The organism is Pseudomonas fluorescens (assembly GCF_001307155.1).
GTDB classification, from domain to species: domain Bacteria; phylum Pseudomonadota; class Gammaproteobacteria; order Pseudomonadales; family Pseudomonadaceae; genus Aquipseudomonas; species Aquipseudomonas helvetica.
In genome coordinates this window covers 5,284,380-5,342,050 of sequence record NZ_CP012830.1, presented here as the reverse complement: position 1 = coordinate 5,342,050, position 57,671 = coordinate 5,284,380, and the positions used below count along the sequence as shown (strand labels likewise).

Sequence of the window (57,671 nt, the reverse complement as noted above, 5' to 3'; positions counted from 1 at the left end):
CCCGACTGCCCGGGGACGAAAAGCTTCCGTCCTGGGCAGATGGCGCAGGATTCGTCAGCATCTCACGTTCGCCTGAGGAACTGTCCATCGTCTGCTTGCAATTACGTGTACCTGAAGGCGTTAAAGTTGACCGCGACTGGCGGTGCTTTCAGTTCGTGGGCCCATTCGCCTTCGATGAGACAGGCATCATCCTCTCGGTAATCCGCCCACTTACCGAAACCGGTTTCGGCGTGTTCGTGGTGTCAACCTTCGACGGCGATTACATGCTGCTCAAAGATACGGACTTCGAGAAAGGACTGACGGTGCTAACTGAGGCTGGGCACAAAATCCACCGTTAACTCAGCACGCTGCGATACCTCGGAATCCGGATCAAAAGCCCCGGCTTACACGCAAGCACTCAAAGCTCTGAGAGGCCCTTAAGATATCGGCTCGCCATAAATGCAATCTCCAAAAAAGGGCCTCAACTGTGCCCTTTGTTTGTACTCAAACCAAAGTCACTTGGTCAGCCAAGACTCGACGGTGTCGGAGCCATATTTCGCTTTCCATTCTTTCAAAGTTTTGTGGTTGCCACCTTTGGTTTCCACGACTTCACCACTGTTTGGATTTTTGTAGATCTTCACCTGGCGTGGCTTACGCGTGCCCGATTGCGACTGGGTAGCGGGAGCACGACGACCTGCTTGTGGATCAAGGAGGTTGATCACGTTCGGGAGGCTGTAACCATACTCGGCCAGCAAAGCGCGAAGCTGCGTTTCGAATTCGATTTCTTTCTTGAGGCCAGCATCGTCTTTCAGGGCTTCGAGCGCCTGAAGCTGTTCAGCGAGGTGTTTTTCTAATTGACGGAATTCGGCGAGTTTCGACATCGTTGTCTCCTTCATATTGATAGGCCATTATCGGGGGCTGCCCGACTCCAAGTCTAGCCAAGGGATCAAAAAAGGATTTTTATGCATTTAGTAATGCTCGACACCTGCGTGTGGCTGGATATTTCATCCCAAAAAGCAGAATCTACCAATGCTCACTGCCCTAGAGCATCTGGTCGAAGAAGGAGTCATTAAGCTCCTAGTACCCGAGCTTGTACGTACAGAATTCGAGCGGAACAAGGACAGGGTCATTGAGGCTACACGCAAACGAATTGCCAGTGAGTTTCGAGTTGTCAAAGGGATCATCGAGTCGTTCGGAGGTGAAGAGAATGCCGTTACGTATGCTGACCCGAATCTTCTTGCACAGCGAGTGTTGGGCTCGGAGCTTTTCAGTCGCACGTTGCATGTAGGTGGCCACAGCTTCTTTGATGGGTGCGATATCGGTGAGGCGCTTGCCAAACATTCGGGAACAGCAAATCTCTTGTTTCGGTGGATCAGGTTCATCGAGCTCCAGGCATGGCGTGCCGGCCAACTCACGCGCAGTTTTCTCGATCACCACGCTGATTTTTTTGCGTAACATCCAGGGATCGGTTTTGGAGAGATCCCAGGCGGTCTTGATGCCCATGCCTTCAAGGTGAAGCATCATCTTCCGTCCCACACCCTAAACATCCGAGATCGAGCATTTCTTCAGCACCCAGTTGCGCTGGGTTTGATCGCGAAGGTCGACGACTCCATCGCTCTGCGATTGCCATTTTTTGGCTGCATGATTGGCGAGCTTACTGAGGGTTTTCGTACTAGAGATCCCAACGCCGACCGGGATACCAGTGCGCCGATAAACCTGCGCACGGATCCGACGTCCTAACGCCTTAAAATCACCTGGAACGCCAGCTAAATCAGAAAAGGCTTCATCTGTAGACATGAACGTTGAGCACCAGCGACTCGATCACACTCATCACACCCTCGCTCATATCGCCGTTTATGTGGAGTAGAAAATCAATCGGGAACCGAAAATTTAATTCATGCCACTGCTTCCCCTGCCCCAGCGCCCCTAACTATGTTCCAGCTGTTACCGCAGACCGAAAACTACCCTAGTAAAGTGTAGTGGGCGTGTGTGGGCAGTTTTTAGTACGCACCAACATACCTCAGATCTTCCTTAGACTATATTTCGATAATCTAGCTGGCGCGAAATCGTTCAAAGTTATAAATAAGTGGAAAAAACTGTTAACAACCAATCGTGTGCGAAAAGTGTAATAAATAAAATTGCTTTGAATTCAATAGCGAATAGCAAATGATCATCAATCTCAAGAAAGTCAATATGGAGCAGTATGAAATTTACTTCATGTTGATGGTTGGATCGCCTTATTTTCGGGGCTTGATACTGGCGCAGTGAACCAAGTACATTCACCTCGCTTTCCAATATCGATGGTCGCCAACAGGAAGTTACCCCATGCTCATTGCTAAAGCTGAAGTTTTCTTAACAGAAGTGCCATATAAAAGTCCTTATCAAACCGCAACCAATATAACCGCCAAAGGTCGACATGTAGTCTTGAGGGTGACGACAAATACGGGGCTGGTTGGATGGGGAGAGTCGGGGATTATATCGAGAGGGTATCCTGCGCAGGGTGACACTCCCGAAACGATGCTGGCGGTATTGGAAAATTATTTATGCCCAGCAATAATCGGTAAAAATCCGTGCATGTTTGAAATAATAATGAATGAACTCGATAGCGTAATTAAAGGCCATCTTTTTGCCAAATGCGCGATAGATCATGCACTTCTAGATCTTGCGGGAAAAGCATACGGCGTTCCAGTCTGCAACTTGTTAGGAGGAGCGCATGCACTTAGCTACAAGGTAAGCCGCAGCCTGCCGTTTGCTTGCGCGAAAGTCGTCACTGAACGTGCTCTTGAATTACAGGGGCTTGGTTACGAGCGACTGACACTCAAGGGATCCGGCGTATTGAAAGACGATTACACCTGTTTTAAATCTGTCAGGCAAGCTTTAGGAGATGACTTTGAGTTGGAAGTAGACCCCAACTGTGCCTATGACATTTCCACCGCTATTCAGTTTATAAAGCGCATAGAACAGCACGGCGTTTTTGCTGTCGAGCAACCAACACCTGGCCACGATATCGCCGGCTTGGCCGAGGTCAAACGCAATGTCTGCACCCCTATCATTGCCGATGAAAGCGTTTTCAATGCCAGAGATCTCAAGGAGATAATTCATCTTAACGCCGCGCATGTAATCTGCCTGAAACCATTCAAGTCCGGTGGCATATTAGCCTCTCGCCGCTTATGCGCCGCGGCGGAGATCGCCGATTTGCAAGTGAGCACCGGTAGTATGCATCCATTTGGTATTGGCACCGCTGCCCTTCATCATTTTGTTTCTACGCTAAAAAATGTAGCAACCACAGGATACGGGTGCCCTACTGAGAGATTTGCAGACGATATAATTGACGAGAGTTGCTACTCATTTCGTGATGGTCAAGTTACACTTTCCATCGATAAGCCAGGATTAGGCGTAGAGGTTAATGAAGAAAAACTACTTTCATATACCTCACTCTATAAATCAATCGAGCGCTCAAAAGCCGTATAACCCCTTTAAGGCAATGGATTGTATTTTATGACTTTTATAACGCTCGTCGATTCTACGCTGCGCGAAGGAAATCAAGCCCCAGGGGTTAAACTCACAACCAAATCTACCTTGACCATAGCCTACGCACTCGCGGACGCGGGTATCGACTTTATCGAAGCAGGCCACCCGTACGCGTCGAAACAAGAGTTCGACAGAGTCACCGCTCTTGTAAAATCAAAAATCGCCAAAAACATACTCGCACACTCCCGCGCTCACCAAGACGACATTGATGCCGTTGCGGCGACAGGGGCAAACTGGATAGGAATATTTGCAGGCATCAATGAAACGTCACAGAAGTATCGCATTAGAAAATCAAAAGCACAGATACAAGATCTAATTAAACGAAGTGTGCTGTATGCAAAATCACTCGGCCTGAAAGTTCGCTACACTATTGAGGACGCTTCCAGAACGCCATCTGATGATTTGATTGAGACGTTTAAAATTGCTAAAGCTGCCGGTGCGGATCGAATTTGCTATGCAGATTCATTAGGGGTTTGCGATCCTTTCAAGGTTCAGGCCACTATTAAACTAATCAGGCAATCATTATCTGACATTGATCTCGAAGTGCACTTCCATGACGACAGAGGTTTGGCGATGGCGAATACCTTAGCCTCCATAGAGGCAGGCGCTACTTTTATTTCCTGCACGGTCAATGGCATCGGCGAACGATGCGGCATCACCGAAACATGTCTTCTGATTACTAATCTGCACTTCAACTCAATACTTTGCAGCGGTAAAGCCTCGAAAGTCTTAAAGCTCAGCAGCATCGTTTCGAAAGAGCTGGGCGACGCCTTTGACCGACGGCGCCCGATTATCGGCGAGTACAGCTTCGTACATACCGCAAAGCTTCATGTGACCGCCAATTCCCGAAACAAAAATTGCTATCACTGGATAGACCCTGCTTACTTGAGCGAATAAACCGCGAACTTGAATCTTATGCGAGCACCTCAACATGATGGGCCATGAGTGGTTGACAGGCGTCGGTCTGGTTTTCCTCGGAATAATAACGGGATTCGTCGGAACCAACACGGGTGGGAGTGTATTTTTAACCGTCCCAGTGATGATCTGGTTGGGGATTCCGCCTCAGTCGTCGATCGCCACAGCGCGCCTGGCTTCGGTAGGCACTATGGTTGCCGGACTGCGGCACTTCCATAATCAGGGAAAGGTCGATTATGCGTTGGCCGTTCCGGCAGCGGTACTTGGGCTGGCCGGGGCTCTTGGAGGAGCGAGCCTTCTTCTTCGAATAGACCCCGCGCTGCTGCACAAAGTAATTGGCGGGCTGACACTGCTGCTAGTCGCACTGTCGCTTATAAAAAAGCCTCGTAACGGCGAAACACCTCCCTCAGCGATCAGGCGTCTGTTTGGCTATATTCTTTTCATCCCAGTAGGAATGATCGGCGGGTTATTGGGTGGACAAGCCAAACTCTCGACGTATTTATTCATTATCTTTTTCAGAAAAACCATTAGCGAATCGGTGGGTACCCGCAAAGTCGGCGGGCTCGTCCTCTCCGTGGGCTCACTAATAATTTTCGGCGTCAGCGGCATCATTAACTGGCAGTACGGATGGTGTCTGGTTATTGGCACGCTATTGGGTGCAAATGCCGGCGCGAAGTTTGCGTTAAAGAAGGGCGACCAATGGATGGAGTCAGTTTTCAATATAGTCGTGATCGCATTGGCATTGAGGATGCTGTTCTGGTAAGCAGAAATCACGCAGTCCAACGAAATCGGAAGGTGTACTCTCGAATACGTGAATGGGCTCCCCCTGTTTGCCAAGCCTTCATTTAGAAACGCTCATGTCCTGCCCTTTCTAGATTCGATCTCACAGGGTGTTCTGTTATCCAAAGCTGGCACGTTGTTAAGTTTTTAATTAGGCCGTCTAGCTTCTCTAAATCGCCTTCCACAATCGCGCGCTCATCCGCCGTCAATGGAACTGTTTTTAGGGAATTGTCCTATGTTGGCTTTGCTTTCCAAAGCTTGAGCTCATGCACCGACTTTTGGCTGGTTGAAATCACAGCCCTAGATCTCGACCCAACTGATCCGCTTTCACTTCATCTGTGGCAAGACCAACCTTCATGAGGTGCAATTGCAATTGGTTGCGCAAATGCATTCTCAGACGAGACCTAAGCTCGACGTAGTCGGCAGATGGGCCTGCATAGATATCACGACGTTTCATCACGTCACGCAGCACCCTGACGCTCTCAGTGCCAATCCCTGACGCGTGCAGCCGCACGCTAGGATCGAACCCAGGATCTCTCTTGAAACTACCGACAGCCTCTTCAACCAATCGCACAAACGCTGGCGCGTCACATGCCTGCTGAGCTGTGCGCCAAATCTTAATCTCCAACTCATCTTCCATCTGCTCTCTCCGATTCATACGAGACTCCGCGCACGTGAAAGTTGTCCGACACGGGTATTTTTTAAAAAAATGACTCGTTGTTTGAAATCAAACGGGGAAGCAGCGGCTTACGCCGCGAAGTGGCGATTTTGCTATGCCCATAAGGCAGGCCATACGTCAGCGTCAGCAGGATAAATCGCAGGAAAAAAGCCAGAAGCAGAAGCACTGCTAAAGCAAAAACTCACACCGTTTCGTCAGCAGGATCGGCGGCAGGTGGGGCGCCGAGATCGCTGCTTTTTTGTTGCTCTCAAATATAAAGATCCGTCGCTCAAAAAAAAATTCAAGGGGCCTTCTGAAAAAATATTTCTGTTGACACGATCGGAGCAAAGAAAAATACGTTCCGCTCTACCGCCTAACTCTGTGTAAACGACAGAGCTGCGATAGGCTGGAGCTTGGGCATACCCGGACGCTTCCTCAATCATCCGGCCTATTACGTGCCCCCCCGAGTTCATGGCTGCTCAGGTCAACCGAACTTCTCTATCACTGGTTTGAACAACGTATCCCGGTAGACAAAACATCCATGGTCTAAGCTTTCGATCACTGGAGTGACTGTGACAGCTAGCGCTGTAGGGTTCGTTGATGGGCATTTTTTCGATCAGTAGCGCTGGGTAGTCCATAGTTCTAGAGATGCATTTATCGGATACCGCCATTGCGCCAGCCCCCACCTTTCAAGGTTGAAATACTCATGGCAAGGAAGAAGGCAAAAAACTCGACCGGCACCGGCATCCTGATCATTTTTGCACTGGCTTTTGGTGCATTCGCTTCGATCCCGAAGAATGCATGGATCGCTATTGGCATCGTCGCTTGCATCGTCGCCATAATGTGGTTGTTAGCCACTCGCACTAAACGACAGCTTGAACAGATTCAAAGGTCTGCTTCAGCGACAACGCACCTGCGGGAGCCGCGCAGTAAAGACGTGACCTTCTCCATGCATGAGGTTGCGTCGAGCAATATGCCTGAAGAACCCTCCGATTTTTTTACCGTCCAACTCGGCTCCCCCCCTTCAGCGTCCTTTAAAATTCCAGATACAAGCAAGCAGAAATCCGATACCCGCTGGGTTCCGGCGGGCGAATCGGTCACTGTGTCTGGTTTTTCACTTCCCGGTGGAATGCTCTATGTAGGAAGCGCACTGGGCCGATACGACGCGCAAGAACCATCACTGCTCAATGCCAAACTGCGGATAGCCAAATCGTACGTTGATATCGAAGAGCGGCTGATGCCCTACTGGCCGAGTTTTCACTCCATTTCGCCAGAGGCTCGGCGCGGATACCTGCAGTGGCTAGAAGGCGGACGTCGTGATCCACTGGCAGACACCGGCTACGTCTTTTTATTTTTTTATGGCCTTGAGCGCCGTGCACTTGTTGATGCCGTAAGCGATCCGCAGGTGAAGGCCGAGATTCCTCTGATCGCCAAAGAAGTCCAACGGCTGCTGGATATCTATGGGGACAATCGATCGTTCAGGGGGTACGCGGAGGGCTTTCTGGACTACCTGAGCAATCAAGCGCTCGATCCTAACCTTTACCTTGGCCCACCTCCTGATGCCGTTGCTTACAGCTACGAAATGCCGCTTCCACTGCGCATAGGGTTAGGGCAACACGCCTCCAACAAACGACCACTTGATGCCGACTGGGCATTGGCATGGGCACTCGCCGACCCCAACATCAGCAAGCGCACCCCGGTAACTCGGTGTAAGGATGTCTTCGCTGCATTGTTCAAACTCAAGTACGCGAGTACGCACCCTGCCGGGCTAATCCTCGCGCAAAACAAGACCAAGCTTAAAGCTAGCTATCGACCGGCCTCTGCAGTGTTAATGGCACCCGCAGTTAACCTGGGGGATCTTCCTGATGTCATGGCTACGTCAGGAACGCGTAAAAACCTGCAATTGATTGTTGAGCTTTGCACCAGCGAGTTGGAGCCCTATAGCCGCTATCTGGGCCGAAACCCTGAAAGCGCAGAAGCGCTGGAGGGGCTTTTGCAGCTTCCTGTCGCGCTATGGCCAGCGCCGGCCCGTGCAGAATTGGACGATCTTCAACACAGGATCGGTGATGACCTGATTGCCATGAGTTTTGGCGAACTCGCTGGACGGTTCAAGAGCGCAGGGGCGTTGTCTCGCGACAAAGTACTGGCACTTGCCCGCGCGCTGGAGTCACTCCATATTGGTATGGAACCTGACGTTCTGGCAGGCAGTAAAACACCGAAAGCCGAAGACCAAATTGCATTGTTCGTGACCCAACCAGAGGACGGATCACTACGAGCTTCGGCGGCCTATAACTCGGCCTCGGTCACTCTTGACCTCGCCAGTGCAGTGGCATCTGCCGATGGGGATACTTCAAATGAAGAAGTCACTATGCTGGGTCAGCACATTGACTCATGGAGTCACCTGAGTGTTGCCCATCGCAAACGTCTCAAGGCGCATTTACGAATCCAAATTCAGCAACCTCCAACACTCGCAAGTTTGAAGAAAAAGCTCGACCCTTTGACCGTCGAAGCAAAGCGCGCGATTGCCAGCTTCCTGGCCCACCTCGCACAAGCCGATGGCACCGTCAGCCCATCGGAGGTGAAGCTTCTGGAGCGAGTGTATAAAGCGTTGCAACTGGACAGTCAGCTGCTCTACAGCGATCTTCACGGTGCTGCATCCAGAGCAAGAGTTGCATCCGTCATACCACCCGCCAACACCACTCAGTCCGAGCCTGGGGTGCCCCTCCCAGTTAACGCCAAGCAAGGGTTCGTGCTCGATCATGAGCGAATTGCTGAATTGCAACGAGAAACAGCTGAGGTATCCGCCCTACTTGCTCAGGTGTTCACTGATGACCGGGTTGAGGAATCTGAGCAGCTTATTGAGGATGCCGAATCGACTTCAGCGTCGAGTGCTGACGTTGCGGGCCTCGACTTGGAACATTCTGCGTTCCTACGCCTATTGGTCTCACGTCCAGAGTGGAGTCGATCTGAACTTGAGTCCGCTGCGAGCGACATGGAGCTGATGCTCGATGGTGCTTTGGAGCAAATCAACGACATGGCCTTTGACCGCTTCGACATGCCCATCACCGAAGGTGATGATCCCATCGAAATCAATAAAGACATTCTGGAAGAGTTAGCCTTATGACCACTATCAGAGCCAAGGATCGCGACGCGGTCATCCAATCGCTACGCGCCGGCGTCGTCCCTCGTGTCGGCCAACACTTGATTCAGGTCGGCCGGGTGGGCGAACTCGATGCGCTGATCACCGACGTTAACCGCCTGGTTGAAAGCGGCTCAGCATTTCGCGTCGTGATTGGCGAGTACGGCGCCGGCAAGACGTTTTTTCTCAACCTGGTACGAGCCATTGCGATGGAGCGCAAACTCGTAACCATGCATGCTGACTTAAACCCCGATCGCAGGCTGCATGCCACTGGGGGACAGGCACGCTCACTCTATTCCGAGCTGGCCAAGAACATGTCGACACGCACAAAGCCTGACGGTGGGGCTATGCAAGGCATCGTCGAGAAATTCATCTCCCAAGCCAAAACAGAAGCCAAGGCGGCGGGTACTGACAGTGAGACTGTCATCCGTACACACCTTGCTGAGTTGACCGAGATGGTCAACGGCTACGATTTCGCTGAGGTGATCGCTGCGTATTGCCGAGGTTTCGAGGACGGCAATGAGCAACTCAAGGCTGACGCCATCCGCTGGCTGCGTGGTGAGTTCACCACCAAAACCGATGCGCGTGCGGCTCTGGGTGTGCGAACGATCATTGATGACGCCTCCGTCTACGATCAGCTCAAGCTGCTGTCGAGATTCGTCAGGCTCGCAGGTTTTGGCGGCCTGATGATCTGCCTCGACGAGCTGGTCAACCTCTACAAGCTGGCCAACACGCAGGCACGCAATGCCAACTACGAGCAGATCCTGCGCATCCTCAATGATTCGCTGCAGGGATCGGCTGAGGGGCTTGGATTCGTCCTGGGTGGCACCCCTGAGTTCTTGATGGACACTCGCCGAGGTCTGTTTAGCTACCCAGCCCTGCAATCGCGCCTGGCCGAGAACTCGTTTGCTAAAACAGGGCTGGTGGATCTGTCGGGCCCAGTTATTCGCCTGACCAGCCTCACCCCCGAAGACTTCTATGTGCTGCTTCAGAAGCTGCGCCATGTGTATGCGGGCGGCGATGCTGAAAAATATCTACTGCCTGACGAAGCACTCCCTCTGTTTATGGCGCACTGCAACCAGCGCTTGGGTGAAGCCTACTTCCGTACGCCACGCACCACTATCACTGCGTTTATCAATCTGCTGGCCATCCTGGAGCAAAACCCGGGAGCTAACTGGCGGACGCTGCTGGGAGGTGTCGAGGTAGCCAAAGACCTCGGCGGAGAAGAGGACACGAAGGTCGACGCGGACGATGAACTTGCCACCTTCTCACTCTGAGTCATCGGGTTTCGACCAGCTAGAACCCCGTATCCAGCGATGGATTTGGGATGAAGGCTGGACGTCCTTGCGTGACGCCCAAGAATGGGCAGTACCTGTTCTGGTGGATGCAGACCAGGATGTCATCATCGCCGCCGCAACAGCAGCGGGGAAAACCGAGGCCGCGTTCCTCCCCATCCTCACCCATTTACTCAACCACAATGACCCTCCCGGCTCTGTGCTGTACATCAGCCCACTCAAAGCCTTGATCAACGATCAATGGGGCAGACTCAGCCGTCTATGTGAGCAACTGGAAATTCCTGTAGTTGGCTGGCACGGGGATATCTCATCGAGCAAAAAGCACCGATTTTTGAAGTCGTCGGAGGGGGTGCTATTGATTACCCCTGAGTCCCTTGAAGCATTGTTCGTCAATCGAGGCTCAAGCCTGGCTGGAGTTTTCCAAAACCTGCGCTACATCGTCGTTGATGAACTCCATGCATTCATTGGTAGTGAGCGAGGAAAACAGCTGCAGTCCCTGATGCACCGGGTCGAGCTCGTAGCAGGACGTCGTCTTCCCCGAGTTGGGCTATCAGCAACATTGGGCGATATGAGATTGGCGGCGGAGTTCCTTCGTCCGGCCGGCGTCGACACGGTAACCGTGATCGAGTCCAAAAACTCCAATCAGACTCTCCAGGTGCAAATCCGTGGTTACATCCAACCGCCGATGAGCGAGCTAAGAAAGACTCCCATCCAGTCCCCTGATGAGGACGGCGATGAAGACGAAACGGAAAACAAAGCAAGCCCTGACTTTGCGATCGCCGATCATCTCTACAAGGTTTTGCGAGGAAGCAATAACCTGATATTCCCGAACAGCCGCCCGCAGGTTGAATGGTACGCAGACCAACTGCGTCGGCGCTGCGAGAAAGACGGTCTACCCAACGAGTTCTGGCCTCACCACGGTAGCCTTTCAAAGGACTTGCGTGAGCAGGCTGAGCACGCGCTTAAAGCCGGTAACCAGGCGGCATCGGCGATCTGCACCACGACGCTTGAACTGGGAATAGACATCGGGAGCATCAAGACGGTTGTGCAAATTGGCCCTCCCCCCTCAGTGGCGAGCCTACGTCAGCGCTTAGGTCGCTCAGGAAGACGCCCAGGAGAGAATGCGGTACTGCGCGCGTACTGCAAAGAGTCGCCTCTCAAAGATGGATCGAGCCTTTCCGATCAACTGCGCCAAGGCTTGGTGCAGACCATTGCCATGGTTCGCCTGCTGATTCGAGGGTGGTTCGAACCCCCGAGAGCCCAAGGCGTTCACGCCTCTACTCTGGTTCAGCAAGTCCTTTCCATCATCGCCCAATGTGGGGGTGCATCAGCGGCAGCTTTGTGGAAAAGCTTGATCGCCGAGGGGGCATTTTCCAAAGTCGAAAAATCCGACTTCGTGGGGCTGCTCAGGACATTGGGAGAGCATGAACTCATTGTTCAAGACAGTTCGGGATTGTTGCTTCCCGGGACGGTTGGAGAGCGTCTGATAAACCACTACGAGTTCTACAGCGCGTTCAGCAGCGATGAAGAGTTTCGCCTCGTGTGTGATGGGAAAGCCCTGGGGTCAGTACCGGTAAGCCGCCCGCTTACCAAGGATCAACGAATCATCTTTGGGGGGCGACGATGGCAAGTGCGTGACGTTGATCTCCAGGCCAAGGTCATTATTGTTACTGCCGCACGCGGCGGTGCTCCTCCCCAGTTCGATGGTTTGGGTGCAATGGTGCATGACACCGTCCGTGAAGAAATGCGTGCAGTGCTGGCAGATACTTCGCACTGCCAGTTTATTGATCACGGCGCCCATGATCTGCTCGACGAGGCTCGGAAGACATTTGTCTCATTAGGCCTCGGTGAACGCTACATCATCGAGTCGGGCAGCAAGTGTTATCTGATCAGCTGGCTAGGTGATCATGCCAACGATGCACTGCGTCTGTTGCTCAATCATGTAGGCCTATCTTGCGATAACTCAGGCCTTGCCATTGAGATTGACGCCAGCCTCATTCGAACCCAGGCAGCGCTGGAGTATGTCGGTAGATTGGATGCAGGCGATCTCGATTCGATTCTTGCGAATGTGGAGAACATGCTGCGCGAGAAATGGGATTGGGCATTGCCGGAGTCATTGCTGATGAAATCGTTTGCTTCTATATCGCTGGATATCTCGACTGCAATCTCTTTTGCACAACGCCAGTCTTTGGCTAAGTAGAATGGCGTGACCATGCCGTAGATGCATTTCAAACCCATTTCGCGCTTACACGCGGCCTCTATGTAGGCCCGAGCAGCGTGAGACGCTGGCGCAGTAGATTCGGTAAATACAGAACATTCAACACGCCGACAACTTCATTTTTGCTTCTGAAGCAAAGCAAAAACATTTAGTGGGCTGGAGGCTCCCAACTCTCAAAATGCTTCAGTGCGTTCAAGTCTCCGATTAACTCTTTCGCTTTGGTCAGTCGCTCTAGGACAGCTTTACGATCGGCATCCCCCAATCTTTGTGCAGATTGCTCGATGTCGTCGAAGAAGGCGCGGATACTGTTCACCTTCGCCCAAGTCTGAATCACAGACTCAAGTCGATCACGGCTTTCCTGGATCACCTTGAGTCGGCGCTTTTCCTCTTCTTGTCTGCGCCTCTCCTCACACTCCAATAAAAACTTCTGATGCTCGCGCTCCCTCCGTTCACGCTCAACTTCGACTTTGTTGGCAAGCACAGGAGCCTCGTCAATCAACAACTTGATGATGCCAGCAATTTTGCTGACTAAGTCGCCAGGCTTGTCCTCAATCCAACGACGTACCCATTCTGCGCCGTAGTAGGGAGAGTAGACCTGCAGGCAAAGACGGCCAGTAGGCATGTCATCGCTCATCACCCAACCATCATGAAACGGAGATCGTCGTTGACTCGTAGGAAGCGAGCTCAGTCGAACGTATTGCTTACCAACACTCTTCACTGGCACGTATTCACTGACTTCGTAGATGGTCAGCCCGAATTGGAAACTACCAATGTGAACCACGGTAGGTCGCTGCGGCTTCCAGAGTGAAGGATGAACGTACCTTTTCGACTCCTTTTCTCGGTGATCCACGGATTCACGATTCATGTATGTTTCGGCATTTGAGAGTGCTACGGAGAAACCTTTTTTCATCAGCCCCAAGTACAGCTGATTGGCAAAGTCCACGGCATGAGTGAGTCCGGTGCGGCTCACGATGAGATCTGCCATGGAACGTTTTGTCGGTCGTAAATAACCGTTTTCGCTTTCCCTCACCTTCAGGAAATGCTCTTCGATACCCAGCAACAATGGGTGTTTCCGAGGTAGCTCCACATCGATCTTATTTTTTTGCCGACCCAGCTTCCGGGGTGCTTTCGGTAGGGTCTGTGAAACCTTGAGAGGCGTGCCATTTCGACTCCAGGCAATGAGAGTGCCTGGCAACGCCGTTGGCAGAGGTGGGCGTGGCTTTCCTTTGCCCGCCGCAACCTGAGCCCAATACCCCACCGGCGGTCGGGGTACATTCAGGCTGGAATAGATCCGAGCCAGGTAGCTGGAAGAAACACCATATCGCTCCCCAATTTTGGTCATTGGCATCGACCAGGCTAGTTCGTACAACGACTCTCTTGTCACCACGTCTTCGGAGGAGTCATCGGCTGGAATGTTTGATTCTGGCGTGTCTTCCATGGATAGGCGCTTCGAGAAAGGTGATCAGGAAGTAGGCTGTTGCTAAGTCATCCTAGCCTAGACGTTATGACGATCCGATGCGGGAGCAGGCTGAGTCATTGAGCGATTCACACCCGCGCCACGTTCGCTACCTCAAATGAAAAGCATCCGAACCCTGAGTAAACGAGTGGGTAATCTGCGCAACTACCAATAGTTGATTCAAAGCTGCAATGCTCGCTTCGCGCGCGCGTCCATCCAGTAAAATTCGGTGCACCCAATTGCCCTTATGCTGATAGCGTAGCCAACACGAACCGCGAACTGATCTACGTATACCGTGATAAGGAATCAATGTTGGAAGCCGATCTAAAGACCTTATGGCTACGCGAGCGGAAGCGGCGCGAGCTGCTGTGGACGCTAGAACACTTACGCCCTGGTTCGGAAGAAGCAAAACCACTGCTTGCCGAGCTTGACGACATCGATCACCAAGATTTGGAAAACCCTGTAGGTGCGGCCTGTTCGATGTCGATTGATGAGTTACGCGAACGCGTCCCGGACACCCCATTCAAGGGAAGCGATGGTCACCTTTTCGTTATCGTGCTTGACCAGCACATCCCACAGCCATGGCACGCGCGATTCGAAGCGGCTAGTGCCTTATCTACCCGGCTCCCAGAAGGAAGCTACGCAAGTGATTGGCGGCGATTTTTACGCGTGTGGCTGCGGGAAATGGAGCACCTCAAAGCTCACCGAGAGTGGAGTCAAAATGATCGAGTTTGATTTGAACACAAACGACTGTGAGGCCTTACTGAGGCATTAAAAAGGTTTTGTGCCACTTACGCTTACAATAGCGTTGGAAGTCCTTCAAGAGGTGCTAAATGAGCACCTCCATTAAATGAATGGCCATACTTGCCAACGGCGGATGTCGGGCAGCTGCTTTCAAAACAATTTCGCGGACGACGTAAACTCCCATCAATACGCCTAGCTACCTTCGTCATCAAGCTATGACCCAGACTATACCCCCACCCAGGCTGCCTGTTTGAACAACAGCTAAGACTTGCACACACTCTTGAGCGTGGAAAAGTAGTCCAGCGCAGGCAAACTGGGTAAAAAGAAATAGTCACCGCCGGCCAGTTGGATGTAACTCGCCATTGGCGGCCTGAAGCGTAGCGGGCAAGCAGGGATAGTCATTCGGTTAGGTGTCAGGCCAGGTACCTGGTTAGGAGTGCGGATCGGTGGCCCGAGCAATGGATCGGTTTCTCCCTCCAGCGTGGCGAAGTTCGGATTGAGTAGCCAGTGTTCCTGAACAAATTCGAACTGGCGCTCCAGATCGGTAGCCAAGCACATGAACATTAGGCCGCGCTCTTTGTGATCGTCCTCAAAGCGGTTGTTCAGGGTAGTGCCGTATTTACGGCCACGTCGGAGAATCCGGTGAGCGTTTGCGGAGCGGAGCAACTCGGCGGAATCTGCGGTGTTTGAATGCTCACCGTCGCGTGAGGGACGTGAGTCTCGGGGATTGGCCCGGCGAACATGAGCCCCGAGCGGGCACCCCATTCCATGCATGTCCGTATTGGCGTAACCAAAGCTGTTTCCGACCGCTGAGCCTTGGGCCATCGGAGGAACACCGTGTACTAAGGTGTCGCCATTCAACGTGCGACCGATCATACGCTCCGCCAACCACTTGGCATCAACACCGGGCCGGTTCACAGATTTGGCAGCAGCTTCCATACATTTCCAAAAAGCGGCGACATCCTGGCGTAACTCACGGATGACTAGATAGCTGCCGTTAAGCCCCAGGTTCCAGTTGTCAGGCACAACCCCTTTGTCTGAGAGCAGGCCAGAGTGTGTGACCTGGCTCTTGGCTACGACAGGCCCGGCGGCGTATTCGCTATGTGCATTTTGATGTCCTAGCAGAATCTCACCGGCGGGAACTCCATGCCAATGGAGCTGATCGGCCATGTTGGGATTGTCAGGCAGCTCGATTGCATCGCCTGTAGGTATTGGCTGCGACATCCCGTCAGCAAAACCAAAGTGCTCCCTATTCACTTCACTGCTGTCAGGCTTTTGCCATAGCAGTTGCTTATGTACCACCTTGATTCCGTAAACTTCCAGTAATTCGCGCGCGGTACTACTCAATGCGCCAAGAGCAACCTCGTCGAGAGCATAGAGCATCAGCGCTACGTGCACAGTAATAGCCGTCTCTACCGTAGAGTCGATCTTGGTTGAGACCAAGTCTGCACAATTGGCGCTCCACCGAGATCCCCCTGCGATCTCGTTGCCCACGTCCGGATCCTGACTGTCCCCCAGACGTCTCTTACGGTCAATCTGATGCATACCTTCACGAAACGGTCGCGCGAACGATTTCAGTGAGTCGTCTGGCAGGCCAAGCTCTATCAATCCACTGTACGTGAAGGCGATCGCAGCGGCACTAGAGTCTTCGCTGCTACCGGCAGCATGTGATATCGGGATGGCAGATCGGAGTTCCCCCAGCCAAGCCCCACCGGCATCGGTCGGAAGTTGCAGAAACAAGATGCACGATGCGGGTAAGTGAGCGAAGTGGCTGGCAATCAAACCCTGGGTGTGAATTGCGATAGGCTTCTTCAGCCGCCAACTGGTGGAATCTTTCATAGATCGAGCGCCCATAATTGAGCTTCCTCCAAAGTGAGCGAGCTTTTACGAAGGCCCTGAGCGATGCGCGCGTGTCGCTCGATCTGGTTGACCGAATAATTTTTATAGGCGCTAAACCAAAATTGGCTGGGTGACATCGAATACCGTGCCCAGTCTTTGAACTTACGCCCTTGCGTGGCTCCATCCATAAATAGCCACTTAGTCCTAGGGAAGCCAACGCCATGCGTCCATGCTGCTGTTAAACCTGCATGCGCTTTTTCGATGAAATCATCGAGGTAACTTTCCCAGGAGCCGTCGTAGTTGCTGTGGAACATGAGGCGACCGCCGTTGTTCAATATTGCCCAGTGAGCAAAATGGATTGTGCGCATGCTGGCAAGGTAGCCATCTTGTGCGGTAACCCGCAACCATAGACCAAGGGCAGTCAGTACGAGCCGTGCAAGGGCAGCGCGGAGCATGCCCGGCTTGATGTGGACGATGCTGATCATGTGATTTTGCGAAATCTCGTCCTCACGTTTAGCCATATCCCTCAACAAATCTTCGTCAAAACGAGGAGCGTCGTTGACGGAGTCAGTTCGCTCAAGATGACGAAGTAGGGACGCGACGGATGCCAAAATGGCGCCGGCAATAAAAACAAACAGGGTGGTTTTCCAGCCCCATTGCATACCGCCCGAGACGCTTTCGGGCCAAGGTAGCAGCGCTTGCAATAAGAGGTGAATCATCAACACCGCGAGAAAAAATATCGTAACCACAGCGGCACCGAAGGCCCACAAACGGCAGGTATCCATCCGTTTCTCTCGCAAATCGATCCTTGGCTGCACTAGTGTCCCCAGCCATTTGAATTGAGGTAGCAAGGTTTTGCGAAGGTTCCGGTGGATGACTACAGCGCTATCATTGGGTAGTACCGGTAGTGCATCAACAGCCACCTGCACAGCATTGAACAGCTTGCCTTCTTGAATAATCTGTTGGCGGCCAAGCCCTCGGTTTCCCTGGTGCTGCACGATTGGTCGCACCGAAAGCGCCGAAAACAGAGGGCCGAGTTTAGATCCATTTTGCATAACTTTTTCAAAGAGTGAACCAGCGTTTCCACTCGGCTGTTTACAATGGCGAAGGACGTCACGCAGTTCTAGGCCGATTGCAGCTTCTAAAGTGTCCCAAAATAGTGATTCCTCACCGTCAAAGTTAACCTCCAACACCAAGAGTGGGTCATACAAGGCATCGGGGGCCACAGTGATAGACATGAAATGCAGCATGGGCACAGCATTCCTGAGTCGGTCGTAGCTCTGGTCAGTTGCTTGAGGCTTTTGCTCTTGGGCAGCACGCAGTTTTTCAAGCAACTCGATTACGACCGCCGTGCTGGCCGGAATAACCTCTATCACAACCGAGAGAGTGGTATGGCGCATGGGTATGCCTTCAGGAATAAACTCCATAGGCAATGTAGTCAACGTCAGTCCCGAGAGCCAATCATCTGCCAGCAAAATTAAAGGCGGAATCGCATCTGATTTTCTAGACACATACGACTGGCCGATATTGTCCGACTCTGCTGAAAAAGTCGCCACGATTTCCGTGACAGAAAAATGTGCACTTGCGGTTGAGATCTTTACTCTCGACAGGGATTAACGGACGCGGTATTCACAAGGCTGCGTGCTAAAAAGGCGCTCCACCAGACAGTCGACTGAGCGTTTCAAAAATCTGTTTTATTCGTTTTCTGGCCAGAGCGGTGCATTGAGATCAACCGCTACATCACAGACTAGCGAGTCGATGCGGGTGACCAATCCAGAGTCCACAATCTGCAATCGTTCCGGGCAGCAATTGATGTCAGCAGCCAACAAACCCAAAATCCGAAACATCATCAGGTTACCTGCAGACAACTCAGCGAGCAGCCTTTGGTCTCGCTTTTCTCCCAGAGAATAGAGCGACATCAGACAGTGACTCCATTCTCAAGCCGCCCGATCAGGTCAGTGACGGCGATGTCACCGCCTTCTGCACTGAGCACCTCAAGGGGTGGCTTTGAATTCAAGCTTCGTGATGGTGAAGTCAGAAATAGCCTGACCGCCTGAACATCGCCTTCGAAGAGTTCATTGGCCGCGTTTAGAACGCGGATCAACGCCGTCGGTTTCCGGCTTTCGCTCACAGAAAAATGCCCCGCTCCTGCTGTCCTCGATAGCGTGCAAGTAGGTATCTGGAGGTACTTGCCTAACATTGCGTCGCTCAAAGACAAAACCTCAGCCATTTGCTCGAACAAACTGAATGGAAGGCAGTGATCAACAAAATCGTTGATCACTGTATCTGGCAAAGGAAGATTCAAGGCCTTCAACGAATGATGTCCACGCCGCCCATGTACTGCTTCAGTACGTCCGGTACACGGATCGAACCGTCAGCCTGCTGGTAGTTCTCCAGTACCGCCACCAGCGTACGACCAACTGCCAGACCGGAACCGTTTAGGGTGTGCACCAGTTCCGGCTTGCCAGTTTTCGGTTTGCGGAAACGCGCCTTCATGCGGCGGGCCTGGAAGTCGCCACAATTCGAGCAAGACGAGATTTCGCGGTATTTGTCCTGGCTCGGAATCCACACTTCCAGGTCGTAGGTCTTGACCGCGCTGAAGCCCATGTCGCCGGTGCACAGCGCCAGGGTGCGGTAAGGCAGCTCCAGCAGTTGCAGGACTTTTTCGGCGTTGGCGGTCAGGCTTTCCAGCGCTTCCATCGACTTCGACGGCTCGACGATCTGTACCATCTCGACCTTGTCGAACTGGTGCTGGCGAATCGTGCCGCGAGCGTCACGACCCGACGCGCCGGCTTCGCTACGGAAGCACGGCGTGTGAGCAACGAATTTGATCGGCAGCAGTTGCGAATCAATGATTTCACCGGCCACGATGTTGGTCAGGGAGACTTCGGCAGTCGGGATCAGGTACAGGTCGGCTTCGCCTTCACGGGCGATCTTGAACAGATCTTCTTCGAACTTCGGCAGCTGACCGGTGCCTTGCAGCGCCGGGGCCTGAACCAGATACGGCGTGTAGGCTTCTTCGTAGCCGTGCTCGGTGACGTGCAGGTTGATCATGAACTGCGCCAGGGCGCGGTGCAGACGGGCGATCGGGCCGCGCAGCAGGGTGAAGCGCGCGCCGGACAGCTTGGCGGCGGTTTCGAAGTCCAGCCAACCGAACCTCTCGCCCAGGGCGACGTGGTCTTTGATCTCGAAATCGAAGATTCGTGGAGCGCCCCACCGGCGCACTTCGACGTTGTAGTCTTCGTCTTCGCCGACCGGCACGGACTCATGCGGCAGGTTGGGGATGCCGAGCAGGATCGAGTCCAGTTCGCCCTTGATCGCGTCGAGCTCGACTTTACCGGCGCTCAATTCGCCCGCCATGCGCTCGACGTCCGCCATCAGCGGCGCAATTTCTTCGCCGCGCTGCTTGGCCTGAGCGATGGATGTGGAGCGCGCGTTACGTTCAGCCTGCAGTGCTTCGGTGCGGGTCTGGACGGTCTTGCGCTGTTCTTCCAGCGCTTCGATGCGCGCAACATCCAGTACAAAGCCACGGGAGGCCAGGCGATCCGCCACTTCCTGAGTCTGGCCGCGTAACAGTTGGGGATCGAGCATGTCGGTTTCTCGCAGTGCTAGGGTAGCTTTGCAGTTCAATCGTGAGTAAGCCAAGCCAACTGAAAGACGGTTTAAGAGAGATTGATCAGGAAATCAGTGCGAAAACGAAGACCTCAGGTCGGCAGCTACGCACCACTACCAGCATTTTCGTACGCGTTCAGCGCTTGAAGAGCAGGCAAGCTCACATACTTTCGAGCCCCTCGGCCAGCCAGGATGTACAGCCGGTCTTTGCTTTCAAAAATACAGCCGTCGAAGTCAGATTGGTAACCGCTCAGGAGGCTGTCACCAGGCAAATGCTTGTTCTGGCTGTCGAACACTGCCGCCTGGGCATACAAGACAGTCGCATCAAGTCCCTGGACTTTGATTTCCCGCTCAGTAGATTCTGGAAGCATGACATCCAAAATCAGCCAGTGTCGGACGACGCAGAACGGTTTTTCTTTGAAGGTATCAGCGGCTAGTTCGACCAACTCATCATCGCCAAGTTTTGAACCCCAAAGGGGGCGTGCTGACCCATACAGTAAATCTCCCAGCAGCTCGTCGTCTGTAACACTCATTCTCGTCATTCCGCTAACCTGCTTTCCCCCGCGATTACCAAGCTAAGAATCATTTTCCCGATCCCGTCGCCACCTGGATAACCCGGAAGCTTTTACCGCGCACCCGCATTTGGGGATCGCTCAGTGATAAATCCGGTTCATGTAAATATTGTTCCCGCCAGGCGCCCAACTAACCACCAGATACCGGCTGCCTGCCAACGTTTGAAATAATGAAAAGCCATCAATGAAAAGGACGTTCGTTATCCTGGACGTCCGCATACTCGCACCATCTCGAAATCGTCCCGTGATATCGCCATAAATCGTTCCCATGATCACCGGCGGGCTATCGACGGCTGCGAACAAGAACGCGGTGATGGGCACGCCGAAATCATTTTCCATTGCCTCGGCGACCGCAGCAGGAATGGATGGTGCACGCTGTTACTCAGTCATGCCGCGACACACCTGTCAGGTCAGCCGGTATAACCGAAGTACGTATTTCGCTGTCTACTCCACACATCTTTCAGCCCCCCTTAACTCATCAACAGAGAACTGCGCCAACTTCCCTCACAACCCAGGGGTATGAGCGTACTTAGGAAAGGTCAATCACAAAGCCGGGATCGAAACCCGTTTGTTCACCTGGATAACCCCGAGGGTTCGAGACCACACGGCATCGACCAAGTTTGATATCGATGGCCCTGTGCGTATGACCGAAAACCCAGAGATCCGCTTTATCCAGAAGCCTGTGCCAACTGTTTGAATAGGCAGCACTCAAGTGTCCTTCGTGTTTGTCACCGATGACTTCAGGGACGGGCGCGTGATGCGTCAAGACGACAGTTTTGCCATCGAATGGCTCATCAAGTTCCTTGGCCAACCAGGCGAATGACGCTTGGTTTCGACTGATCAGGTCGGACGGGCGCAAACGGCGATAGTTTTCTCCTGTCCGAATGACTTGAAAATCATTCATCCAATCCCATGCGGTTTGGGTTGCTGCAACGACGTTCCCGCTGGACGTAAAATCAGTCCAACCCGTTGCGCAAAGGAACCGTGTTTGGTTCCAAATGAAGGTCTCGTTTTCTAAAACATGAACGTGTGACGAGGCTCCCTCCTTCATCTTTCGCAGCGTGTGATCAATGTGGCTGCCGTAAAACTCATGATTGCCACACACGTAAATCACGGGGCAAGCAAATACCTCATTCGCCCACTTCACCCCTCTCGCTTTGACATCAATATCCCCAGCCAGCACGACTAGATCGTAGTCTCCTGACACAGGCTCGAAAGGAGAAAATTCGTTGTGCAGATCTGAAAGCACGTAAAGCTTCATCTGTATTCCGATCTCGATTTACAGCTAAATTGATGGAGCGAATAAATGGGCGGGACTGAGCTCACGCAGATTCTTGATCCACAAACGCGCCTTAGATCCACTCGCATGAATATATACATTTGAGTGGATCATGGCAATCACGGCATACAACTCTGTTTTGACGGAACGGAAAAATGTCTGTGCGCACCGCATTCGCCGTAGCACTGAAGCTTTTGCGAACAAAGCGTGGCCTCACACAGCATGAGCTGAGCAAAAAGGTCGATCAATCGCATGTAAGTCGCATCGAAAATGAAAAGACCTCCCCTAGCTTGGAAGCCATCATTGAGCTCGCCAGGGTTTTGGAGATCAGTCCTGTTGCGCTCATGGCACTGGTGTGTGGTGCACAAGACGAGCTGAGCGCGGGCGATGTCCTGAAAATCGCTGAAAAGGATCTTCAGGATTTGGCGCTACTGCAGGCTTCGATTCCACTGGAAATTGAAGAGACACCTCACCCTCGTGTTACTGCTGCGGCAAAAATGCGAGAGGAAGTTCAAGCTCTCAAAGTACAAGGCCTTTCGCAGGCTGAAATCGCGAGGAGGCTTGGGATGGCAAAGACCACAGTTCAGCGTCATTGGCATCGTTCGGACTGAGCTTTTTCTGCTTTTTGCACCCTCTTACTTTTGGCCAACGATCATTCAAAGCCAATATCTAACCGCTGCTATGCTTTGCTCTCCATCCGAACGGAGTCGAGTCATGGCAGAGCAATATTCCCTTCCCGACGTACTGGCAAGACTGTACGAAAACCAACTGGCGATCGAAGCAGCGCTGATGGAGCTAGTCCTGCTGGAGGAGCAGCGTGGGTCACATGAAGCTTGTGATAATGCGCGCGTTGCGCTGGAAACGATTGGGGAGAACGCCGGGCATATCAAGCAGGGGATTGCGCGGCTGGGGCGAAGCAACGGTATTTCCGAATAAGAGCTTTTCAATCAATGGTTGGAGGCTCGTCTCAGATGATAGCGAACCGATCGCTGGATGCCGAAACAACTGGGAATCTACGCTTTCTGGAAAACTCAGCCTCATCGGACATTTTTTACCGACGCCTAGCTTCGGACGCGAGAGATAGCCGCCCCTTAGGCGGAGCTTCGTCCACTCCGGAACTCACTTGAGGGGAGCGCGAAAAACCTCTTTAGATCGAGTTGATACGCCGGGTCTGTCTAGGCGTACCGGCAGCCAGACAAGCGAAGCTGTTTCAGGGAGACGACCTCGTCGACAGACTTCCAGGTACCACCGCGCACTTTCCTCCAGCCAAACAATCGCATTAGGGCAAGCATCGCATCGGTGGCTTTGGCTGCCGCTTCAGCCTCTGTAATGAAACCAAGAAAGCGTGTCGTGACCACCTCAATGGGCTTATGCAGCGCTGTTCAGTCAGCCCCCTTGCCTGCGAAATGTCGCTTAATACGCACGGCTGGCTTGGTGCTGTAACCCACGAAGTAATGCTCATCTTCCAGTTTGAGCACAAACAAACTGTAGTCTGCGCCGCGCATGGCCTGAATGGCTACTGAAGGAGAGAATTGAGGCGCAGACCCTGTGGCGCCCTTGAAATCGGCCAGCAAGCTATTGCCCGAAATCATGGAGCCATGTCCGTGACTGAGAAGATTTTTCTCAACGTGCTCGGAGCTGGTGTTGGCAAAAAAGCCACCGCGTACGTTGTGGTAACCATGCCGACGCATCAGTTGCAGAACAAGCTCATTCTCTGCCAGTTCGCCCGCACGGTAGTCCACCTCCTCAAGACAGTGCCGCGAAAGCTCCTTGATCGGGCGATGCAAGCGCGTCCACTCCGAACCACTACCGTTAAAATGCTTGCGGATTCGCCGGTCGGGATCCTTCGCTTGCCCGACATAAAATTTTCCGTTCTCAAGCTCAAGCACGTACAGATAACGGAGGCACCGCTCCAGCTTCCAGTCCATAGATATCTGCCACTTCCAATTGCATTGGGTCAGCAGAATCCTCTAGAGGACAAGCCCAGTCGTCAATCCTCCCACATCAAATAACACCGTACCTCTGCGCAAATACTCATTATGCGAGCCAAAAACCTCTCCAATAATCGACACCCGAACAAACTGCTTATCCACACTAAATAGACAACACACTTAAACACACTCACAGAACATGATACTTAAACAGAGCTCCTGTATATCTGTGCAGCAAAACAGAAATCCTGTTCACGAAAAGTGTAATTCTTTACACGAAAAGTTAAGCAAATACACAAAAAGTGCTTTTTTCTAAACCATGTATTTCACGACCTTAGAAGGAACGCACCCCGCTAATTTAGCGGTCTCCAGCGATTTTAGAATAAATTGCTTGCCGACTAGTTTTTTCTCGCTAGGATATTCTCCAAACGAAATCCACGGGTTAGCCAAGAGGCCGGCCTCGCTGCACACTTAAAAAATACTGGGGAGCCCGCCAAGTGGGAGAATGGTCAAAAAGTATTGGTGAGCACGGAGAAGACATTGTCTTTTCTTTCTTGAAATTCATTGGCTGGAAAGCAGCGATCAAGGGCATTGATGTCAATTGCATCCGCCCTACCGCACACCAGGTTTCAAGTTCCGAGAGGTCTACCCATGGCATCGACTATGTGTACACGGGCCAATCCCCCTTGGAGGATGGCGTGCTGAAGCACCTGTGCATCTCGTCGAAGTTCTCGACCCAAGCCTACCCCTCCTCCCCGGCTAACACATTCAAAAGCCATTTCACTGACCTGGCCATGGCTATGGAATGCTTCAAGCGCTCACCCCAGAAAAAACAGCTTAATACGGGGTACACGGGGATCAGCGCTGAAGTCGTCTCAGGCGTACTCTTCTGGATCAACGACAAGGACGACAAAGACCACGATGTGGTAACGGAGGTCGCGAGCTGTAGAGGTTTGGATGATTTCCAATACGGCACGATCTACGTGGTCGACAACCGGCGAGCCAGCTTTCTGTACGAAGCCATCTCGTACATTCGTAACACCTTCGGTGCTGCGAATGTGAAATTCCTGTACCCCTCCACCGGTAAAAACGTTGATCCATCTCAACGTGTAGCCACTGGCGATGTACTGCCAGCTGAATACCTCACCAGCGGGATCATTCCTTTCTTTATCGACGACGGTGATAAGAAAAAGCTCGCGGTGTGCTGTGATGACGAATTCACTCAAGAGGGTTTGCGCCGCTTAATTGGCTACCTCGGCTCCGTAGCTTTGGATTTCCCACAACAGATATTGATCGCCTTTCCAGACTACAGCTTCAGCCAGCACAGCCGGCAGGCCTCGCTGGCCACGGCATCGATCGCCGATAAACGCTTAGCCGATTTGGTGGAAGTGGTCAGTTACCGTTCGGATTTCAGGAGGATTGCTTAATGCACATAGAAGATGAAAACGCGATCCTGCCGCAAGGTGAAAGCCTTCGTACTTACCTCGTTCAGCCGTTCGTCTCCAAAGGGGACTTGAAGAATCTGCTTCGCCAGCGTGGCGTCTTCACCTCGCAACAGGAAAAGGAGCAGAGCATCCCTGCGCTCACCTTATCCCTCATCAAGCCCACCGAGTTTGTGGAGCTCCAGCAGCTGTACACGGCGAAAGAAGACAATCCCAAGATTACGACTCAAATCATTGAGTGGGCCGGCACCGAGACACTGATCAGCAGCATCCCTGACGACATCGACATCAACAAGGTCTTGGATCTGGATTTTGAAAATTTCACGGTTCTGAACGCGCCAAGCTTCTATCCAGTACCTGGTGGCGTGGACGCCATCCGAATGGATTTTGAGATAGAGCGCCTTGACCGCTCAAAGAGCTGGGCCGATTCTCGCAAGCGGTTCAAAGCCTCGATCGAGATTCAAAAGAACAAATCCAAAGATGAGCTGATTGTGATCAGCACCCACACCGCCCCGGAGACCAAGCAAACGAACCGGGCGGTGACGAAGCATCTGATCAGCCACTTCAAGGAACAGGGACAGATCGCCAAAAAAGCCAAGGTTCGTCAGATTCGTTTCTGCGACTTTACAAACGCCAATCGATTTGACTATCTGCTGGGCCTGACCCGGTATAGCAAATACGCCACGGTATCCTTCGAGGAGGTCGTTGATATCGGCCTCGTGCCGGACGAAGAGCACACGCTGCCTGATGAGCTGGAATGGATGCAAGAGCGTATACGGGGACTGGATCTGCGCGGTACCAGCTTGGAGGACTCAGACTTCCTGAGCAACCTCAAATACCGACCTTGCCTGCTGATCCACCGCCTCGACGCCAAGTTTAGATTCAGCCTCTCCAGCATGGATGGCCACTGCGTCATTTCCTTGGGTTTCCCCGACTTCAATAATGGCCATAACCGGGATAGCGAAATCGAGTTGCGCATCAAGAAAATCGATTTCGACGAATCTAGGCGCGGCTTCGATAAGAACGAAGCGAAGCAGACGATCTTGAAGGAACTCGAATTTGAGAAAATCGAAATGTTCAAGAAGCTCGCCAAACTGGACGACGCAGCATAACGCCGCACACCGACAGCTGTGTGATCAACCAGGCAGCGGGGCAATAGTCCCCGCCCGCCTGCGAGCCAAGCGATCAGATGACGAAGCGGTACTGATTGAGATGACCAGGAAGGAAGCTTTCCTCGAAAACCGGAGGGATGCCACACTCAGCTTCCACATTAAGTAGACGATGCCAATCGGAGCCACTGCACCGAAAATCCTTCCATAAAAGGCGCAATGAAGTTCAGCGGCAGGAGCAAAAAGGCCCACCTAAATGGGTCGTTTTCAGCCCTTCCTTACAAACAGAATCGGTCACTCTCTGCCGCTCACGACCCGGTAAGACTGAGGAATTTGACGTACGCTAAAACGTATTTTTTTGTCTGCATGCGCAGCTTTCATTTTGACCACCTCACTCGGAATCCGATAATAAACATAAGGATCACTGAGCTTATCTGGTCGGAGCACGCTCTGAGGCCCAAGAATGATCACTAGATCGTCGTAGGCTGAGGGATCACCTGCGTCGACCGTGTTACTAGTCCCGCCACTGTATTTCACCTGCAGCTTTCGCTCGCCAATATGGCCGTCATACCCTTCTTGCCGCTGGCTCTCCGCAATCGTCATTCCCAATTCTGACTTTGCTAAAAACTCAGCGATGTCACCAAGGTATTTATCCGATCGCACGATCTTTAAACTTTTGAGTCGATCAACGGCTGCATAAAACTCTCCGATTGCTTGTGCTTCTTCTTCAGTCATTGCCATCGACGACTCCTTTGCAAGGCAGCTCACGGGTTGGATTGATTAGATTAGCGTTTAGCAATGGCCATTTTCTGGGAAATGCCGCCGCTGCCCCTACTGACGCAGTATGTGACGCCTCCCTAGCAGTTGCGTCGAATAGGTCTATGCTGGCTGATTATCGGAGTACGCCAATCGCTCTTGTAGGGGCCTGGCGAAGCAGAAGGCGAGCGGGAATGGCACCTGTTACAAATTGATAGTCTTATGCCACTAGCGTCAATTACTGGTCATGTGTACAGTATAAATATCAATTCTTAGAAGCACTGGTGAGAAACCAATGAGCGGAAAGCGTTCGAATCTCAACCTCACAATGCCCAGATGCAGGCATTGCGGTGCTTTCTGGCAGCTTTCAGAAGGGCTTAACTCGGCAAACGAGTATTGCCCTCTGTGCTCAGAGTCCCGCCGTGCAGTTGCGCAAGCGCACTTTGGCTTGCGGCCATTGACCACAGCCGATGTCGTCAATGGGTATATCCTGCCTCGGCGACTGCGAACTGCGCCCCCTACTTCCACCCCATGAAGTAAGACTCAAGCTCGCGCTCTACTTGATTTCGACCCATCACTTCAGTTGAGCCGTCTAGCCTTTTTCGACGCCCATCACCCAATGGCTCGCTCCAAGCCTCCCACTCATGTCGACGCGGTGAATGTATTTTCCATTCAACTACGTTCAAGCGCCTAGGTGACCGCTTCTCCCATCTGATGAGCTCAGAGCTCACGACTGAAACCGTCCACACAGGCTCGATGGGTAACCCCGATATTGCGTTTAACACCTCTCCTGCGTTCTGATAGCGAGCCGTCGTGTCGTCACTCATCATCTTGCGCACCACTCGACGCCACTGTTTGGGGACGTGTGGAAGCCAGCACAGTCGGTCATTGAATTTACCCAGCGGCACAACGTCCTCAGGAACGTCGTTTTCCAGGTAATACCATTCTTGGCCATGCAGCAGACGAAACAGCGTCATACCAAGAGCCCAGATATCGCTCTTTACACTGGTCGGGCCGCCCCGCCAAACTTCAAAGGCAATGTGATCAGCGTAGCCCGCTCCAGAACCGTATCCGAGCAGCAAGTCATCCGTAACCAAGCCAAAATCTCCCAGCTTTGCTACGCCAGCAGCATCCAGCAAAATGTTCCCGGGCTTGATATCTCGATGGAGCATGTTGCGGTTGTGTAGCGCGCCAAGACCTAAGAGCACCTCTGTCGCCACTTTACGCACACATGGAAGCGTCATTGGCCCCGCCTCGTGGTGCGTCTGTAACGACCCACCTGGGCAATAAGCCATCGAGAACTGAATACAGTCTTCAAGCTCTTCAATCCCGTGTACCTGAACAACATTCTGATGCGTCGCCTTCGACAAGTGCTGGGCTTCCGCAAGAAAGCCTTTTTTCAAGCTCAACCAGTCATCATCGGAATGCTCGACTTTACGTCCAAGCACCTTCACAGCGACTACGCCATGAACGCTGTCTTCACCCAAAAAGACCTCGCCAAAATGGCCGTTACCGAGCTTGTTTCCCAGCTTCAGCTTTGAAACGACGCTGCTCATGCTTTGCCCCGATGGGAAACGACTAGCATCGCGGCCTCCCGGCTACCTTTGCGCAGTTTGCCGCCTTCAACCTTTTCATCCCAGAAACTGTCGTCCTGAACGCACTCATCCACCTTTCTCCCGTAGGAACGACTGATCGTAGACTTGTTGACGGACTTGGTATTACACACGGAAGCTGCGGCCCCCATAATCACGCCACGCAACTCTGCGCCTTCAAGTAGCGCGATCTTCGCTCCGCCACCTTGAGGAAGTGTGCTGGATTTGATCACTACCTGACTCACATCGTTGTCCCTGAGATATGCCGAACAACGCTGGGCAAGGGTGTTGTAAGCCTGAGACCGATCACCGGTTGCAAGCTTCCAGGTGTCATCCATCAGTAGGATAACTGGAGCAGCGGCATCGTCCGGAATCATCGTATCTACCACCGTGACATCGCTTGCTGACACAACCAGCCCTACGCAACGCTCAGCCATATCTCTCTCCTCAGGGGGCAATTGGATCCCATCATGGTATTACAGTGCCATCGTAGGTCAACTGCGCTAATGACCGTATTTTTCGCGACACACGACACGCGGGGGTTTACCTGCCGATATGAAAGGTTTCGATGCCTTCTGAAATGACCCGTTTTGCCACAGCCCCCGCCTACGAACAGGTGTTCATGATAAATAGCCACGCAAGCGCATCATTACGGTGCATTCGAATACAGGAGCCATATGAGCACGGCGCTGCTGCAGGAAATCATCACTAGAGACCGTGGGGCGGACGCCTACAGTGAATACGCGTCCTATCGACTGACTTCATCAGACGTACTGGTTGAGACCGCTAAACGAACACTCGCATCGGTTCCATCGAGCTTCGGATCATGCGTGATGATTAGCGCCGGGCTAGTTGCCGCATTGAAATCTCAATGTATATGCGCCGTCGTCATCCTAGGTGACCTTCTAATCAATGGTAAATATGTATTCCAATGTCGGGAAAACCTACCAAGCCCGACGTACGAGGGGGAGTTCGTCAACGCAACCTGGGACGGCCACGCCTGGGGGATTGGTAGAAAACCTGATCTGCGACCTGTCGATTTTCAGAACGGCCTACACGCTTCAGCACCCAAGCCACCTCAAGTCTTTTATGGCTCAGTTTGGTGAAGGAAAAGGTGCTTTGTTTTGCACGCCGGAAACCATCCCCTCCCCAGGGATGGAATTCGTGCCGAAATTTGCACTCAACGACACGCAGATTTACGGAGTTTTGGAGGGTTTGTCGCACCAAACCCGAGCGATAGCCAAGGTGAATTGAAGCGTTTTTTCAAAACGCGATCTCACGACCAAGAGTTCGAAATCGCACAACCCGGTGCCGCTAGTGCGCCTAAACCTTTAACGAAGATGAAGGCGAGCACACATAAAAAAGCCACCCATAGGTGGCTTTAAGATAATAACTATTTGAAATAAAAAATTAGCGGTGCTCGATGACAGTCACCATTTCAAGTGACTCGATACCCTTCTCGACGACATCTCGTGCTTTGGCGATCATCGAAGCTCGCAACTCATCACGCGAGGCACGATTATTGTATATCTTTGCAAGCGCAACGCTTTTCAGATCGACGTCACCAGACGAAGCCTCGACCGAGGCTGCGGAAAAATTGCTATCAATGTTGAGCTCACGCATTGTCTTCAGGCTCCGCGTCGCTATATGTACGGTATAAACATATCATATCAGACAAGATCGAGCAAATTGGCTGCAAAAGCTCAACAAACTGATCGTTTCGACTGTCGCCCATCAGTATATTTTTTTTACTCTTGTAAATATTAAAGCAACCGACTCTGGTTTTTTTATCATCAAGATCCTTCGTAAACAATGGAATAGCAAGTATCGAACCCGCAAAACGATGTTTAGAATAATACTTTGCGACAACCCCCTTATAATGAGGGGAAATATACGAGTCCTCGTGAAACTCCGAATCAAGCCACTCAGAAAAATGGGTGCTGCAGTCAGCTATGTAATGCGGCTGCAATGATGAAATTGCAATGGGTGCGCCCGGAATGTTCGGCTGATGGGTTTCCAGTTTTGTGTTCGGCAGCGTGAACGGAAAGCAGATTGTCTCAATATCGGCGTCCGGCTCGGCATCCATAGCTTCACTCGTAAAAGTGGACAGCTCACGATCTTTCAAATACAAAATACCATCAGCAGTATCAATTCTTGAATCTAGATTGGTGCCAAAAAGAAAAAATGGACTCTCACAAATCAGATCAGACAGATGCGAAGTGCACCGCGCCTTATCATCCTCGATAAGCATGATATTGGCGCGATAAGTATCATTTAACGCACTGTCCCAATTTCTAGCAAGCATCAATACATTGAGCATCACCAGACGTATATCAGCACTTACAGAGTCAGAAGTCAGGGACTTGGCGAGTACCTGTGTCTCGTAGAGAAATCGCGTTTTGATAACTATTTCGCTGTAAGCCGCCAGAAACTGCTTCGGTGGCATAGTGCTCAATTGCTTTTCAAGATCCCGCTCTTTTTTCTTGGCGGAATTGACTACACCGACCTCTCGCATAGCTACTGCAGCAACAGCAACAAGGGAGCAAAGTACCGCAGGCCACAGATGTGCGGTTGCCCTAAAGGAATCCCAATTACTAGCACTTTGGTACTCCTTGAAAATTTCAGTACTTGTAACCGAAACGATCGCGGCACTGCCGATGGTAAGCAATGCAATGATTAAAGACCCCACTGCCGAGCTCAAAAATCTACAAAATGGAAGGAGAATAATTCTTATACATCCGAGCACCGCCGTCGGGCACCGGTATAGAATATTCTCGCGCACCTTCCGACGAGCTATTTCCTTTTTCTGCTTGCACCAGCACCGGAGCGCTTGAAGCCTAAGCGAAAATTCGGAAGGCAATTTTTTGGGTGGATTTTTCAAGATGCTGCTTCCATTGCAACGGAGTGGTCACGATTTTGCTTTCAGGGCGGTTTGACAGCCCTCCCTAATGCGCTTGGTAACGGGGAAGCAGGCCAGGCGCGACAGTAGCAGTATGCCTGCATTCAAATAATACGCCAGGCTTTGAGCCACAGAATAGTGGACTCCCCGGCAACACATACCGCTTCCGGAGCAGGATCTGCGCATCGATGCTCCTACCGATTCGAGAACACCTAACTCTTTAGGGCAAGCGACAAACCCGGCTTTAGTTCCGCAGGATCAGAGGCATTTCATTGAATCAGTCACGGCCAATCCAAAATGTAAACAGAAGGGCCCAAATAGGGCCATTTTTTTACACTTTTTTCGAACTTAGAGGTTTTTCAGGGAGAGCTGAGCCTCTGAGAGGCAAAGAGCACGGGGGGTTGGTGGCAAATAATTATTTTTTACATGGTCGTTGACAATCGGGAGTAGTTAGGCGTACTGGATAGTTGAAATCGACACGTTCAACCGGTCCGCCAGTTGCCTCAGCGAAGGCAGCTTGATCGGTGCTTCAGTCGCCATTTCATTAATCAGGCTGGTCAGGTATCGGTACACGGCCTGGTAGGCAAAATCGGTTTCCCTTTGCCCCTTCATGAACGCTGGCCAATCGCTGTGCAGGTAGTGTTTGAATCGGTCAAACCAGACTCCTTCAACGTCTCGCTGACCGTTCACTCAGCGCATCGTCCACCTGAAACTCTCCCGCGCCTTCGGCACTCAAGCCCGAATCACCCGCCTCAAGCCCGATCCCGGACACCGAGCGCATGCCGTAGAGCTTGCAGATCAGGCTGACCGACAAACCGCTGACGTCGATCATCCATTGCATGACTTGCTCAGGAGCGGCATTGCCCTGCATCGCCTTGTGCAGTTCGGGCATCGCCACCAACATGCCGGGATGGCAGCGGCGCAAAAAGTGCTCAAGCCCGGCACCGGCATCGACAAAGGGGGCGAACAGCAGGCACAGCTGCTGTGTTTCATTGAGGCCCAGTGCTAGCTGAGCCTCGGCCGACGCCAGGGTCCGAAGCTCAGCCATCGCGCGTGGATTGCCGTAGACCTCCAGCACCTGCTCGTAAAGCCGCTCGGGCAGACGTCGTTTACGCATCTTCAACAACGCCCGTTGTATGTACTCGCTGAATCCGTTTTCGTAGGCCAGGCCGTTCACGAAGCAGGCCTGCAAGCCCCGCAGATGGGCCGAGAGCAAAGGACTGGCGAATTCGTTTTCGCGCAGGTGAACGTCAATTTCATCCGGTTGCAGCCCGAGAAAATCGGTCAGTAATGGCCAACGCTCCTCCATGTTGCCGGTCACCAGGTCCTGGATATCGATGTAGTCTGCGCCGCGTCGCGTCTCAAAGCTCTCGCGTGGCCGCCACTCGACCGTTTCATGGCCCGCATAAAGCTCGCGATAACAGTCGCCGCCCAATTGTTCGAGCGTTGAGAACAATCCTTCATAACTGAAGGCCGGATGTGTGATTGTCGGCAGGCCGGCCTTTTGTGCCTCGCGCATCAGGCCGGTCAAAAACCGCTTTTGCTGACGCACGGTTTCACCGCTGATCAGCGTATCGACACCGCCCTCCCATCGGGCCATCTGCAAGTAGAACTCGCCTGTCGCCAGATAGCCGTCGTCACACGCTTCAAACACCCCGTGAGCCCCTCGCAGATGGCCGAGCATCAGCATGTTGGTGCGATTCAAATCGCGACCTGCCTCAGACATCGGCGTCAGATGGCTGAAGGGCAACACCTCGCGGTTATCGACCATCACCACCTCTACCCGAGGATCGTCATAGACAAACAGGGCGCCGTAGCTGCTATGAATATTCTCCATGATCATCGGCGTCGTCCCGCCCAGCCGTAGCGTGGCGACACGCAACTGGAAGGTCGCTGGCGCTCTGCCCGCGATACTCAACTGCGCGGCACGCAGGAATGCCAATGTGTAGCAACTGTCGCGCGTTCCCGAGTGCATCATCAGCACCTTGTAAGTACCGATTCTCTCCATTCCCCCGGCAGCCACCACCAGACGCTGGATCAACAACTGCAATGCCGTACGTTCCGCGCGAGAAAAGAAACTCAGCAACCGCTGCAAAACTTGCTGATAGACATAGTTCATCGCTTGATCATGAGTTGCGCTCATTGTCATTTACCTGATATTCAAAAAGTCGGCATCGCACAAACAATCATTTGCTTGCACGATCTGCGATCGGTGATGGCTGATTACGGCTTATCGTGAGTATCTGCTTTCAAATGCTAACACTTTGGTTGTGGTAACTATTTGAAACGATTGTTATAGAAATAGCATTCACGACCGAGTCAATCGCCCACAACCCCCGAGGCCAAGCGCTCCGACGGGCCGGATGGGCGGCCTAGGATTTTTCCGACAACGTCCCACAGACAATGAGCACGAGAAATAAGGAAACCAGAGCAAGGCAATACTTCCATAACTAACAAGCGAACCGCTTACTTGCCGCGCTTCAACGCGAAGCGCAGGCGAGCAATGGTCAGAATACATAGCACCCAAAGCAGTACCCATTAAAAAAACATGCCCAGCCATGACTCATTCCTTGAGATGAAATTAATCATTCAATTATCAGGGCTTATATGATGATTAGAAGATACAGATCAGGAGCAAAAACCAGTTCAGTTGCTGAACCGGCAGATGACAAAGGGGGATGAGAGGTTTACCCGTACAACAAAAATGCAAGAGTCCGTCAACACGGACTCTTGCGCAAGCGTCATGCAGGTTCTACTTGAAGCGCCACTCGTTCGTGACACGGACACTCATCCATGTAACGGTGCGCCTGGACAAACTCGCTAAACGGGAAGACCCGGGTCTTGAGTGGCAGCAGTACACGGTCAGCCGTCAACTGGTTGATATCGCGCAAGGCCCGTTGCAGTGCAACCTGGTCCTGAATGATCCCGAGTTCCGGTTTGCCGGTGAAGTTGCCGATGCAGTGCACGAAGAACTGAATGTTTTTCTGGAACGCTGCACAGGCCGGGAACGGAGTCTGGTTGCCGCCTTGCAGGCCATACAGCACCAGGCTGCCACGAGGCGCCAGCACGTCACCGAGCATCGACATCTGCGGACCACCGAGGCCGTCGAATACCACGTCGACACCGCGGTTGTCGGTGAGTTTGTTGATCTGCATGAGCAGATCCTGCTCTTCAGTGACGATCACCTTCTCGGCACCCAGGGATAACAGGTATTCGCGCTCGCTGGCCGTTTTGGTCGCGGCAATGACCCGTACACCCAAGGCCTTGCCCAGTTGCACGAAGGACGGGCCGGCACAATGGCTCGCATCGGTGACCAGGGCAAACTGGCCAGGCTTGACCCGTGCCAGATCGGCGTAGGCAAAGTAGGCAACCAGCAGCGGCGTGTAATGCACAGCGGCTTCGATCGGGCTGAGCACATCTGGATAGCGCGTCAGCGCCGAACGTGGCAGCACGATCTGCTCGCCGTAGACGGGATAGTCATTGGGACTTTCTGCCGGGAAGCTGGCGACCTTGTCACCCACAGCCAGATCATCGACACCTTCGCCGACGGCGGTGACCACGCCGGCCATTTCATGGCCAAGGCCCGATGGCAACCGGGCATGGGAAGACGCCAGGTTCTGGCGCCAGAGGATGTCATACCAACTGATGCCGATCGCTTCGACACGCACCTGCACTTCGCCCGGCGCTGGCAGAGCTGCCGCATGCTCTTCGCATTTGAGCACCTCGGCAGGACCAAACTTGTGAAAACGGATCGTGCGGGACATCGCAAACCTCGTCAAAGTAACCTCTAATGCCCTGAACTCTATCTGGGCTTTCTGACCAAGACCATCAGTGGCTATTAATAGTCGACATGCCTGTCATTGATTCCGCAGCCCCGGCAATACGTCAATCAACGTAGAAAACCGAACCAGCATTGTGGGAAAAATGAATTACTCGGTGCAGAGTAACAGCCTTTCCCCGTAAGATTCATGCCGGCCATTGTTCTCATATGGCCGCTCTCGTCAAGTTTGCTGACTCTGCCAGGACTCCAGATGAATCGTAATGACCTGCGTCGTGTCGACCTGAACCTGTTGATCGTGTTCGAAACCCTCATGCATGAACGCAGCGTGACCCGCGCGGCGGAGAAGCTGTTTCTCGGCCAGCCGGCCATCAGTGCGGCGTTATCGCGCCTGCGCAGCCTGTTCGACGACCCGCTGTTTGTGCGTACCGGTCGTAGTATGGAGCCTTCGGCCCGGGCGGTGGAAATCTTCGCCCTGCTCTCTCCGGCGCTGGATTCGATTTCGACCGCTGTCAGTCGCGCCGCTGAATTCGACCCGGCCACCAGCACCGCGGTGTTTCGCATCGGCCTCTCGGATGATGTCGAGTTCGCCCTGCTGCCGATGCTGTTGAAGCGCTTGCGTGCGGAGGCGCCCGGCATCGTGCTGGTGGTGCGACGCGTCAACTATCTATTGATGCCGAGCCTGTTGGCATCGGGCGAAATCTCGATTGGCGTCAGCTACACCACCGATCTGCCGGCCAACGCGAAGCGCAAAGTCCTACGACGCAGCATGCCGAAACTGCTGCGCGCCGACTCGGTCCCCGGCGCCTTGAGCCTGGACGACTTCTGCGCTCGCCCCCATGCGCTGGTGTCCTTCGCTGGCGACCTCAGCGGCTTCATCGATGAAGAACTGGAGAAACTCGGGCGCAAGCGTCACGTGGTGCTCGCGGTTCCGCAGTTCAATGGTTTGGGCACGCTGTTGGCCGGCACCGATATTCTCGCCACCGTGCCGGACTACACCGCCGATGCACTGACCGCCGCCGGTGGCGTACGCGCCGAAGACCCGCCGCTGCCGACGCGAACCTTCGAGTTGCACATGGCCTGGCGCGGCTCACAGGACAACGATCCGGGTGAGCGCTGGCTAAGGTCGCGGATTCAGATGTTTTTTGGGGACCCTGAGAGTCTTTGAATCAAACCGGCGCAGCGCTTAATCGCTGGCGACCGGGCGTTCACAACGGCCCATAAAAGAGCCGCAGGCACTGCGGCTCGCTGCAGGCACTGCGGCTCGCTGCAGGCAGAGGTGATGTCATTAGGCTGCGACGTCGCCCAAGTGCCGACGCCACTTCCGGTGCCACCGCCGGGCAGATGGGCTCCGGCGAGGTGGGCGCGACCAGCACAGCCTGCACCGTCCGCCCACCTGCTAAGGCGAGGGCACGGGCGCCGGCTTTGATTGCCAGGTCGAGCATGCTCAATCCGTCACTGACCATTCGGCGTTCACGAATGCCGGTGCGCGACTCTACCCATTCGGGCGTGGTATCCAGCCCGCTGGAAATTTACTGATTGTCAATTATCTGAGGCGGGACGCGGCCCAGCGACCAACCGAAGTTCATGCCCGCAGCCGCCAGCAGGATGGCGCTCGCGCCAGTCACTTGCAGGACGCCGAGCGGGTGGGCGAAGGCAACCCAGTCGACCAGGATGGCGACGATCGGATAGATGAACGACAGTGCCCCGACCAGCGCCGTGGGGATTTTCTGGATGGCGCTGTACAGCAGGGTCGACATGAGCCCGGTATGGACCACGCCGATAATGATCAGGTAAGTCCAGGCGCTCTCGACCGTATCGACCCTGGTGAAGTCCACGAACGGTGCCAGGATCAGCACGCCTACCACCATCTGGATCAGCACGATCAGGTGCGCGGGTAAATCCTTGAGGCGCTTGGTGATCGCTGCCGCCACAGCGTAGAAGAAGGCTGAAGCCAGGGCCAGGCAGACGCCCAGCAGGTAGTCGGCACCGGTGGCCTGCCCACTGCCTTTGGCGGACACGATCAGCATCAGACCGGCGAAGGCCAACATCAACCAGCCGACCTTGGCGGCGCTGAGGTGCTCGGCGAAGAACAGCACACCCAGACCGACCAGCATGAACGGCTGAACGTGGTAGACCACCGTCGCAATGGCGATAGAGGAATGTTTGTAGGCACTGAACAACAGCACCCAGTTGAGAATCAGCGCCACCCCGCCCAGGCACACCAGAATGAACTGCCGGGCGTTGATCCGGGAGCGGCTAAGCACCCCGGGCACCAGGCACGCAACCAGCATCGCCATGGCGCCGAACAAGCAACGCCAGAACACCACGACCTCCGGGCTCTGCCCCGACATGATGACGAACCAGCCCACCGTGCCGGAGATCACCATGGCCGAAATCATTTCGAGCGTCCCACGGGTTTGCGACTTCATCACTCACTGCTTCCTTGCTGCCGGCATTGCCGTAACCTAAGCCGCCATTCGTGGGGGGTGGTTCGGCAAAACGGACTTTATAATGAACTAATGACCGCTATACTGAACAAGGCGCCTGGGAGCGTCAACCCATTTCAGGATGATTTACAAAACATATGACCGGTATAACGAACACCCTGCTGATAAATAACCCGAGCCGAATCGATCTGCTGGCCCTTTCAATCAAACGCGAGCGCCTGGCCGCCGGGCTTTCCTTGACCGAGCTGGCGAAGCGCGCCGGGGTGGCGAAGTCGACCTTGTCTCAATTGGAGTCGGGAATCGGTAACCCCAGCATCGAAACCTTGTGGTCGCTGGCGATGGCAATGGGCTTGCAAGTCACCCGATTCTTCGAGCAACCCCAGCAGACCCTGCGGGTGATTCGCGCCAACGAGGGCATGACGACCTATGCCGAGACTGCCAATTATGCAGCGACATTGCTTGCCGATTGCCCGGCGGGAGTACAACGCGATATCTACCGGCTCAAAGTGCAGCCCGGCGAAGTTCAGCTATCTCAGCCCCACCCACTGGGCACCGTAGAGCACGTGGTGCTGTGCAGTGGCAGTGCCCATATCGGCCCGGCGACTGGACCTGTATTGCTGAACGCTGGCGACTACATCAGCTACCTGGCGAATGTGCCTCACGTGTTCGAAGCACTCGAAGCGGACACCACTGCGGTGATGGTGATAGAGCATTCCTGAGGCAGGTGCCATCGACACGGCGGGTGCCCGCGTCTTGAATCGCCCTGAGTTTCTAGGCGCCCTGACAGCTACGCACGACGCCCCTGGCTCCAATGTGGGGTTAACAGAAACCATTAGAACCCTAATGGAATTCTGGCGCCATAGCCGACCAGCTCCGCCAGGGGCTTGGCTCCACGCGCGAGGGCATTCCAGCAACTCGATCACAAGCAACCCGGCACCTTCAGACATAACGAAGCCGTCACGATTGCGATCAAAGGGGCGTGAGGCCTCCTGCGGATGTTCGGCAAAGCCAGCGGATAGCGCACGGGCCGCAGCAAAACAACCCAGGGTCACTCGGTCTATCGCTGCTTCGGTATCGCCGCATATGGCAATATCCGCCTCACCACTTCTGATGAGTCTGGCCGCATCGCCGATAGCCTGTACCCCTGCAGCACAGACCGTTACGGGCGCGCCGAGCGGCCCTTTGAAACCGTACCGGATGGAAACGTGCCCGGCCGCCATGTTGGCGAGGAAAGACGGTGCAGTGAACGGCGACAATCGGCGAGGACCACGCGCATCGGTGGTACGTACAGCGTCGGCAATCGCGCCAAAACCACCTACGCCCGATGCAATGATCGTGGCGGTACGCTCCTGGTCTGCGACATCAGTCGGATGCCAGCCTGCCTGCACCAGAGCTTCGTGCGCGGCCACAAGTGCAAACTCGATGAAGCGATCCATCTTTCTTGCGGTCCTTGGCCGAAATGATGCGCTCCGGATCGTAATCCGCGATGGCATCACTCCTCCAGTGAGGGCACCTGACCGCCTACTGTAACGCCTGCACCCCCGGCTAAAGAACGGCGAGAGGACGGGTGGCGTCTTCTCCTCCAGGCTCGCGTGCTACGTCAGTTTCGCTGTTCAGTTGACCCTTATTGTCAGGACGGATCTTGAACCAGATGGAGTACATCGCTGGCAGGAACACCAGCGTCATGATGGTTCCGATGAACGTGCCTCCGATCAACGTGTAGGCCAGCGTCCCCCAGAAGACGGAGTGTGTCAGGGGAATGAACGCCAGGATTGCCGCCAGCGCTGTCAGCAGTACCGGGCGGGCACGTTGGACCGTGGCTTCGACCACCGCGTGAAACGGATCCAGCCCTTCTTGCGCGTTGTGATGGATTTGGCCAATCAGAATCAGCGTATTGCGCATCAAAATGCCCGAAAGGGCGATTAGACCTACCAGAGCGTTGATACCAAACGGCTGCTGGAAGATAAGCAGTGTCGGCACCACACCAATCAACCCCAGTGGCGAGGTGAGGAATACCATGATCATCGCCGAGATCGAACGTACCTGCAGAATAATGATCAGTAGCGTCATGGCAATCATGATCGGGAACAACGGCAACATCGCTTTACCGGCTTTGCCCGACTCCTCGATTGCACCCGCCTGCTCGATCCGGTACCCGTCAGGCAGCTTGTCGATGACCGGCTGCAGCTCTTTCATGATCACGCTCGAGACGTCCGGTGGCTGCAGGCCTTCGGCAATGTCACCGCGCACGGTAATGGTCGGCGTGCGATCACGACGTCGGAGGATCGGATCCTCCATACGAACATCGACCTCTCCCACCTGAGACAGAGGAATCCGCTGACCCGCCGTGCCCACCAGCGTAAAGCCTTCTATCCTGGCGGGATCGAGCCGGATATCACCCGCTGCGCGACCGACCACCTGCACCGAGCGAATGTCCTCACGAACTGCGGTGATCGGTACTCCGGTCAACAGGAATTGCAGTTGCTGCGCGACTGAGTTTGACGTCAACCCCACCGCCTCCAAGCGATCCTGATCCAGAGCGAAATGCAGCGTCGGCGTCAGTGGCCCCCAGTCAGTGTTGACGGTTCTCATCATCGGGCTCGACTGCATCACGTCCAGTACCTGGCCCGCGATCTCGCGCAACTTTGACGGATCAGGCCCCATCACCCGATAGGCAACAGGGAACGGCGAATACGGACCAAATACAAGCTGAGTCACCCTGACACGCGCTTCTGGGGCAAGTCCCTCGGCAGCGGCCTCGCGGAGACGGAACTTGAGGGCCTCGCGCTCCTCCTGGCTGTCCGTCAGCACCACAATCTTCGCGAAAGACGGATCGGGGAGTTCCGGCGCCATCGCCAGATAGAAACGCGGCGCGCCTTGCCCGATATAAGCGGTGACGATTTTTGCCTCATCCTGCTTTTGCAGCCAAGCCTCTATCTTGGCGGTAGTGGCGCTGGTCTGTTCAATGGAGGTTCCATAAGGCATTTGCACTTCAATCAATACCTCTGGACGGTCCGAGGTAGGGAAGAACTGTTTTTTGACCAGGCTCATGCCGAGAATCGCCACGCCAAACATTGCGATAACAGTACCGGCTACCAGCCATTTGCGAGCGATGACACGCGTCAACACCTGGCGGAAGTGGTTGTAATTTCGGGTGTTGTAGATGGCCGCATGACCACCCTCCACCTTCTTGATGTTCGGCAACATCTTCACACCCAGGTACGGGGTAAAGGCCACCGCAACCACCCAGGAGGCAATCAGGGCAATGCCCACGATCCAGAACATGTTGCTGGTGTACTCGCCGGCTGTCGACTGCGCGAAGCCGTTGGGCATAAAGCCGATAGCCGTCACCAGCGTACCGGAAAGCATCGGTGCGGCTGTATGACTCCAGGCATACGCGGAAGCTTTGATGCGGTCGTAGCCCTCCTCCATTTTCACCACCATCATTTCGATAGCAATGATGGCGTCGTCCACCAGCAGTCCGAGCGCCAGAATCAACGAGCCAAGGGTGATACGGTCAAAGTTCTTTCCAGTGGCCGCCATCACCACAAACACCACCGCCAACGTCAACGGCACAGCCGCAGCGACCACAACGCCTACACGCCAGCCCATGCTGAGAAAGCAGACAAGCATCACCACAAGCAGCGCGACGAAAAACTTGACCATGAACTCGCCGACGGCCGAACTGATATTTACAGATTGATCGGTGACCTTGGAGAGCGTCATGCCCAACGGCATGCCTTCATTGATCTTGACCGTCTCCGCGTCCAGCGCCTTGCCGAGGTCAAGACCGTTCCAACCCTCACGCATCACGATCCCCAGCAACGAGGCCTCTTCACCGTTATTACGCACGAGAAAGGTTGCCGGATCTTCATAACCACGTTCGATCGTCGCCACGTCCGAGAGCTTCAGCGTCCGCCCCTGAACCGCAATGGGTGTGTCACGAATCTTTTGCACCTTATCGAAGGCGCCATCCAGCCGGAGGAAGACTTGTGGCCCGTTGCTTTCGATCGAACCGGCAGGCGTGAGCACGTTCTGATTGTTCAGCGCGGCAAAGATGTCCTGAGGCGATACGCCCAAGGTGGCCAGCCGATCATGGGAAAAGGAAACAAAGATGCGCTCGGGTTGCTCACCAATAATGTTGACCTTCTTCACGCCCGGCACATGCAACAGTTGTTGGCGCAACGACTCTGCATCACGTACCAACAGTCGCTGCGGTTCACCTTTGGCTTTCAGGGCGAACAGTGCAAATGTCACGTCCGAAAACTCGTCGTTGACCATTGGCCCGATGACACCCGCCGGCAGCTTCCGGGCCTCATCGTCGAGCTTTTTACGCGCCTGATAGAACTCCTCCTGCACTTGCGAGGGCGGCGTGCTATCGCGCAGTGACACCATCGTGAAAGCGAGGCCTGGACGGGTGTAAGTTTCCGTGCGGTCGTACCATTTCAGTTCTTGCAGGCGTTTTTCAAGTGGCTCTGCTACCTGATCCTGCATCTCCTGCGCCGTGGCGCCCGGCCACGCGGTAATGACCGTCAATTGCTTGACCGTAAACGGAGGATCTTCCGCACGCCCCAGTTGGAAGAACGACAGGATGCCCGCAACGGCGATCAGGAAGATCAGAAACACCGTGATGGAGCGCTCACGAACGGCGATCGCGGAAAGATTGAAGCGCCCCTCGCTCATGGATGACTCCCGGCAACCTTGACGTCACCCGGTTGAGCCAGTCTCACCTCCTCACCATCGCGCAGCAGATGCGCGCCTAACGCTACAATCTGCTCGCCGACCTTGAGATCGCCTGCGACTCGCGCTGCGTCGTCGCTCAAGCCCAGGACCTGAACAGATCGCCAAGTCACTTTCGCCGGTGTACCGGCGATGACCCACACGCCAGTGCCTTGGCCTGGGTCATAAACGGCAGCGATCGGTATTTGCAGCCCCTGCCCTTGCGTGGTGCTTTCAGCGATCCGAAGTGTGACGGTCGAACCTAGCGGTGCATTGGCCAGTGCGCCCTCAAGCACATACCGCGCCTCGAAGGTGCGCGTCATACGGTCGGCCGAGTCAGAAAGCAGCCTCAGCTTCGCTGTAACTGCACCCGTGGTATTGCCATAAAGCGTCGCCTGCGCAGTGGATCCTGCTGTGGGGCGTAGCGTCTCGGGCAGATGCACGATGGCTTCGCGTTGCCCTGCCCGCGCCAGTCGAACCACGGGCTGTCCCGGGCTGACAACTTGTCCGGGCTCGGCGAGCGTCTCCACCACTACGCCGTCGGAATCCGCAAACAGCACCGCATAACCAGAAGCATTGCGGGCAACGTCAGCCTGTGCTTCAGCAGCGCTGAGCTGCGCTTTTGCGGTATCCGCTGCGGCTTTGATCTGGTCATAGGCCGATGCAGAAACAGCACCTGCGGCGACCAGGTCGCGATATCGCGCCTCGTCATCTGCAGTCTGCTTGGCTCGGGCCCGAGCGGCTATGACTGACTCTTGCTGTGCTCGCGCCTGCAACCCCAGGTCGATTGGGTCAAGGCGCATGAGTGGCTGCCCACGTTTAACGGTCTGACCGGTGTCAACCAGACGCTCAAGCACCTTGCCTGATACCCGAAAACCCAGATCGCCCTGGACGCGGGCAGCTACGACACCCGTGAAAGAACGTGAGACATCGGACGAAGCCTGAACCGCAGAAGACCTCACCAAAGGGGCCTGCGTGCGTGGATCTTCAACGGTGGATGAGTCGCCACACGCCGTCAGGACGAGAGGCAACAAGCAAACGGCAATGGGGACAGGTCGAAGCCGGCGCATAGGTTCCCTTACTTAAAAAATAGGACAGGCGCCTCATTCTCAGACCAGTGACCATTACTGTCAATGGTCACTTATTATGAAATGCCAAGCCCCTCAATCTAAGCACCAGAACCGCCGTACTTATTGAGCCAATTCCGAACATAGTTCAAAGAGCGTCGATTGACAGAGTGTGACCATGACGTAATATGGTCACAAACATCCTCGATTGAAGGTACCTCAATGCCTCCCCTCCGCCCCATTGCTCTCTTGGTGAGTGCCAGCTTGATGACAGGTTGCGCGGTCGGTCCGGACTATCACCGTCCGGACGCCCCACTGTCGGACCATTACCTGGGGCAGTCTTCTGTCGAACAGAGGCCTGGGGCGACGCCGGCCGGTCTTGTCGCCTGGTGGGAAGGCTTTGGTGATCCACTGTTAGCCGACTTCGTCTCCAAGGCACTTGAGCAGAACCTGGATCTGGCGCAGGCGTCGGCGCGAGTCACACAGGCGCGGGCCGGACTGGGCGCTGCAAATGCCGCTTTACTCCCCTCAGGGAACATCAGCGGACAGGCCGCACGCTCCTACCAGTCAATCGAGACGCCGCTCGGCCAGGTGTTGAACTCAACGCCTGGCTATGATCGGTACGGAAGTTCCTACGAGGCCAACCTCGATGCCAGCTGGGAGGTAGATGTCTTTGGCGGATTGCGCCGCGGACGCGAGGCTGCTCTGGCCGAGTACCAGGCTTCCCAGGCGGGCGTCGCTGCCACACGATTGGCCGTCGCTGCACAGACCGCCGATATCTACATCACTGTCCGCGGACTGCAGACCCGGCTGGACATTGCGAATCGGCAAGTTAAAACGCAGCAGGAGTTGCTAGAGAAAGTCCAAATGCTCTACAGCAAGGGGCTCGCCGCCAACTATCAGGTTCGCCAGGCCGAGGGAGCGCTATCGCAGGTCCAAGCGACAGTGCCGGTCCTGCAGACCGGTCTGGATGCTGCCATGAATGCGCTGGATGTCATGCTCGGCACGCCGCCAGGCACTCACCGCACACAACTGGCAAGTGCGGGGAGCATTCCTGTAGCGCCGCAATTAAAGGCGATGGGAACGCCGGCCGATTTGCTGCGCCGCAGGCCAGACCTCATTGTGGCTGAGCGCCGTCTTGCAGCCTCAAACGCACGCATCGGGGAGGCGATTGCCGAGTACTACCCGAAATTCTCCCTTAGCGCATTGCTGGGCAGTGCCACGGCTGTATCCGCAGGCAACCTTTTTACTGGCGGCGCCAGCCAGTCGGCGGGCGTATTGGGACTGCGCTGGAGGCTCTTCGATTTTGGTCGCATAAACGCCCAAATCGACCAAGCCAAGGGACAGGAAGCCGAAACCCTGGCCGCTTACCGTCAGTCTGTGCTGCGCGCCACCGAGGATGTGGAGAACGCGCTCTCCTCACTGGTGAACCGGGAAGCTCAAGCAACCACCCTCACCGGGGGAGAGGCGTCTCTGACACAGGCTCGCCAATCGTCGTTCATTGCCTATGAGAAAGGCACGGCCAGCCTGATCGACGTCCTGCACGCCGACGAGACGATGCTGCAGGCTTCCGATGCTCGGGCACAAGCACGAACGGAATCGGCACGGGCGGCGGTCGCGGCATTCAAGGCGCTCGGTGGTGGCTGGCAGCCTCCTGAAGCCCAGCCTGTTGCGACACGATGATTTAACCAGGTGACGTAGCACTTGATGTACGCACCTCCCCCTCCTCTTTCAGCTACTACCCAATCCGAGAGCGGGTTCGTTCACCGACTGACGCGGTCAGTAGCCAATTGCTCAATAGAAACCAACCGGAGTACAGCGAAATGAAGTCGAACGAGAATTCCTGGGTGCTCATCACCGGAGCATCAAGCGGATTTGGCGAGGAGTTTGCCCGGCAATATGCAGCACAGGGAAAATCGCTCGTTCTGGTAGCAAGAAGACTGAGTAAGCTCGAAGCACTATCGGCGCAGTTGCGCGAACGCTTCGGCGTTGATGTGATCGTCGAACAAGTAGACCTGTCCTCGATCCCGGCGATCATCGAACTGCATGAGCGACTCAGCGAACGCAATATAGTGATCGATGTGCTCATCAACAATGCGGGTCATGGATTGCAGGGGCCTTTCCTGGATCAACCTCTGGATGAGTCTCTGACCATGATTGATTTGGATATCGCCAGCCTGACAGGGCTGACACGCCTTTTCGCGGCCGACATGCGAGCCCGCAAACGTGGGCACATCCTGATGGTCGCCAGCTTGCTGTCCTTCCAGGGCGTGAAGAATTTCGCCGTTTACTCTGCCGCGAAAGCCTATGTTCTTCGCTTCTCTGATGCGCTTCATCGCGAACTGAAAAAAGACGGCGTCGTCGTTACCGCACTTTGCCCAGGAATGTCGGATACCGGATTTGCAGAAAGCGCCAAGCAACGGATCACACCGGCCTTAAAAATGGTGATGATGCAGCCTCAACCCGTCGTGCGTGCAGGAATCCGTGCACTGCAAGCCGGACGCATGAGTGTGGTGCCGGGTTTTGGCAACAAGGCCATTACTGTCTTGACTTGGGCCACGCCTCGTCGGTTTCATCAGAGCCTTATGGCGCAGGTGATGGGAGTCTGAGGGGGCGACAAAGAGGCCTTTTACCTCAGGGGAAAGGCCCGAGATATGTTCTTAAAGGTCGGGAGGCAACGCATGCTCCCGACAGGACATTTATCGTGTAACAGCACTTAATTAGAAGCGGTAACTAACGGACGTACCGAGCCCGCTCGCACTGTTCTTGAATTTGGCACTGTATGCACCTCTGTTCGCAGAGGTGTCGTTGATCTGCACGCTCTCCTCCCATAGGTAGGAATAAGCAACATCGATCGTGACATTGTCCGCCGGAGTCCAGCCAGCACCGAAGCTGATAACCTTCCGGTCGCCCGTGGGAATACGTGGTCCTCGGTTGGTGTTGTTGGTGGGCGACTGGTCGACCGAGAAGCCTGCGCGAAGTACCCATTGGCTGTTCAATTTGTACGCCGTGCCGATAGCGTGAGCCCACGTATCATGCCAGTTCTGTTCTTCGGTAATAGTGCCCAGTGAGCCGCTCAACAAAGGGGGTAAACCCGTGTTCTCGATGGTTAATTCTTTAAAGCGACTCCAGCGTGTCCAGGTACTCCCTAAATATAGAGTCCAGTCATTATTGAGCTGATGAGTCACCGAGAAGTCCACAGACTCTGGGGTATCCACATCCAGCGAAGCGTCATAACTCCGGCCGCTGACCCCCAACACGCTAAAGATGCCGTCAGAGACCTTGGTCTTGGCGTCCAAGTGGTAACTGACCTTGGAATGGTAAGTCATGCCCAAGCGAGTTTGGTCTGTAGCCTGCACCAGGATACCGGCGTTGAAACCGAGGGCCGTGTCATCGCCCGTGCTTTTGAGTTTTCCGTCATTGCGACCTGGGCTCAGTGGATTGGGCACCATCCCGGACAGCTCACCGGTGATGCGGTTGATAGTCGGACCGAACCCGATCGAAACTTTGTCGTTAAAGGCATAGCTGATGGTGGGCTGGAACGTAAGCGTCGTAACCTCACTTTTGTTGGCGTAGTAACGCCCGGCAAAATCGCTGCCATAGTCAGTCATCAGACCGAAAGGTACATAAAAACCTACACCGAACGCCCAATGCTCATCGATGGGTTTGACGTAGTAACCCATAGGCACTGTGGTGGTTGGCACCATGTCGCCGTCTTCCTGGCCTCCGAATGTACTGCGGGTTTGGCTTATGTCGGTCTTCGCGAATAGAGTCGCCGCGCCCACGCTGACCTGCTCTCTTTTCAATCGAGACATACCCGCCGGATTACCGAAGACCGTGCTCGCATCTTCAGCGGATGAGGAGCGCCCGGCAAACCCGGCCCCCATCCCGCTGACGCTTTGTTCATTGAGAGCGAAACCGCTTGCAAACACATTTGAAGATGCGAGCACGACAGCGAGGCCAAATGGGCTCTTGAGCACTATTTTTTTCATTGTTTGAACTCTATGGGGATCACTGAGATGAAGCAGTAGAAGCAATGGCTCACCATATTTATTCATGTGACCAATTCAGTCAACGGTCACAATGCGAATAAATGAAATGCCCTTCGACGACTGGAAGAAGGGCAAAGTGAAAAGCCGTTTTGGTGATGTGTCGCTTACACAGGCATGACGTAAACCGTTAGCCGAAGGTCAAGGCATGAGGCTACGCAAAATGAGGTTGGAGGTGAGCGTGGGCGCCTCCTCGACATAATCGAGGTTGTACTGCAGGAGTAAAGGATTGACGAAAGGCCGCAAAGCCAGATGTATCGCTTCTACTGTTTCGTCCAGGGGAGTCTTGCGTTCAAATTCGCCGATCTCTCGCCCCTCCCGCACGATTTGCAACACGAAGCGTTTGATCTGTGCGTCATAAGCCTGCGTACTGGGCCAGCTTTCCGACGCCGCGAATGCTGCAATGTCATAGAGTTTTCGGTCGTTAAAGAACAGATTCACACCTGTGGCGATCACAGTTTTGACCAATCGTCGAAAGCGCTCCGTCGGCGACAGGTCTTCTATATTGATCGCTTGCTCCACAGCCGCGACGATTTCTGCCAGACAATTTGCGCAGATGGCTTCACCGATCGCCTGCTTGGAATCAAAAAATTTGTAGATGTAGGCCTTGGAAAACCCGATGGCCCTAGCCAGATCGGAAACCGTGGTTTTGCCGTAGCCGTATTGACTGAAGTGTTCGTTGGCCGCCGCGACAATCTGGTCTCGAATGTCGTGATCGGCTGGGCCACGGGGGCTGGGCGAAGCTGAAGATATTGATGGCTGATTCATGGGAACAGCTTACTCATCCTATCGAGGACTGACAACTTGTGACCGACAAGATATATAGTCACAAATCGACCATAAAGAATCTAACGCTACATTACCTAGCGACACTGTGTAGCCTGCGTGTAAATGCCCGGGCCACACTGCAACGCAGTCCTGTTTGCGCGGATGTTGAGTGGCCTTGACATGTTCGCTCAATTGAAACAGTCATGGCGCACTCAACAGCAGATTACGATCTCCACCTCGCAGCATCCGAGGCTAGACCTCTGATTCCTTCAGACTAAAACCTTGTGGCATCACACTCTCCACTCCCCTATAAGGCTCAAACCAATTCGGCTAAAGATGCCGGGTTGAAGCCCTTCAGATCTGCGTAGTCGCCTTTTTCCACTTTGGCGGCCCAGCTTGCTCCCGCTGGACTGCGTAGCAGGCCCAATTCAGGGCCGCTTCGCGCCCCAGCGGGAGCAAGCTCCCTCGCCACAGATACTTCTCAGGCCTCGGCTGGCCGACTGTCAGAAATCAACCGATGCTGAAAGCTGAAGGGTACGTGGAGCGCCCAGGCCGCCGGACAGGCCACTGCCGTCGCCGCCACTGTAGGAGCCGAGCCAGTATGCCCGGTTGGCGAGGTTCTCTACGTTAGCCCGTAAGGTCACAGGTTTGGACATGACCTTGGTGGTGTACCGACCGCCCACATCGAAAACGGTGTAGGACGGCAACTCCATCCGATGGTCGTCCGTAACGTAGCGGCTGCCTACGTAGTTCGTGCCTGCGGTCAGGGTTAGCCCAGGAACCCTCTCCAGATCGTACTCGACCCCAAGTTTGCCGATGATTTTCGGAACACCGGTCACCTGATTGCCTTCGTTCGCCGCTACCTGCGCCTTCGTCAATACCGCCTGCGTGTAGGAGACACCGCCCATCAAACGCAGATCTGGTTGGGCCTCACCGAAGAAGCTCCATTCCACGCCGCGGTTACGCTGCTCACCATTGACGCCAAAAATACGGGTGACCGGGTCGGTAAAGGTGCTGGGTTTTTCGATCTGGAACACGGCCAACGTAGTGGCGAACGTACCCAGGTCAAGCTTGGCGCCCACTTCATACTGCTTGGTCTGAATCGGGCTCAGGATTTCACCCGGGTTGGCTGCCGTCGTCGGGGCCGTCCCCCCCTGAGACAGCCCTTCGATGTAGTTCGCGTAGACCGATACATCATCGGTGACCTTGACCAACAACGCGGTAGCCGGCGAAACGCGGCTCTCGTCGTAGTGAGAAGTCTTGACCCGCGCCGGGGTCAGGTTGGAGCTTTCCACCGACTGACGTCGTACGCCCAGCGTCCATTGGATACGATCATCAAGGAACGAAAGGGTATCGAGAAAAGCAACACTGCCCAGCTTGGCTTCGGTCCGAGAGGTGACCGCACCGAAATTGTCCAAGGGCGGTGTTTTGCCAAAGTCGAGGTTGTAGTAGTTGGTGGTCACGTAGTTGGCTATCTGTTTATCCTTGAAGCTCATCTCCGACTTGTACTGCGTAGCCGCCAGCGACCATTGGTGGCCTACGGGACCGGTGTCGAATCTGCCCTTCAGGCCAGCCTCGCCCGATTTCTGGATGCCCTGCCCATCCGAACGATAAGCCAGAACACTGATATCACCGGCGTTGTTGATCAGCGTGTCGCGGGTCATCAGGGAGTTGCGGCCACCCTCCCTCTGCCCATAGGCCGCAAAGGCGGTGAGCGAGTCATTCAAATCGACCTCGCCTCTGAGCAAGAAGGTTTCGGTGTCGTTGGTGGTGTATGCCCAGTCAGGTGCCAGCGCGTAATCACCCTTCTTCGCGCGGGGTACGTTGGTGACTGTGGGGTTGATCGAGGAAATACCGAAGTAGTTGGTGCCCTCCAGATGTTCACGGTGCTTGTAGGCGTCCAACGACAGGCGGATGCGTTCGGCGCGCCAGTCCAGGCCCAGCGCATTGAGTTGCATGTTTTGTTTCTGATCGTCCACGGCGGTGTCGCCGTCGCGGTACGCCCCGTTGTAGCGGATACCAAACTGATTCTGCTCGCCAAAGCGCCGACCCACATCGGCATGTGCACCGTATAAACCATTGGATTCAAAAGAGGTCGTCAGGCGCGTCAGCGGTTCGTCGCCGGCGCGCTTGGGCACCATATTGATGCTGCCTGCGACGCTGCCATCCGGCGGCATGCCGTTCAGCAGCGCGGACGGCCCCTTGAGTACTTCGATGCGCTCGGCCAGCTCGGTCGCGCCGCGCAGGTTCGGCGCCATGCCGATCAGGCCGTTGTAGGTGATGTCGTTGGCGCTGGTATTGAAACCACGAATGAAGAAGGTTTCGAGGATGGCCCGTTTGGAGGGGACGTTCACCGATGGATCGGTTGCGCCGATTACCGAACCGATGTCCTTCGCCTGGTGGTTGCGCACGAAGTCATCGGTGTAGCTGATGGCGCTAAAGGGCGTCTCCATAAAGTCCTTGGTGCCCAGCAGCCCGACTCGACTGCCAGTGGCAACCTGGCCTCCCGCATAGGCGGGAGGCAGGTCGGCGGACGCACCCATAGTGCCCTCCACCGTTGTTTCAGACAGGACGAGGCTACCTTCGCCAGTACCCGTCGGAGACTGCGGCTCAGAGGCAGGCGCAGCGGACACAGCCATCGCGCCCCCGGTCAGCCCAAGCAATAGCGCCATGTGTACGGCAGAGAAAGTGCGATTCAAGGTAAACGAAAAAGCGCGTTGCGTAGCCTGCGATGAGTCAGGATTGGCGCTGTGTGGGCGGCCGTGTTCCGACATGCTGGATTCCTTTCGATGCGAAGAATTGAAGTTCATTCATTAGGTTTCCGTACCAGAACGCCAATTCCTCAATCCAAATGATAATAATTTGCATATACCGCACCAAGAACACACCAAGGGGCTGGATCAGTGGTGATCTCCCAATGACCGAAGCAACATTCGAAAACCACAAAAAAGGGCCGGTGCCTGAAGAGGACCAGCCCTTTGTGCGCCAGATACGTCGTGAATCAGCCCTTGTAGCCCTGAACCACCTCGTCAGCCATTCGATTGAGACAGGTCACGCTAGCGGTACACAGATACCAGGTCTGAGCATCGACAAAGATGACACGGCCGTTGTTCCAGGCCTTGGTCTTGCGCAACAGCGGGTTATCCAGGCTCTTGATGTCCAGTGCCGGACGATGCTCCATCACCGCGGTTCGGTCGATTACATAGAGAATGTCGGGATCGGCCTGCTGGATAAACTCATTGGAAATTGGCTGTCCATGCAAGCCGGCTTCGATATCAGTGCTGGCCGGTTTCACGCCCAGGGTGTCGAAGACAAAGCCGTAGCGCGACTTCACGCCGTAGGAGGTGAAGGCGCCGTTGTTATGCAGCACGATCAAGGCTTTCTCTGGACGCCCTTCAGTGACACGGCGGGTCTGTTCCACCTTGGCGTCCATTTCCGCGACTTTCTGGCGGGCCAGTTCCTCTTTGCCGAGGATGCGTCCCAGGAGGGTCAAATGTTCCTTGGCTGTGCCGATGAGATTGCCTTGTTTGTTGGTCAGGTCCACGTCGTCATAGACGGTCGGGGCGATCTGGCTGAGTTCCTTATAGCTTTGTGCCTGGAGCGGAGAGATCAGAATCAGGTCGGGCTTGAGCGCATGCAACCGCTCGAGATTGGGCTGAATAGTCGCCCCTACATCCATGACATTCGAGTCGTCACGGTATTTGGCGAGAAAGCTGGTGACGTAGTCCTTGGCGATGCCCACCACCGGTGCCTTCAATTGATCGAGTGTATCGAGTTCGCTCATATCGAAGGCCACTACGCGCTCGGGCAGTTTGGTCACCACGGTTGTGCCCAGAGGGTGCTCGATCTTGATCGGCTCGTAGTGCGCCTGTGCGCTCACTGGCGGCGTGGCCTCTGCCGCCGGCTTGTCACATCCCTGCAGCCCGGCCGCTACGGCCATTGCCAGTAGCACTCCACAGAATTTGTTCGCGTGATCCGTGCTCATATCAGTTCCCTTGAAGGTGATGGGTTGAAGTAGTTGCAGACAAACCCTTGTTCGCTCTGCAGGATTTCGAAATCCAGATCAAAAAGTTCCCGCAGGTGCGCCTCGGTAACCACCTCCGCGACCGGGCCGTGGCGGTGAATTCCCCCGCCTTTCATGGCAACGATATGATCGGAATAGTTGGCCGCGAAGTTGATGTCATGGACCACCAGGATCACGGTGCGGCCTTGCTCATCACACAAACGACGCAGGGCACGCATGATCTGTACGCCATGCTTCATGTCGAGGTTGTTGAGCGGCTCGTCCAGCAACAGGTAATCCGTTTGCTGGGCAATGGTCATCGCCAGGAAGGCCATCTGCCGTTGTCCGCCGCTGAGCTCGTCAATGTAGGAGAGGCGCAGGGACTGCAAAGACAAGAACTCGATGGCTTCATCGATTGCCTCGCGATCCTGGGCGGTAAGCGCTCCACGGCTGTAGGGGAAGCGCCCGAAGGCGACCAGTTCCTCGACGGTCAGGCGCAGGTTGAAATCCGGGGACTGGCGCAAGGTGGCCACGCGCTTGGCATAGTCGCGAACGGGCACATCCAGAATGCTCCGCCCGCCAATCAGCACGTCGCCCCGGGTCGGCGCCAGCAGGCGAGCAATCAACATCAGCAGCGTGGTCTTGCCCGCGCCGTTTGGGCCGATCAGCGACGTGACCTGCCCCGGTGGAAACCGGACGCTGACGTCACTCAGGACGTGCCGGGTGCCATAGGCCTTGTAAACGTGATTGAGGGCGATCATGGGGTGCCTCGGGTTCGAATCATCAGCGCAAGGAAATACACACCACACACCAGGTTGATGAGAATGCTGACGGAGGTGTTGTAGTTGAATATCTGCTCGACCAGGTATTGGGCGACAATGAAAATGCCAATGGCGATGGCGCAACTCATGGGCAACGTGACCCGGTGCCGAGCGGTTCGGGCAAGCGCATAGGAGATGTTCGCCACGAACACGCCCATGAATGCCGTCGGCCCGACGAGGCTCGTCGAGATCGCCACCAAAATGGCGATAAGTGCCAGTTGAAGTCGCACGCTGCGCGGGTAATCGACCCCCAGGGAAATAGCCTGGTCACGTCCCAGGGAAAGCACATCGAGCACCGGCAGGGTTCGTTGGGCGATGCAGCACACCGCCGCGACCAGCACGCCCGAATAGATCACTTGCCCAGGTTGCGCCTTGTTGAAGGAGGCGTAGTTGAACCCTTGGAAAATCGAGAATTCTCCGGGGCTTATCTTCAGCTGGATGAATTGGGTAAACGTCCCCATCACCATGCTCAGTACCAGTCCCAACAGGAGCAGCAGGTACACGTTGTTGCTCCCGTCACGGAACAGCCACCGATGAATAAGCCATGAATAGCCGAGCATCAGCAGGACCGACAACAGGACGTTACCGTCACGCCCCAGCAACACCAGGCTCTGGGTGCCCAGCAGCAGAATCAGCAGTGCCTGGAACAGCAGGTAGATCGCCTCATACCCCATGATCGCCGGCGTCAGTATTCGGTTGCCGGCGATGGTCTGGAAAATCACTGACGAATAGGCAATGCACACCCCGGCAATGCACATCGCCGCCAAACGGGTCAGTCGCTTGGGAATGACATAGTCGAAGTCCAGGCCGGCTCCCAACAACAGGAACCCGATCGCCAGCACCAGAACCAGCAGCCAGAGACCATAACGGGTAGCCACGCGCCTCATGTGTACTTCCTGATCAGCAGCACGAGAAATATCAGCCCGCCCACACTGCCGGCGGTGAGGCCTATGGGCACTTCGAAGGGGTAGATCAGCAGACGGCCAAGGATATCGCAGGCCAATAGCAACGACGCGCCACACAAGGCGACGATGGGCAATGTTCGCTCCAGGTTTTCGCCGTAGTGCAGCGCCACCAGGTTGGGAATCACCAGTCCGACAAAGGGGATCGCCCCCACCGTGATGACCGTGGCGGAAACGGTGACCGCCACGAGCATCAGACCTAGCGCCGCATTGGCCGCGTAGTTCAAGCCCAGACTGCTGGCCATGCCCTCACCCATCCCCAGGACGGTAAACCGGTGCGCATACAGGTAGGTGAGCACGACAATCGGCAGGATCAGATAGATGATCTCGTAATTGCCCTGCACGATTTTCGAGAAGTCACCGAGCATCCAGCCCTGCATGCTCTGCAAGATGTTGTGACGGTAGGCGTAGAACTCGGCGACGGCGCTCAGTACGCTGCCATACATCAGCCCTATGACCGGAATCATCACCGTATTCTTGAACTTGATACGGCGGATGATCGCGATATAAATCAGGCTCGCGGCAAAACAGAACACCAGGGCAAACAGCATCCTGCCGACAGTCCCCGCGGCGGGGGCTACCGTCAGTGAAATCAGAATGCCCAGCTTTGCCGCATCCAGCCCACCGGACGTGGCGGGCTCGACGAACCGGTTACGCACAATCTGCTGCAGGATCACGCCGCAGACGGCCAGTCCTACCCCGGTAAGTATCAGGGCCGCGAGACGCGGAAGGCGGCTGGCGGTCAGTGTCAGCCAGGCATCTTCGGAAAATGTGAAAAGTGCTGTCCAGGAGACCTGCTTGACTCCCACCATCAGCGAAAGGCAACAGAGCACAACAAACAGGCTCAGTAAGGCTGCACGACTCAAGAATCGTCCTCACTGCCAAGCACCCCGGCAATGCGCCAGCCCTTTGCGGCCCGGCGCTGAGCGAGAAAGTGCGCGTAGAGCCCTGGCTTGGCACTCAATTGCGCGTGGGAACCTCGCTCGCTGATCTGGCCATTATCGAGCACCAGGATCTGGTCGGCCATGGCCACCGTCGAGAGCTGGTGCGCGATGACGATCAGCGTACGCGTACCACGCAAGCGTGCCAGTGCCTCGGCAATAGCGGCCTGGTTTTCGGCATCGAGCGCAGCAGTGGCCTCATCGACCAACAGAATCGGTGCATCCTTGATCAGCGCACGGGCGATGGAAATCCGCTGGCGTTCGCCGCCGGACAGGCGGGCGCCGCCCTCGCCCACCGGTGTATCCAGGCCTTGAGGCAGTCGCTCGATGATCTCCACGACACCGGCTTGTCGTGCCGCTTCCATCACCTGGGCATCACTGGCATCGGGTTTGCCAATGCGAATGTTGTCGGCGATGCTGCCCTGGAACAGGTAAGCATCCTGGAAGATCTGGCTGATCTGGCTGGCCAGTTGCTCGCCGGACATCTGGCGCACATCCACACCACCGACGATCACAGAGCCTTGAGTCACGTCGAAGAAACGCGCGATCAGCCTCACCAGCGTGGTCTTGCCCGAGCCGGAAGCGCCGACCAGAGCGGTCATGCTGCCCGGTTCGATACGCAGGCTGACCTCATGTAATACATCAGCCTGATCCTCGGCATAACGAAAGCTCACGTTGCGCAGTTCGACGGACCCATCGACGGGTGCTTGTGGCGTTTGCGGTTCAGGCAACGGCTTGACCGCAAAGATCTCACGCACGGCTCCCAACTGGCCACGCGCACCACGCAACACCTCGCTATAGCCGGCCACTTCCAGCAACGGATCGATAATGCGGCTAACCAGCAGCAGTGAAACAATGACCGCGATGACCGATCCCGCCTCCAGGCTTGCGCCCAACAGCTCACCCAGCCATAGCGTGGCGGCCACCAGCAAGGCGGCGAAGCTCGCCTGTACAGCCCACGCATTGAACACCACCGACATTGCCGAGACGTGAATCAACCGTCTCGCGGAGTCCTGCTGGCGCCCGATGGCCTGTTCTAGAAACTGAGTACCACCGTCCTCGCCATTGAACGCCCGCAGCACCGATTGCGCCTGGGCGAACTCGACCATGCGCTGGCTGGTGTGGGCAGCGTTGTACTGGAAGTCCTGGTCGGCACGCTGCCCCAAGCGAGCGGTCAATACAAAGACACCCAACAGGATCGGCAGCGTCACCAGCGCGATCAGGCCCATCTGCCAGTGCAAGGCGAACAGTGCAATCAGGATCACTACCGGCGTGATCACGCCGGTAATCAGTGGCGTGAAAACGTGGGCGGGAAGCTGCGCCATTTCCATCATGCCCTGGGACGCGACATGGCTTAGCCGCGCGGTGTTTTGCGCGGTGAACCAACCCACCGGCAAACGCGCCACGTGGTCACCGAGCCGATGGCGGCCCCGCTGGAGAACGGCGATGCCGACACGGATTCCGGCTTTCTCTACTGTGCGTCGTAGCGCCCAGCAAATCACCATGCCGATCACCAGCGCGATCAACCATTGCCCTGCTGCGCGAGTCTCACTGCCCAGCAAGCTGGTGAGTATCGGCACCAGGGTGACAATCGTCAGCCCGCAGAGCAGGCCGTAGACCAGCGTCATATAGAGATAGCGCCGCAGCACCGGGGCATCGTCACCCAACAGTTGAATAAAGGTTCTCAGCATGACGGCACCGCCTGTTCCTTGGCCTGTTCGTAGCCGCCCAGTGCCCACAGTCGGGCGTAGCGGCCTTTGCGGGCGAGCAGTTCGTGATGACGTCCCTGCTCACAAATCGTACCGTTGTCGATCAGAATGATCCGGTCGGCGTGCATCACCGTATCGAGCCGGTGAGCGATCACCATCAAGGTGCGGCCCCGGGCGAATCGCGATAGCGCTTGCTGGAGCTTCACTTCGTTCTCGGCATCGGCTGCCGCCGTGGCTTCATCAAGCACCAGCACCGGCGGGTCCAGCAACACGGCGCGGGCGATACTCACGCGCTGTAACTCGCCGCCGGAGAGTTGCACATCCTCACCGATCACCGAGTCATAACCGCGCGGCAAGGCGAGGATGCGCTCGTGAATATTCGCGGTGCGCGCGGCGTCTTCGATTTCCTGCTGGCTGGCCGACGGCCTGCCCAAGGCAATGTTGTCGCGCAGGCTGGCATGGATAAGACGCACTTCCTGCAACACAAAACCGATGCGCCGGTACAACTGCGCGCTCTCGATTTGCCTGATGTCGACGCCGCCCAGCGTAATGCGCCCTTCAGTCGGATCGAAGAAGCGCAGCAGCAGGCGTGCCAATGTCGACTTGCCGGAGCCGGAAGCACCGACAATCGCGGTCACGGTGCCGGGCTTGAGGGTGA

47 protein-coding genes and 3 pseudogenes (2 of these 50 cut by a window edge) are annotated in these 57,671 nt (G+C 54.9%); 16 read left to right on the top strand and 34 right to left on the bottom strand.

From position 1 onward, the window contains the following. Positions 1-338: the 3' portion of an ACT domain-containing protein gene (locus tag AO353_RS24280; protein WP_054597264.1), read on the top strand. 55 nt of this gene lie to the left of the window's left edge; only the last 338 of its 393 coding nucleotides appear in the window; its start codon lies beyond the left edge, outside the window; the stop codon is at positions 336-338. A 156-nt stretch (positions 339-494) separates the two neighbouring features. Here AO353_RS24280 and AO353_RS24275 read toward each other — a convergent pair whose 3' ends face one another. Both AO353_RS24275 and AO353_RS24270 read right to left on the bottom strand, forming a co-directional pair. Then, the gene (locus tag AO353_RS24275) at positions 495-860 is read right to left on the bottom strand and encodes a histone-like nucleoid-structuring protein, MvaT/MvaU family (RefSeq protein ID WP_054597263.1); all 366 of its coding nucleotides are present in this window, start codon (positions 858-860) and stop codon (positions 495-497) included. A 310-nt stretch (positions 861-1,170) separates the two neighbouring features. Next, positions 1,171-1,855 (bottom strand): annotated as a pseudogene (locus AO353_RS24270) (DNA polymerase V subunit UmuC); the annotation flags it as partial. A 449-nt stretch (positions 1,856-2,304) separates the two neighbouring features. Here AO353_RS24270 and AO353_RS30140 point away from each other — a divergent pair. From AO353_RS30140 to AO353_RS24255, 3 genes are read left to right on the top strand one after another with little or no spacing between them, the layout of a single operon-like run. Further along, positions 2,305-3,450, top strand: coding sequence for a mandelate racemase/muconate lactonizing enzyme family protein (locus tag AO353_RS30140; protein WP_081013812.1), 1,146 nt, complete (start codon positions 2,305-2,307; stop codon positions 3,448-3,450). Positions 3,451-3,477: 27 nt separating this feature from the next. Beyond that, positions 3,478-4,407: a LeuA family protein gene (locus AO353_RS24260; RefSeq protein ID WP_050438330.1), complete on the top strand. Its 930-nt coding sequence runs from the start codon at positions 3,478-3,480 to the stop codon at positions 4,405-4,407. A 34-nt stretch (positions 4,408-4,441) separates the two neighbouring features. Further along, positions 4,442-5,188, top strand: coding sequence for a sulfite exporter TauE/SafE family protein (locus AO353_RS24255; protein WP_028941105.1), 747 nt, complete (start codon positions 4,442-4,444; stop codon positions 5,186-5,188). 309 nt (positions 5,189-5,497) lie between these two features. Here the strand turns inward: AO353_RS24255 and AO353_RS31230 are convergent, their stop codons facing one another. Then, on the bottom strand, positions 5,498-5,845 hold the full coding sequence (locus tag AO353_RS31230; RefSeq protein WP_028941104.1) for a hypothetical protein: 348 nt from the start codon (positions 5,843-5,845) through the stop codon (positions 5,498-5,500). Between the two features lie 724 nt (positions 5,846-6,569). Between AO353_RS31230 and AO353_RS24245 the strand changes: the two genes are divergently transcribed. The 3 genes from AO353_RS24245 to AO353_RS24235 are packed head-to-tail and all read left to right on the top strand — an operon-like array spanning position 6,570 to position 12,497. Continuing rightward, positions 6,570-8,987 carry a TerB N-terminal domain-containing protein gene (locus tag AO353_RS24245; RefSeq protein ID WP_054597262.1) on the top strand — a complete coding sequence of 806 codons (2,418 nt, stop codon included), beginning with the start codon at positions 6,570-6,572 and terminating at the stop codon, positions 8,985-8,987. Then, positions 8,984-10,279, top strand: a complete 1,296-nt coding sequence (locus AO353_RS24240) for an ATP-binding protein (protein WP_054597261.1) — start codon at positions 8,984-8,986, stop codon at positions 10,277-10,279. Before AO353_RS24245 ends, AO353_RS24240 begins: the two co-directional genes overlap by 4 nt. Before the next feature lie 43 nt (positions 10,280-10,322). Next, on the top strand, positions 10,323-12,497 hold the full coding sequence (locus AO353_RS24235; protein WP_054598323.1) for a DEAD/DEAH box helicase: 2,175 nt from the start codon (positions 10,323-10,325) through the stop codon (positions 12,495-12,497). A gap of 166 nt (positions 12,498-12,663) precedes the next feature. Here the strand turns inward: AO353_RS24235 and AO353_RS24230 are convergent, their stop codons facing one another. Beyond that, positions 12,664-13,953 (bottom strand): hypothetical protein, encoded by a 1,290-nt coding sequence (locus AO353_RS24230; RefSeq protein WP_054597260.1) that lies wholly within the window; start codon positions 13,951-13,953, stop codon positions 12,664-12,666. A 327-nt stretch (positions 13,954-14,280) separates the two neighbouring features. Between AO353_RS24230 and AO353_RS24225 the strand changes: the two genes are divergently transcribed. Continuing rightward, positions 14,281-14,706, top strand: coding sequence for a hypothetical protein (locus tag AO353_RS24225; RefSeq protein WP_237142923.1), 426 nt, complete (start codon positions 14,281-14,283; stop codon positions 14,704-14,706). Positions 14,707-14,976: 270 nt separating this feature from the next. Here the strand turns inward: AO353_RS24225 and AO353_RS24220 are convergent, their stop codons facing one another. The 8 genes from AO353_RS24220 to AO353_RS24185 form a co-directional block, all read right to left on the bottom strand. Further along, the gene (locus AO353_RS24220; protein WP_146016058.1) at positions 14,977-16,554 is read right to left on the bottom strand and encodes a Dyp-type peroxidase; all 1,578 of its coding nucleotides are present in this window, start codon (positions 16,552-16,554) and stop codon (positions 14,977-14,979) included. Further along, a complete protein-coding gene (locus AO353_RS24215) occupies positions 16,551-18,110 on the bottom strand; it encodes a hypothetical protein (RefSeq protein ID WP_146016057.1) in 1,560 nt (519 codons plus the stop codon). Before AO353_RS24215 ends, AO353_RS24220 begins: the two co-directional genes overlap by 4 nt. A gap of 138 nt (positions 18,111-18,248) precedes the next feature. Next, positions 18,249-18,473, bottom strand: a complete 225-nt coding sequence (locus AO353_RS24210; RefSeq protein WP_054597257.1) for a type II toxin-antitoxin system PrlF family antitoxin — start codon at positions 18,471-18,473, stop codon at positions 18,249-18,251. Then, complete coding sequence (locus tag AO353_RS24205) at positions 18,473-18,868, bottom strand: antitoxin Xre/MbcA/ParS toxin-binding domain-containing protein (RefSeq protein WP_054597256.1); 396 nt, start codon at positions 18,866-18,868, stop codon at positions 18,473-18,475. The genes AO353_RS24210 and AO353_RS24205 overlap by 1 nt, the downstream gene beginning before the upstream one ends. Continuing rightward, entirely contained in the window at positions 18,865-20,145 is a 1,281-nt protein-coding gene (gene serS / locus AO353_RS24200; RefSeq protein WP_054597255.1) for a serine--tRNA ligase, read from the bottom strand. The genes AO353_RS24205 and serS overlap by 4 nt, the downstream gene beginning before the upstream one ends. A 125-nt stretch (positions 20,146-20,270) precedes the next feature. Next, entirely contained in the window at positions 20,271-20,699 is a 429-nt protein-coding gene (locus tag AO353_RS24195; RefSeq protein WP_054597254.1) for a DUF6957 family protein, read from the bottom strand. 120 nt (positions 20,700-20,819) lie between these two features. Further along, positions 20,820-21,077, bottom strand: a complete 258-nt coding sequence (locus tag AO353_RS24190) for a hypothetical protein (protein ID WP_054597253.1) — start codon at positions 21,075-21,077, stop codon at positions 20,820-20,822. A 190-nt stretch (positions 21,078-21,267) separates the two neighbouring features. After that, positions 21,268-21,999, bottom strand: coding sequence for a metallophosphoesterase (locus AO353_RS24185; protein ID WP_054597252.1), 732 nt, complete (start codon positions 21,997-21,999; stop codon positions 21,268-21,270). Between the two features lie 173 nt (positions 22,000-22,172). On the opposite strand from AO353_RS24185, the gene AO353_RS24180 reads away from it, so the two are divergent. Beyond that, on the top strand, positions 22,173-22,628 hold the full coding sequence (locus AO353_RS24180; protein ID WP_054597251.1) for a helix-turn-helix domain-containing protein: 456 nt from the start codon (positions 22,173-22,175) through the stop codon (positions 22,626-22,628). 103 nt (positions 22,629-22,731) lie between these two features. Beyond that, complete coding sequence (locus tag AO353_RS24175) at positions 22,732-22,953, top strand: hypothetical protein (RefSeq protein WP_054597250.1); 222 nt, start codon at positions 22,732-22,734, stop codon at positions 22,951-22,953. A gap of 446 nt (positions 22,954-23,399) precedes the next feature. Here the strand turns inward: AO353_RS24175 and AO353_RS30130 are convergent, their stop codons facing one another. Beyond that, positions 23,400-23,945 carry a GIY-YIG nuclease family protein gene (locus tag AO353_RS30130; protein WP_081013809.1) on the bottom strand — a complete coding sequence of 182 codons (546 nt, stop codon included), beginning with the start codon at positions 23,943-23,945 and terminating at the stop codon, positions 23,400-23,402. Between the two features lie 500 nt (positions 23,946-24,445). Here AO353_RS30130 and gapS4a point away from each other — a divergent pair, with 500 nt between their 5' ends. Beyond that, positions 24,446-25,375 (top strand): hypothetical protein, encoded by a 930-nt coding sequence (gapS4a, locus tag AO353_RS24160; protein WP_054597247.1) that lies wholly within the window; start codon positions 24,446-24,448, stop codon positions 25,373-25,375. Then, positions 25,375-26,502 carry a hypothetical protein gene (gapS4b, locus tag AO353_RS24155; RefSeq protein WP_054597246.1) on the top strand — a complete coding sequence of 376 codons (1,128 nt, stop codon included), beginning with the start codon at positions 25,375-25,377 and terminating at the stop codon, positions 26,500-26,502. Before gapS4a ends, gapS4b begins: the two co-directional genes overlap by 1 nt. Before the next feature lie 291 nt (positions 26,503-26,793). On the opposite strand, the gene AO353_RS24150 is transcribed toward gapS4b, so the two are convergent. The 8 genes and pseudogenes from AO353_RS24150 to AO353_RS24110 form a co-directional block, all read right to left on the bottom strand. Next, the gene (locus AO353_RS24150; RefSeq protein WP_054597245.1) at positions 26,794-27,240 is read right to left on the bottom strand and encodes a hypothetical protein; all 447 of its coding nucleotides are present in this window, start codon (positions 27,238-27,240) and stop codon (positions 26,794-26,796) included. Positions 27,241-27,773: 533 nt separating this feature from the next. Continuing rightward, entirely contained in the window at positions 27,774-28,811 is a 1,038-nt protein-coding gene (locus AO353_RS24145) for a serine/threonine-protein kinase (RefSeq protein WP_081013808.1), read from the bottom strand. After that, a complete protein-coding gene (locus AO353_RS24140) occupies positions 28,808-29,284 on the bottom strand; it encodes a hypothetical protein (protein ID WP_054597244.1) in 477 nt (158 codons plus the stop codon). The genes AO353_RS24145 and AO353_RS24140 overlap by 4 nt, the downstream gene beginning before the upstream one ends. Before the next feature lie 973 nt (positions 29,285-30,257). Beyond that, a complete protein-coding gene (locus AO353_RS24130; RefSeq protein WP_054597242.1) occupies positions 30,258-30,470 on the bottom strand; it encodes a hypothetical protein in 213 nt (70 codons plus the stop codon). Further along, complete coding sequence (locus tag AO353_RS24125; RefSeq protein WP_146016056.1) at positions 30,463-31,728, bottom strand: hypothetical protein; 1,266 nt, start codon at positions 31,726-31,728, stop codon at positions 30,463-30,465. The genes AO353_RS24130 and AO353_RS24125 overlap by 8 nt, the downstream gene beginning before the upstream one ends. Before the next feature lie 471 nt (positions 31,729-32,199). Then, a pseudogene (locus AO353_RS24120) lies at positions 32,200-32,358 on the bottom strand (GntR family transcriptional regulator); the annotation flags it as partial. A gap of 55 nt (positions 32,359-32,413) precedes the next feature. Further along, the gene (locus AO353_RS24115; RefSeq protein WP_054597239.1) at positions 32,414-33,889 is read right to left on the bottom strand and encodes a hypothetical protein; all 1,476 of its coding nucleotides are present in this window, start codon (positions 33,887-33,889) and stop codon (positions 32,414-32,416) included. 598 nt (positions 33,890-34,487) lie between these two features. After that, positions 34,488-35,510, bottom strand: coding sequence for a zinc-dependent alcohol dehydrogenase family protein (locus tag AO353_RS24110; RefSeq protein WP_054597238.1), 1,023 nt, complete (start codon positions 35,508-35,510; stop codon positions 34,488-34,490). Positions 35,511-35,777: 267 nt separating this feature from the next. Between AO353_RS24110 and AO353_RS24105 the strand changes: the two genes are divergently transcribed. Further along, a complete protein-coding gene (locus AO353_RS24105; RefSeq protein WP_054597237.1) occupies positions 35,778-36,692 on the top strand; it encodes a LysR family transcriptional regulator in 915 nt (304 codons plus the stop codon). 364 nt (positions 36,693-37,056) lie between these two features. Here the strand turns inward: AO353_RS24105 and AO353_RS24095 are convergent, their stop codons facing one another. Next, a complete protein-coding gene (locus AO353_RS24095; protein ID WP_054597235.1) occupies positions 37,057-37,956 on the bottom strand; it encodes a DMT family transporter in 900 nt (299 codons plus the stop codon). Positions 37,957-38,111: 155 nt separating this feature from the next. On the opposite strand from AO353_RS24095, the gene AO353_RS24090 reads away from it, so the two are divergent. Next, positions 38,112-38,693, top strand: a complete 582-nt coding sequence (locus AO353_RS24090) for a helix-turn-helix domain-containing protein (protein WP_054597234.1) — start codon at positions 38,112-38,114, stop codon at positions 38,691-38,693. Positions 38,694-38,830: 137 nt separating this feature from the next. On the opposite strand, the pseudogene AO353_RS30125 reads toward AO353_RS24090, so the two are convergent. From AO353_RS30125 to AO353_RS24080, 3 genes and pseudogenes are all read right to left on the bottom strand, one after another. Then, positions 38,831-39,514, bottom strand: a pseudogene (locus AO353_RS30125) (beta-ketoacyl synthase N-terminal-like domain-containing protein); the annotation flags it as partial. A 5-nt stretch (positions 39,515-39,519) separates the two neighbouring features. Continuing rightward, positions 39,520-42,657 (bottom strand): efflux RND transporter permease subunit, encoded by a 3,138-nt coding sequence (locus tag AO353_RS24085; protein WP_054597233.1) that lies wholly within the window; start codon positions 42,655-42,657, stop codon positions 39,520-39,522. Next, on the bottom strand, positions 42,654-43,763 hold the full coding sequence (locus AO353_RS24080) for an efflux RND transporter periplasmic adaptor subunit (RefSeq protein ID WP_054597232.1): 1,110 nt from the start codon (positions 43,761-43,763) through the stop codon (positions 42,654-42,656). The genes AO353_RS24085 and AO353_RS24080 overlap by 4 nt, the downstream gene beginning before the upstream one ends. Before the next feature lie 219 nt (positions 43,764-43,982). Here AO353_RS24080 and AO353_RS24075 point away from each other — a divergent pair, with 219 nt between their 5' ends. After that, complete coding sequence (locus AO353_RS24075) at positions 43,983-45,443, top strand: efflux transporter outer membrane subunit (RefSeq protein WP_054597231.1); 1,461 nt, start codon at positions 43,983-43,985, stop codon at positions 45,441-45,443. Between the two features lie 140 nt (positions 45,444-45,583). Continuing rightward, the gene (locus tag AO353_RS24070; protein ID WP_054597230.1) at positions 45,584-46,369 is read left to right on the top strand and encodes an SDR family NAD(P)-dependent oxidoreductase; all 786 of its coding nucleotides are present in this window, start codon (positions 45,584-45,586) and stop codon (positions 46,367-46,369) included. Positions 46,370-46,480: 111 nt separating this feature from the next. On the opposite strand, the gene AO353_RS24065 is transcribed toward AO353_RS24070, so the two are convergent. From AO353_RS24065 to AO353_RS24025, 9 genes are all read right to left on the bottom strand, one after another. Continuing rightward, positions 46,481-47,752, bottom strand: coding sequence for an OmpP1/FadL family transporter (locus AO353_RS24065; RefSeq protein ID WP_054597229.1), 1,272 nt, complete (start codon positions 47,750-47,752; stop codon positions 46,481-46,483). Positions 47,753-47,950: 198 nt separating this feature from the next. Further along, positions 47,951-48,577 carry a TetR/AcrR family transcriptional regulator gene (locus AO353_RS24060; RefSeq protein WP_054597228.1) on the bottom strand — a complete coding sequence of 209 codons (627 nt, stop codon included), beginning with the start codon at positions 48,575-48,577 and terminating at the stop codon, positions 47,951-47,953. Positions 48,578-49,080: 503 nt separating this feature from the next. Continuing rightward, positions 49,081-51,387 carry a TonB-dependent receptor gene (locus AO353_RS24055; protein WP_237142922.1) on the bottom strand — a complete coding sequence of 769 codons (2,307 nt, stop codon included), beginning with the start codon at positions 51,385-51,387 and terminating at the stop codon, positions 49,081-49,083. Positions 51,388-51,578: 191 nt separating this feature from the next. Next, the gene (locus tag AO353_RS24050; protein WP_054597226.1) at positions 51,579-52,562 is read right to left on the bottom strand and encodes a siderophore ABC transporter substrate-binding protein; all 984 of its coding nucleotides are present in this window, start codon (positions 52,560-52,562) and stop codon (positions 51,579-51,581) included. Continuing rightward, positions 52,559-53,341 (bottom strand): ABC transporter ATP-binding protein, encoded by a 783-nt coding sequence (locus AO353_RS24045; protein WP_054597225.1) that lies wholly within the window; start codon positions 53,339-53,341, stop codon positions 52,559-52,561. Before AO353_RS24045 ends, AO353_RS24050 begins: the two co-directional genes overlap by 4 nt. Then, a complete protein-coding gene (locus AO353_RS24040; protein WP_054597224.1) occupies positions 53,338-54,288 on the bottom strand; it encodes an iron chelate uptake ABC transporter family permease subunit in 951 nt (316 codons plus the stop codon). Before AO353_RS24040 ends, AO353_RS24045 begins: the two co-directional genes overlap by 4 nt. Further along, positions 54,285-55,229 carry an ABC transporter permease gene (locus AO353_RS24035; RefSeq protein ID WP_081013807.1) on the bottom strand — a complete coding sequence of 315 codons (945 nt, stop codon included), beginning with the start codon at positions 55,227-55,229 and terminating at the stop codon, positions 54,285-54,287. Before AO353_RS24035 ends, AO353_RS24040 begins: the two co-directional genes overlap by 4 nt. Beyond that, positions 55,226-56,995 carry an ABC transporter ATP-binding protein gene (locus tag AO353_RS24030; protein ID WP_054597222.1) on the bottom strand — a complete coding sequence of 590 codons (1,770 nt, stop codon included), beginning with the start codon at positions 56,993-56,995 and terminating at the stop codon, positions 55,226-55,228. Before AO353_RS24030 ends, AO353_RS24035 begins: the two co-directional genes overlap by 4 nt. Beyond that, a protein-coding gene (locus AO353_RS24025; RefSeq protein WP_054597221.1) for an ABC transporter ATP-binding protein crosses the window boundary here: on the bottom strand, positions 56,989-57,671 show its 3' end. Its footprint extends 1,108 nt past the window's final position; the window shows 683 of its 1,791 coding nt (coding positions 1,109-1,791); its start codon lies off the right edge, out of view — the gene reads right to left on this strand; it ends in the stop codon at positions 56,989-56,991. Before AO353_RS24025 ends, AO353_RS24030 begins: the two co-directional genes overlap by 7 nt.

Excerpts from the sequence above, each read along its gene's own strand:
- AO353_RS24095 (WP_054597235.1), bottom strand. The coding sequence starts at position 37,956 with ATGAAGTCGCAAACCCGTGGGACGCTCGAAATGATTTCGGCCATGGTG.
- serS (WP_054597255.1), bottom strand. The coding sequence starts at position 20,145 with ATGCTCGATCCCCAACTGTTACGCGGCCAGACTCAGGAAGTGGCGGAT.
- AO353_RS24275 (WP_054597263.1), bottom strand. The coding sequence starts at position 860 with ATGTCGAAACTCGCCGAATTCCGTCAATTAGAAAAACACCTCGCTGAA.
- AO353_RS24110 (WP_054597238.1), bottom strand. The coding sequence starts at position 35,510 with ATGTCCCGCACGATCCGTTTTCACAAGTTTGGTCCTGCCGAGGTGCTC.
- AO353_RS24145 (WP_081013808.1), bottom strand. The coding sequence starts at position 28,811 with ATGAGCAGCGTCGTTTCAAAGCTGAAGCTGGGAAACAAGCTCGGTAAC.
- AO353_RS24070 (WP_054597230.1), top strand. The coding sequence starts at position 45,584 with ATGAAGTCGAACGAGAATTCCTGGGTGCTCATCACCGGAGCATCAAGC.
- AO353_RS24105 (WP_054597237.1), top strand. The coding sequence starts at position 35,778 with ATGAATCGTAATGACCTGCGTCGTGTCGACCTGAACCTGTTGATCGTG.
- AO353_RS24130 (WP_054597242.1), bottom strand. The coding sequence starts at position 30,470 with ATGCGTGAGCTCAACATTGATAGCAATTTTTCCGCAGCCTCGGTCGAG.
- AO353_RS24240 (WP_054597261.1), top strand. The coding sequence starts at position 8,984 with ATGACCACTATCAGAGCCAAGGATCGCGACGCGGTCATCCAATCGCTA.
- AO353_RS24220 (WP_146016058.1), bottom strand. The coding sequence starts at position 16,554 with ATGAAAGATTCCACCAGTTGGCGGCTGAAGAAGCCTATCGCAATTCAC.
- AO353_RS24050 (WP_054597226.1), bottom strand. The coding sequence starts at position 52,562 with ATGAGCACGGATCACGCGAACAAATTCTGTGGAGTGCTACTGGCAATG.
- AO353_RS24185 (WP_054597252.1), bottom strand. The coding sequence starts at position 21,999 with ATGAAGCTTTACGTGCTTTCAGATCTGCACAACGAATTTTCTCCTTTC.
- AO353_RS30140 (WP_081013812.1), top strand. The coding sequence starts at position 2,305 with ATGCTCATTGCTAAAGCTGAAGTTTTCTTAACAGAAGTGCCATATAAA.
- AO353_RS31230 (WP_028941104.1), bottom strand. The coding sequence starts at position 5,845 with ATGGAAGATGAGTTGGAGATTAAGATTTGGCGCACAGCTCAGCAGGCA.
- AO353_RS30130 (WP_081013809.1), bottom strand. The coding sequence starts at position 23,945 with ATGGACTGGAAGCTGGAGCGGTGCCTCCGTTATCTGTACGTGCTTGAG.
- AO353_RS24175 (WP_054597250.1), top strand. The coding sequence starts at position 22,732 with ATGGCAGAGCAATATTCCCTTCCCGACGTACTGGCAAGACTGTACGAA.
- AO353_RS24180 (WP_054597251.1), top strand. The coding sequence starts at position 22,173 with ATGTCTGTGCGCACCGCATTCGCCGTAGCACTGAAGCTTTTGCGAACA.
- AO353_RS24190 (WP_054597253.1), bottom strand. The coding sequence starts at position 21,077 with ATGGAAAATGATTTCGGCGTGCCCATCACCGCGTTCTTGTTCGCAGCC.
- AO353_RS24055 (WP_237142922.1), bottom strand. The coding sequence starts at position 51,387 with ATGAACTTCAATTCTTCGCATCGAAAGGAATCCAGCATGTCGGAACAC.
- AO353_RS24030 (WP_054597222.1), bottom strand. The coding sequence starts at position 56,995 with ATGCTGAGAACCTTTATTCAACTGTTGGGTGACGATGCCCCGGTGCTG.
- AO353_RS24140 (WP_054597244.1), bottom strand. The coding sequence starts at position 29,284 with ATGGCTGAGCGTTGCGTAGGGCTGGTTGTGTCAGCAAGCGATGTCACG.
- AO353_RS24080 (WP_054597232.1), bottom strand. The coding sequence starts at position 43,763 with ATGCGCCGGCTTCGACCTGTCCCCATTGCCGTTTGCTTGTTGCCTCTC.
- AO353_RS24225 (WP_237142923.1), top strand. The coding sequence starts at position 14,281 with ATGTTGGAAGCCGATCTAAAGACCTTATGGCTACGCGAGCGGAAGCGG.
- AO353_RS24060 (WP_054597228.1), bottom strand. The coding sequence starts at position 48,577 with ATGAATCAGCCATCAATATCTTCAGCTTCGCCCAGCCCCCGTGGCCCA.
- AO353_RS24255 (WP_028941105.1), top strand. The coding sequence starts at position 4,442 with ATGATGGGCCATGAGTGGTTGACAGGCGTCGGTCTGGTTTTCCTCGGA.
- gapS4b (WP_054597246.1), top strand. The coding sequence starts at position 25,375 with ATGCACATAGAAGATGAAAACGCGATCCTGCCGCAAGGTGAAAGCCTT.
- AO353_RS24245 (WP_054597262.1), top strand. The coding sequence starts at position 6,570 with ATGGCAAGGAAGAAGGCAAAAAACTCGACCGGCACCGGCATCCTGATC.
- AO353_RS24090 (WP_054597234.1), top strand. The coding sequence starts at position 38,112 with ATGACCGGTATAACGAACACCCTGCTGATAAATAACCCGAGCCGAATC.
- AO353_RS24195 (WP_054597254.1), bottom strand. The coding sequence starts at position 20,699 with ATGAGTGTTACAGACGACGAGCTGCTGGGAGATTTACTGTATGGGTCA.
- AO353_RS24085 (WP_054597233.1), bottom strand. The coding sequence starts at position 42,657 with ATGAGCGAGGGGCGCTTCAATCTTTCCGCGATCGCCGTTCGTGAGCGC.
- AO353_RS24040 (WP_054597224.1), bottom strand. The coding sequence starts at position 54,288 with ATGAGGCGCGTGGCTACCCGTTATGGTCTCTGGCTGCTGGTTCTGGTG.
- AO353_RS24210 (WP_054597257.1), bottom strand. The coding sequence starts at position 18,473 with ATGTCGCTCTATTCTCTGGGAGAAAAGCGAGACCAAAGGCTGCTCGCT.
- AO353_RS24045 (WP_054597225.1), bottom strand. The coding sequence starts at position 53,341 with ATGATCGCCCTCAATCACGTTTACAAGGCCTATGGCACCCGGCACGTC.
- AO353_RS24065 (WP_054597229.1), bottom strand. The coding sequence starts at position 47,752 with ATGAAAAAAATAGTGCTCAAGAGCCCATTTGGCCTCGCTGTCGTGCTC.
- AO353_RS24115 (WP_054597239.1), bottom strand. The coding sequence starts at position 33,889 with ATGAGCGCAACTCATGATCAAGCGATGAACTATGTCTATCAGCAAGTT.
- AO353_RS24260 (WP_050438330.1), top strand. The coding sequence starts at position 3,478 with ATGACTTTTATAACGCTCGTCGATTCTACGCTGCGCGAAGGAAATCAA.
- AO353_RS24230 (WP_054597260.1), bottom strand. The coding sequence starts at position 13,953 with ATGGAAGACACGCCAGAATCAAACATTCCAGCCGATGACTCCTCCGAA.
- AO353_RS24150 (WP_054597245.1), bottom strand. The coding sequence starts at position 27,240 with ATGGCAATGACTGAAGAAGAAGCACAAGCAATCGGAGAGTTTTATGCA.
- AO353_RS24075 (WP_054597231.1), top strand. The coding sequence starts at position 43,983 with ATGCCTCCCCTCCGCCCCATTGCTCTCTTGGTGAGTGCCAGCTTGATG.